This window comes from Desulfonatronum sp. SC1, assembly GCF_003046795.1.
Lineage (GTDB): Bacteria > Desulfobacterota > Desulfovibrionia > Desulfovibrionales > Desulfonatronaceae > Desulfonatronum.
In genome coordinates, this window is record NZ_PZKN01000021.1 from 1 (window position 1) to 56931 (window position 56931).

General features: G+C 59.9%; 54 protein-coding genes and 1 tRNA gene (1 of these 55 only partly in view). 37 read left to right on the top strand and 18 right to left on the bottom strand.

Translation table 11 applies throughout. The annotated features are described in order from the left end of the window. Nucleotides 1-193 precede the first annotated feature (193 nt). A tRNA-Met gene (locus tag C6366_RS11800) sits at nucleotides 194-270 on the bottom strand. A 200-nt stretch (nucleotides 271-470) separates the two neighbouring features. On the opposite strand from C6366_RS11800, the gene ileS reads away from it, so the two are divergent. The 9 genes from ileS (at nucleotide 471) to C6366_RS11845 (ending at nucleotide 9396) form a co-directional block, all read left to right on the top strand. After that, the gene (gene ileS, locus C6366_RS11805) at nucleotides 471-3353 is read left to right on the top strand and encodes an isoleucine--tRNA ligase (RefSeq protein ID WP_107738151.1); all 2883 of its coding nucleotides are present in this window, start codon (nucleotides 471-473) and stop codon (nucleotides 3351-3353) included. Continuing rightward, nucleotides 3353-3856, top strand: a complete 504-nt coding sequence (lspA, locus tag C6366_RS11810; RefSeq protein WP_107738152.1) for a signal peptidase II — start codon at nucleotides 3353-3355, stop codon at nucleotides 3854-3856. The genes ileS and lspA overlap by 1 nt, the downstream gene beginning before the upstream one ends. A gap of 23 nt (nucleotides 3857-3879) precedes the next feature. Then, entirely contained in the window at nucleotides 3880-4095 is a 216-nt protein-coding gene (locus C6366_RS11815; RefSeq protein ID WP_107738153.1) for a PLD nuclease N-terminal domain-containing protein, read from the top strand. Next, entirely contained in the window at nucleotides 4092-5018 is a 927-nt protein-coding gene (gene ybgF, locus C6366_RS11820) for a tol-pal system protein YbgF (protein WP_107738154.1), read from the top strand. The genes C6366_RS11815 and ybgF overlap by 4 nt, the downstream gene beginning before the upstream one ends. 186 nt (nucleotides 5019-5204) lie before the next feature. Next, a complete protein-coding gene (locus C6366_RS11825; protein WP_107738155.1) occupies nucleotides 5205-5654 on the top strand; it encodes an NIL domain-containing protein in 450 nt (149 codons plus the stop codon). Continuing rightward, nucleotides 5651-6184, top strand: coding sequence for a PilZ domain-containing protein (locus C6366_RS11830; RefSeq protein WP_158269761.1), 534 nt, complete (start codon nucleotides 5651-5653; stop codon nucleotides 6182-6184). Before C6366_RS11825 ends, C6366_RS11830 begins: the two co-directional genes overlap by 4 nt. Next, entirely contained in the window at nucleotides 6175-6876 is a 702-nt protein-coding gene (locus C6366_RS11835) for a hypothetical protein (RefSeq protein ID WP_107738157.1), read from the top strand. The genes C6366_RS11830 and C6366_RS11835 overlap by 10 nt, the downstream gene beginning before the upstream one ends. Nucleotides 6877-6890: 14 nt before the next feature. After that, nucleotides 6891-7220 (top strand): MTH1187 family thiamine-binding protein, encoded by a 330-nt coding sequence (locus tag C6366_RS11840; RefSeq protein WP_306460430.1) that lies wholly within the window; start codon nucleotides 6891-6893, stop codon nucleotides 7218-7220. Nucleotides 7221-7473: 253 nt separating this feature from the next. Further along, complete coding sequence (locus C6366_RS11845) at nucleotides 7474-9396, top strand: SLC13 family permease (RefSeq protein ID WP_233248483.1); 1923 nt, start codon at nucleotides 7474-7476, stop codon at nucleotides 9394-9396. 106 nt (nucleotides 9397-9502) lie between these two features. Here C6366_RS11845 and gcvPB read toward each other — a convergent pair whose 3' ends face one another. The 5 genes from gcvPB to C6366_RS11870 form a co-directional block, all read right to left on the bottom strand. Continuing rightward, complete coding sequence (gcvPB, locus tag C6366_RS11850; protein ID WP_107738159.1) at nucleotides 9503-10954, bottom strand: aminomethyl-transferring glycine dehydrogenase subunit GcvPB; 1452 nt, start codon at nucleotides 10952-10954, stop codon at nucleotides 9503-9505. Continuing rightward, nucleotides 10951-12282 (bottom strand): aminomethyl-transferring glycine dehydrogenase subunit GcvPA, encoded by a 1332-nt coding sequence (gene gcvPA, locus C6366_RS11855; protein WP_107738160.1) that lies wholly within the window; start codon nucleotides 12280-12282, stop codon nucleotides 10951-10953. The genes gcvPB and gcvPA overlap by 4 nt, the downstream gene beginning before the upstream one ends. 8 nt (nucleotides 12283-12290) lie before the next feature. Continuing rightward, nucleotides 12291-12671, bottom strand: coding sequence for a glycine cleavage system protein GcvH (gene gcvH / locus C6366_RS11860; protein WP_199221494.1), 381 nt, complete (start codon nucleotides 12669-12671; stop codon nucleotides 12291-12293). A 223-nt stretch (nucleotides 12672-12894) separates the two neighbouring features. After that, nucleotides 12895-13812 (bottom strand): phosphoribosyltransferase family protein, encoded by a 918-nt coding sequence (locus C6366_RS11865; RefSeq protein WP_107738161.1) that lies wholly within the window; start codon nucleotides 13810-13812, stop codon nucleotides 12895-12897. Next, complete coding sequence (locus C6366_RS11870) at nucleotides 13809-14693, bottom strand: pseudouridine synthase (RefSeq protein ID WP_233248484.1); 885 nt, start codon at nucleotides 14691-14693, stop codon at nucleotides 13809-13811. Before C6366_RS11870 ends, C6366_RS11865 begins: the two co-directional genes overlap by 4 nt. 320 nt (nucleotides 14694-15013) lie before the next feature. Between C6366_RS11870 and C6366_RS11875 the strand changes: the two genes are divergently transcribed. From C6366_RS11875 to C6366_RS11955, 17 genes are all read left to right on the top strand, one after another. Beyond that, nucleotides 15014-15574, top strand: a complete 561-nt coding sequence (locus tag C6366_RS11875; protein WP_107738163.1) for a hypothetical protein — start codon at nucleotides 15014-15016, stop codon at nucleotides 15572-15574. 12 nt (nucleotides 15575-15586) lie between these two features. Next, nucleotides 15587-16138, top strand: coding sequence for an LptA/OstA family protein (locus C6366_RS11880; RefSeq protein WP_158269762.1), 552 nt, complete (start codon nucleotides 15587-15589; stop codon nucleotides 16136-16138). Beyond that, the gene (lptB, locus tag C6366_RS11885) at nucleotides 16135-16860 is read left to right on the top strand and encodes an LPS export ABC transporter ATP-binding protein (protein WP_107738165.1); all 726 of its coding nucleotides are present in this window, start codon (nucleotides 16135-16137) and stop codon (nucleotides 16858-16860) included. Before C6366_RS11880 ends, lptB begins: the two co-directional genes overlap by 4 nt. A 63-nt stretch (nucleotides 16861-16923) precedes the next feature. Continuing rightward, nucleotides 16924-18357, top strand: a complete 1434-nt coding sequence (rpoN, locus tag C6366_RS11890) for an RNA polymerase factor sigma-54 (protein WP_107738166.1) — start codon at nucleotides 16924-16926, stop codon at nucleotides 18355-18357. Nucleotides 18358-18430: 73 nt separating this feature from the next. Beyond that, nucleotides 18431-18976 (top strand): ribosome-associated translation inhibitor RaiA, encoded by a 546-nt coding sequence (raiA, locus tag C6366_RS11895; protein ID WP_107738167.1) that lies wholly within the window; start codon nucleotides 18431-18433, stop codon nucleotides 18974-18976. Nucleotides 18977-18979: 3 nt separating this feature from the next. After that, a complete protein-coding gene (locus C6366_RS11900) occupies nucleotides 18980-19429 on the top strand; it encodes a PTS sugar transporter subunit IIA (RefSeq protein WP_107738168.1) in 450 nt (149 codons plus the stop codon). A gap of 112 nt (nucleotides 19430-19541) precedes the next feature. After that, on the top strand, nucleotides 19542-20441 hold the full coding sequence (gene rapZ, locus C6366_RS11905) for an RNase adapter RapZ (RefSeq protein WP_107738169.1): 900 nt from the start codon (nucleotides 19542-19544) through the stop codon (nucleotides 20439-20441). Nucleotides 20442-20472: 31 nt separating this feature from the next. Then, complete coding sequence (locus C6366_RS11910) at nucleotides 20473-20889, top strand: PTS sugar transporter subunit IIA (protein ID WP_233248485.1); 417 nt, start codon at nucleotides 20473-20475, stop codon at nucleotides 20887-20889. A gap of 12 nt (nucleotides 20890-20901) precedes the next feature. Then, on the top strand, nucleotides 20902-21381 hold the full coding sequence (locus C6366_RS11915) for a PTS sugar transporter subunit IIB (protein ID WP_107738171.1): 480 nt from the start codon (nucleotides 20902-20904) through the stop codon (nucleotides 21379-21381). 31 nt (nucleotides 21382-21412) lie between these two features. Next, complete coding sequence (locus C6366_RS11920) at nucleotides 21413-22078, top strand: PTS sugar transporter subunit IIC (protein ID WP_107738172.1); 666 nt, start codon at nucleotides 21413-21415, stop codon at nucleotides 22076-22078. A 97-nt stretch (nucleotides 22079-22175) separates the two neighbouring features. Then, a complete protein-coding gene (locus C6366_RS11925) occupies nucleotides 22176-23480 on the top strand; it encodes a phenylacetate--CoA ligase family protein (protein WP_107738173.1) in 1305 nt (434 codons plus the stop codon). 61 nt (nucleotides 23481-23541) lie between these two features. Continuing rightward, on the top strand, nucleotides 23542-23973 hold the full coding sequence (locus C6366_RS11930) for an ACT domain-containing protein (protein WP_107738174.1): 432 nt from the start codon (nucleotides 23542-23544) through the stop codon (nucleotides 23971-23973). A 181-nt stretch (nucleotides 23974-24154) separates the two neighbouring features. Beyond that, the gene (locus C6366_RS11935) at nucleotides 24155-25183 is read left to right on the top strand and encodes a TRAP transporter substrate-binding protein (RefSeq protein ID WP_107738175.1); all 1029 of its coding nucleotides are present in this window, start codon (nucleotides 24155-24157) and stop codon (nucleotides 25181-25183) included. 139 nt (nucleotides 25184-25322) lie between these two features. Continuing rightward, entirely contained in the window at nucleotides 25323-25835 is a 513-nt protein-coding gene (locus C6366_RS11940; protein ID WP_107738176.1) for a TRAP transporter small permease, read from the top strand. Next, entirely contained in the window at nucleotides 25832-27136 is a 1305-nt protein-coding gene (locus C6366_RS11945; protein WP_107738177.1) for a TRAP transporter large permease, read from the top strand. Before C6366_RS11940 ends, C6366_RS11945 begins: the two co-directional genes overlap by 4 nt. A gap of 177 nt (nucleotides 27137-27313) precedes the next feature. Continuing rightward, nucleotides 27314-28015: a TIGR04211 family SH3 domain-containing protein gene (locus C6366_RS11950; protein WP_107738178.1), complete on the top strand. Its 702-nt coding sequence runs from the start codon at nucleotides 27314-27316 to the stop codon at nucleotides 28013-28015. Nucleotides 28016-28096: 81 nt separating this feature from the next. Further along, entirely contained in the window at nucleotides 28097-28828 is a 732-nt protein-coding gene (locus tag C6366_RS11955; RefSeq protein WP_107738179.1) for a protein phosphatase CheZ, read from the top strand. A gap of 3 nt (nucleotides 28829-28831) precedes the next feature. On the opposite strand, the gene C6366_RS11960 is transcribed toward C6366_RS11955, so the two are convergent. Further along, nucleotides 28832-30691: a UbiD family decarboxylase gene (locus C6366_RS11960; RefSeq protein ID WP_107738232.1), complete on the bottom strand. Its 1860-nt coding sequence runs from the start codon at nucleotides 30689-30691 to the stop codon at nucleotides 28832-28834. A 178-nt stretch (nucleotides 30692-30869) separates the two neighbouring features. On the opposite strand from C6366_RS11960, the gene C6366_RS11965 reads away from it, so the two are divergent. From C6366_RS11965 to C6366_RS11975, 3 genes are all read left to right on the top strand, one after another. Continuing rightward, nucleotides 30870-31892 carry a deoxyhypusine synthase family protein gene (locus C6366_RS11965; RefSeq protein ID WP_107738180.1) on the top strand — a complete coding sequence of 341 codons (1023 nt, stop codon included), beginning with the start codon at nucleotides 30870-30872 and terminating at the stop codon, nucleotides 31890-31892. A 230-nt stretch (nucleotides 31893-32122) separates the two neighbouring features. Next, nucleotides 32123-32494, top strand: coding sequence for an MliC family protein (locus tag C6366_RS11970; protein WP_107738181.1), 372 nt, complete (start codon nucleotides 32123-32125; stop codon nucleotides 32492-32494). A 140-nt stretch (nucleotides 32495-32634) separates the two neighbouring features. Beyond that, nucleotides 32635-32853: a hypothetical protein gene (locus C6366_RS11975; RefSeq protein ID WP_107738182.1), complete on the top strand. Its 219-nt coding sequence runs from the start codon at nucleotides 32635-32637 to the stop codon at nucleotides 32851-32853. Here the strand turns inward: C6366_RS11975 and C6366_RS11980 are convergent. Then, nucleotides 32814-33506 (bottom strand): 16S rRNA (guanine(527)-N(7))-methyltransferase RsmG, encoded by a 693-nt coding sequence (locus C6366_RS11980; RefSeq protein WP_107738183.1) that lies wholly within the window; start codon nucleotides 33504-33506, stop codon nucleotides 32814-32816. The two genes, C6366_RS11975 and C6366_RS11980, sit on opposite strands and share 40 nt — an antisense overlap. A gap of 126 nt (nucleotides 33507-33632) precedes the next feature. On the opposite strand from C6366_RS11980, the gene C6366_RS11985 reads away from it, so the two are divergent. The 6 genes from C6366_RS11985 (at nucleotide 33633) to C6366_RS12010 (ending at nucleotide 40180) form a co-directional block, all read left to right on the top strand. Further along, nucleotides 33633-34592 (top strand): ACP S-malonyltransferase, encoded by a 960-nt coding sequence (locus C6366_RS11985; RefSeq protein WP_107738234.1) that lies wholly within the window; start codon nucleotides 33633-33635, stop codon nucleotides 34590-34592. Nucleotides 34593-34752: 160 nt separating this feature from the next. After that, nucleotides 34753-36426, top strand: coding sequence for an arginine--tRNA ligase (gene argS, locus C6366_RS11990; RefSeq protein ID WP_107738184.1), 1674 nt, complete (start codon nucleotides 34753-34755; stop codon nucleotides 36424-36426). Between the two features lie 12 nt (nucleotides 36427-36438). After that, nucleotides 36439-37134 (top strand): SPOR domain-containing protein, encoded by a 696-nt coding sequence (locus C6366_RS11995; RefSeq protein ID WP_107738185.1) that lies wholly within the window; start codon nucleotides 36439-36441, stop codon nucleotides 37132-37134. Nucleotides 37135-37184: 50 nt separating this feature from the next. Continuing rightward, complete coding sequence (locus C6366_RS12000) at nucleotides 37185-37733, top strand: pyruvoyl-dependent arginine decarboxylase (protein ID WP_084031963.1); 549 nt, start codon at nucleotides 37185-37187, stop codon at nucleotides 37731-37733. A gap of 114 nt (nucleotides 37734-37847) precedes the next feature. Continuing rightward, entirely contained in the window at nucleotides 37848-38981 is a 1134-nt protein-coding gene (locus tag C6366_RS12005; protein WP_107738186.1) for a deoxyhypusine synthase family protein, read from the top strand. Beyond that, a complete protein-coding gene (locus C6366_RS12010; RefSeq protein ID WP_107738187.1) occupies nucleotides 38978-40180 on the top strand; it encodes an NAD(P)/FAD-dependent oxidoreductase in 1203 nt (400 codons plus the stop codon). The genes C6366_RS12005 and C6366_RS12010 overlap by 4 nt, the downstream gene beginning before the upstream one ends. A 249-nt stretch (nucleotides 40181-40429) precedes the next feature. Here the strand turns inward: C6366_RS12010 and C6366_RS12015 are convergent, their stop codons facing one another. After that, nucleotides 40430-41869 carry a hybrid sensor histidine kinase/response regulator gene (locus C6366_RS12015; RefSeq protein ID WP_107738188.1) on the bottom strand — a complete coding sequence of 480 codons (1440 nt, stop codon included), beginning with the start codon at nucleotides 41867-41869 and terminating at the stop codon, nucleotides 40430-40432. A gap of 48 nt (nucleotides 41870-41917) precedes the next feature. Further along, nucleotides 41918-43162, bottom strand: coding sequence for an EAL and HDOD domain-containing protein (locus C6366_RS12020; protein ID WP_107738189.1), 1245 nt, complete (start codon nucleotides 43160-43162; stop codon nucleotides 41918-41920). A gap of 352 nt (nucleotides 43163-43514) precedes the next feature. On the opposite strand from C6366_RS12020, the gene C6366_RS12030 reads away from it, so the two are divergent. After that, nucleotides 43515-44375 carry a hypothetical protein gene (locus tag C6366_RS12030; RefSeq protein ID WP_107738191.1) on the top strand — a complete coding sequence of 287 codons (861 nt, stop codon included), beginning with the start codon at nucleotides 43515-43517 and terminating at the stop codon, nucleotides 44373-44375. Between the two features lie 88 nt (nucleotides 44376-44463). Here C6366_RS12030 and C6366_RS12035 read toward each other — a convergent pair whose 3' ends face one another. Next, on the bottom strand, nucleotides 44464-46839 hold the full coding sequence (locus tag C6366_RS12035; protein ID WP_107738192.1) for a response regulator: 2376 nt from the start codon (nucleotides 46837-46839) through the stop codon (nucleotides 44464-44466). 301 nt (nucleotides 46840-47140) lie between these two features. Between C6366_RS12035 and C6366_RS12040 the strand changes: the two genes are divergently transcribed. Continuing rightward, entirely contained in the window at nucleotides 47141-48757 is a 1617-nt protein-coding gene (locus tag C6366_RS12040; RefSeq protein ID WP_158269763.1) for a response regulator, read from the top strand. A gap of 3 nt (nucleotides 48758-48760) precedes the next feature. Here C6366_RS12040 and C6366_RS12045 read toward each other — a convergent pair whose 3' ends face one another. The 7 genes from C6366_RS12045 to pheS all read right to left on the bottom strand — a co-directional run. Further along, nucleotides 48761-51274, bottom strand: coding sequence for a response regulator (locus C6366_RS12045; protein WP_107738194.1), 2514 nt, complete (start codon nucleotides 51272-51274; stop codon nucleotides 48761-48763). A 19-nt stretch (nucleotides 51275-51293) separates the two neighbouring features. After that, nucleotides 51294-52169 (bottom strand): metal-dependent hydrolase, encoded by an 876-nt coding sequence (locus C6366_RS12050; RefSeq protein ID WP_107738195.1) that lies wholly within the window; start codon nucleotides 52167-52169, stop codon nucleotides 51294-51296. Nucleotides 52170-52312: 143 nt separating this feature from the next. Further along, nucleotides 52313-52966: a lactate utilization protein gene (locus C6366_RS12055; protein ID WP_107738196.1), complete on the bottom strand. Its 654-nt coding sequence runs from the start codon at nucleotides 52964-52966 to the stop codon at nucleotides 52313-52315. 118 nt (nucleotides 52967-53084) lie between these two features. Beyond that, on the bottom strand, nucleotides 53085-53498 hold the full coding sequence (locus C6366_RS12060; protein WP_107738197.1) for a phage holin family protein: 414 nt from the start codon (nucleotides 53496-53498) through the stop codon (nucleotides 53085-53087). Nucleotides 53499-53517: 19 nt separating this feature from the next. Next, complete coding sequence (locus tag C6366_RS12065; protein ID WP_233248486.1) at nucleotides 53518-53883, bottom strand: MerR family transcriptional regulator; 366 nt, start codon at nucleotides 53881-53883, stop codon at nucleotides 53518-53520. Nucleotides 53884-54008: 125 nt separating this feature from the next. After that, the gene (gene pheT, locus C6366_RS12070) at nucleotides 54009-56432 is read right to left on the bottom strand and encodes a phenylalanine--tRNA ligase subunit beta (protein WP_107738198.1); all 2424 of its coding nucleotides are present in this window, start codon (nucleotides 56430-56432) and stop codon (nucleotides 54009-54011) included. A gap of 160 nt (nucleotides 56433-56592) precedes the next feature. Next, nucleotides 56593-56931, bottom strand: the end of a protein-coding gene (gene pheS, locus C6366_RS12075; protein WP_107738199.1) for a phenylalanine--tRNA ligase subunit alpha. 726 nt of this gene lie beyond the right edge of the window; 339 of the gene's 1065 nt are visible here — the last part of the coding sequence; its start codon lies off the right edge, out of view; it ends in the stop codon at nucleotides 56593-56595.

The window sequence follows — 56931 nt, forward strand, 5'->3', positions numbered from 1 at the left end:
GGCAAGGGCGGCTTGGTCCTTGAAACGGGCATGGGGGGGGCGTTATGATTCTGGCTTAGGTGAAGAGAGATTCATTCAATCTGTTGCCAGTGGGAAAACGCTAAGTCTGGCTTGAGGTGGGAAATGCGGTGGGAAAGCAAAATCAGACAACAAAAAAGGGGTCACGATTTTCATCGTAACCCCTTGAATTTGCTGGTAGCGGGGGGAGGATTTGAACCTCCGGCCTTCGGGTTATGAGCCCGACGAGCTGCCATACTGCTCCACCCCGCGCCAAAGAAAATGATATTTACTGATGCTCCGGACGAATGTCAATCGGTTTATGTTTTTTTAAGAAAAAAATCCGTTCGCGTGGGTTTGGCCCAGAGTTTTCCTTTGGGCCACCTTGACTTCCGGGGCGGCATACTTCAGATATTTTTGTTGGTTGCGAACCCATTTTTCTCATCACGTTTTTCGTCCACTAAAGGCATCCCATGACCGATTACAAGAAAACCCTGAACTTGCCCCAAACGTCCTTTCCCATGCGGGCCAACCTGAGTCAGAATGAACCCAAGATGCTGGCTTTCTGGGAAAAAATTAACGCCTACAATGCCATGATCGCCCCCAATGCCGGGGCGCAAACCTACGTTCTTCATGACGGCCCGCCGTATGCCAACGGTCATATTCACCTGGGCACGGCCCTGAACAAAGTGCTCAAGGACATCATTGTCAAGTCCCGGAACATGCAGGGGCTGCGTGCCGAGTACGTGCCCGGTTGGGACTGTCACGGGCTGCCCATTGAACTCAAGGTGGAGCAGGAGTTCAAGCTGAAGCAGAAGTCCGTTTCCACCCTGGAAATCCGGGCCCGGTGCCGGGAGTACGCTACCAAGTATCTGGACATTCAGCGCGAGGAGTTCAAGCGTTTGGGTGTGCTGGGCGTCTGGGACGACCCGTATCTGACCATGAAGCCCGCTTATGAGGCGGCCACGGCCAGGGAGTTGGCCAAGTTCATGGCCAAGGGAGCGGTGGTCCGGAACAAGAAGCCGGTGCACTGGTGTTGCTCCTGTGAAACGGCCCTGGCCGAGGCCGAAGTGGAGTACGGGGAGCATGGTTCCCCATCCATTTACGTGGCCTTTCCGGTGAACGACCCCAGGCTGGCCGAAGTGTTTCCGGGGCAGGGCGAGGCTGTGACGTCCATCGTGATCTGGACCACCACCCCCTGGACCATTCCGGACAACATGGCCGTGGCCGTGCATCCGGAGTTTGCATATGCCCTGGTTCAGGTCAAAATGGCTGAGGGAGATGCGCGGTTCATCCTGGCCGAGGAATTGGTTCCCAGGTTGAAGGAAGTCTTCGGTTGGGACGAGGTTCAGGTGCTGGCCAGTGTGCTCGGGCAACGCCTGGAGGGACTGCAGGCCGCGCATCCGTTTTACGATCGTCCTTCTCCGGTGGTTCTGGCTAATTATGTGACCTTGGAGGCCGGTACCGGCTGCGTGCATACGGCCCCCGGGCATGGCCGGGACGACTATGAAACCGGATTGCGCTACGGTCTGGAGACCCTTTCTCCTCTGGACGACCGAGGTTGTTTCTATCCTCAGACCGAGTTGGTGGGCGGACTGAACGTCTTCAAGGCCAATCCCAAGGTGATCGAGATCCTGGAGCAAAACGGCAGATTGCTGGCCCAGGAGAAAATCTCCCACTCCTACCCGCATTGCTGGCGCTGCCGCAAGCCGGTGATTTTCCGGGCCACCATGCAGTGGTTCATCTCCATGCAGGCCGATGATCTGCGCGGCAAGGCCCTGCATGAAATCGACGAGAAGGTACGCTGGATTCCAGCCTGGGGCCGGGAGCGGATCCACAACATGATCGCGAACCGTCCGGACTGGTGCATCTCCCGGCAGCGCAACTGGGGCGTGCCCATCGTGGCCCTGATCTGCAAGGAGTGCGGCCATACCTATACGGACCCGGACTGGGTCGTTTCCGTGGTGGACCGGTTCGCGGGGCATGAACGGGGAGCGGACTACTGGTTCGAGGCCGTCCTGGACGAGGTGGTTCCAGCTGGTCTGGTCTGCCCGGACTGCGCTTCAACCTCCTGGGAAAAGGAGGACGACATCCTGGACGTCTGGTTCGATTCCGGAACGAGTTTCGCAGCTGTTTTGGAACAGCGCACGGAATGCACGTTCCCGGCGGACCTGTATCTGGAAGGATCGGACCAGCATCGCGGCTGGTTCCACAGCTCGCTTCTGGCCTCCGTGGGCACACGGGGCGTGGCGCCCTACAAAGCGGTTTTGACGCATGGCTACGTGGTAGACGCCAATGGCCGCAAAATGTCAAAATCCGTGGGCAACGTCATCGCTCCCCAGGAGATAATCAAGCAGTACGGCGCGGAAATTCTGCGGCTCTGGGTGGCCTCCGAGGACTATCAGGACGACGTGCGCATTTCCACGGAAACCTTGAACCGTCTGGTGGACGCCTACCGCCGCATCCGCAACACCTGCCGGTTCCTGCTGGGCAACCTTTCCGACTTCCGGCCCGCGGAGCACGCCGTGGACGTGGACCGGCTCCTACCCCTGGATCGGTTCGCCCTGGATCTGTTCACCCGGCGGCATGCCAAAATCGCCGAGGCCTACGAACGGTACGAGTTTCACAAGGTGTTCCATACTTTGCACAATATGTGCGTCACGGATCTGAGCGCCTTTTACCTGGATATCGTCAAGGATCGCCTGTATGTCTCGGCCCCTGACGGCTTGGCCAGGCGTTCGGCCCAGACCGTGCTCTGGCGGACCCTGGAGATGCTGCTCACGGATATGGCTCCGGTTCTGAGTTTTACCGCGGAGGAGGTGTATCAACACCTGCCCGAGGACGTCCGCGGGGCGTCTCCCAGCGTCTTCGGCCTGCGTTTTCAAGACCCGGATATGTCGGCTACATCGGGTGCGCCCGATGAGTCTATGGCCGAAGAGGCTCGCCAAGCCTGGGAAACCGTTATCCGGGCCCGGGCCGAGACCACCAAGGCCATCGAGCCGGTACGTAAGTCCGGTGTCGTGGGGCATTCCCTGGATACGGAGGTGACCCTGTACGTCCATGACGACCTGCTGGACGTGCTCCGGCCCATGGCCCCGATGCTCAGGGAAGTCTTCATCGTCTCCAAGGTGGAGGTCCGTCCGGAAAGCGAAGCGACGGAAAGTCGGACATCGGGCGGCGATGCTCCCGATCTTTTCGTCAGCGAGGAGGTCGACGGGCTGCGCATCGCAGTGGCTCCGGCTCCAGGGACGAAATGCCCTCGTTGCTGGGTCTACAGCGAGGAACTTGCCGCGGATGACGCGGAGACCGGTGAGGGCGTTTGTCCGCGCTGCCGGGAAGCCCTGGAGGGTTGGTAATGGCGCCCCGGTATCGTCTTGTTTTGACCCTGGCCCTGGTGGTGCTGGTCCTGGACCAGGTTACCAAGCTCTGGGTGGCGTCCTCGTTGCCTTTGTGGACGTCCAAGACCGTGATTCCCGGCTTTTTCAATCTGGTGCACGTCCTGAACAAGGGTGCGGCCTTCGGCTTCCTGAGCGATCTGGACGCCTCGTGGCGGCCGTATTTCTTTCTGGGCGTGACCGCCCTGGCCGTGGTCCTGATCCTGCACCTGCTCCGCACCGTGCCCAGGGAGGATACCGTTTTGTTCACGGCTCTGGGCCTGATTCTGGGCGGAGCCCTGGGCAATCTGATCGACCGGATCCGCCTGGGCGAGGTGGTCGACTTTCTGGACTTCTACATCGGCCAGTACCATTGGCCGGCGTTCAACGTGGCGGATATCGCCATCAGCATTGGCTCGGTCCTGCTCCTGGTTTCGGTTTACCGCACCCGGCGTTACGGCTTGACTTCCAAGGACGACGACTGATCTGAAAAATTAAGGAATCGATCATGTTTGACCTGCCGACATCGCAACTTGTCTTGATCCTGGGGCTTTTGACCTTACCCATTCTGCCCAACCTATGGGCCATCTGGCATTCCTTTCACTCGGAATTTGCCACGCCCCAGGAAAAAATGGTTTGGATCGCGGCCAGCGTGTTCCTGCCCGTTCTGGGCGGACTGGCTTATTTGATCTGGGGCCGTAAACGAGCCCGGAGGGAACAATGAAATACCGTTTGATTATCTTACTGATCAGCCTGCTCATGGCCTCCTGTATGGCGTCCAGGAGCGAGATGGACACCCTGTCCGCCCGGGTCTGGGACCAGGAGCAGCAGCAGCGCCGGTTGCAGGGCCAGTTGGCCGCCCTGGATCAGGAACTGACCAGGTTGCTGACGGAAATGGAAGGGGTGAGCACCCCAATGCGCGCCACCCAGGCCAACCTGTGGGCAGAGGTCGAAGCCCTGCGCATCCAGACCGCCACCATGCAGGGCCAGATGGAAGAGTTGCAGCGCATGCTCCAGGGGGATCGCCCTGGTGAAGGCGGCGGACATATCGCGGATTTGGGCCGTCAGGTGGCCTACCTGGACCGTTCCGTGACCATGATCGCCAGCCAGTTGGCGCTGGATTTGGGACCGCGGCCGGACGCCCCGGTCGCTGGGCGGCCGGACTTGCCGGGTTTGCCGGATGGGCCGGATCAACTGGTCATGGTCGATCCGGACGCTTTGATGCCGGGCCGCCCGCAACCGCTGATGGTCCCGTCCACCGCGGACGATCCGGCCCAAGCCTTGTACGATTTGGCCCTGCAGGCCTTCCACGACCGCAACTACGTCCAGGCCCAGCGGATGTGGCAGGAATTCGCCACGACTTTTCCCCAGCATCCTCTGCTGTCCAACGCCTTGTTCTGGCAGGGTGAAAGCTTTTTCCAGATGGAAGATTACGGCCAAGCCGTACTGGCCTACCAGGACGTGATCAGCAAACATCCCCAGAGCAATAAGTACGCGGCGTCCATGCTCAAGCAAGGGGCGTCCTTTTTCCGTCTAGGCAAGGATAGAGCCGGGGTGCTGGTCTTGGAAGATCTGGTCAATCGGTTTCCGGATCAGCCCGAGGCCGCCCGGGCCAAAACTCTACTGGATGAGCAGCGTGGGCGATAGGGCTGGTTTGAGGGCTGAGGGCTGAAACCTGAGACCTGAAGGGGCGAAAGGTGAAAGGCTGAAAACTTGAAACCTGAAATCTGAAGGCGCAGACACTCCTCGCGGCGTGCCAAGCTGTAGGAGAGTCTTCTGCTGGGGTGTGAATCCGTGAACCGCTGAGCCGTGAACCTTCAACCATAAAAAATTATGTCTGAAACTAAGGAAATCATCTACCTGACCTTTCCCCCCGACGTCTCCAACCAGCCCGTGGTCTGCAATCTGGCCCGGGTTTACGATTTGAGCTTCAATATTCTCAGGGCCCGCATTTCTCCGAAGCAGGAAGGGCAGATGACTCTGGAGATCATCGGGGATCGAAAGAAGTGCCGCGAAGGGCTGCGGTATCTCAAGGAGCAGGGGGTGGGCATCACTCCGGTGGCCCAGAAAATTCGTCGCGTCGAGGATTCCTGCGTCCACTGCGGACTGTGTACGGCGCTGTGCCCGACCAAGGCCCTGCGCGTGGACCTGAACAGCCGGGAAGTCCTGTTTTTGCGTGAGAAATGCTCGGCCTGCGGCCTGTGCACCAGTCTGTGTCCGGTGCAGGCCATGGTCTTGGAAACCGAGAACGGGATTTGGGAGGCGATCACGGAGGGAGCATGAGCGAGCAAAAACGGACATATTCCAGAGTGGAGACCTTTTTTCCCGGGCGGCTGCGGATTCTAACTCCAGGAGAGGAAAACGCCGCCTACCAGGGGTGTTTCGGCTGCGACGCGGCCCAGAGCGCGGCGTTGCGGCCCAAGGGCGCGAACATGCCGGACGCCCTGCTGGACTTTCTGGAAACCGTCAACTCCAAGCTGGACATGCTGCTCAGTCTGGCCAATCGGGAGCACCTGGAAAGCACATTCCCAGTGGGCGTGAACATTGTGGAAATCAGCGGAGCGGGGCTGATTTTCACCGCGGACCGGGAGTTTGCCCTGGACGACAGGTTGGAACTGGTGCTCTTTCTGAGCCAGTTTCCGTTACAGACGGCCGGAGCCATGGGCCGGATCCACCGCCGTGACGACCGGGCCGGAAAGTCGGCCTGGGCCGTGGACTTCACCTCCATTCGCGAACAGGATCGCGAGGCCATAGTCCGGTTCGTGTTTCAACAGCAACGGGAGCACATCCGGGAGAGCAAGCAATGGAACTGAACGGGCCCTTGCTGGCTTTGGCCGCGGAGCGCGGTCGAGCCGTCGTCGGAGGCATGCTCAACGGGATCGTGCATAATCTGAACAATCCGGTGCATGCCCTGACCATGCAGACGGAACTGCTGCGTAACGCCCTGGGGAAAGACGACCTGGACGGATCGCGACCGAACCTGCAGGACAAGTGCGCACGGTTGGAACGCGTGGCCCAGGATTTGAAAACGCAACTCGACGTCCTCACATGGCGCGACGTCTACGTCACTCCGACCCGGCAACTCATCGATCCCGTTCATTTCGGTACCTGGCTGCTCCAGTTCTGGCAGAGCGATCTGCTGTTCAAGCACAACATCACGGGAACCCTCCTGGTGGAACCTCCGCCACCGCATGTCCAAGCCATCCCCCTGGCCTTGACCTGGTCCCTGGAAGAGCCTTTGGCGGCACTGGTGTCCGCTTTGAGCGACAACAATCCTCAGGGCTCACTGGCTTTATCCCTGGAGTTCGGGCCGTTGTCCGGCGGAGGATTGGGGGTGCGTATGACCACGACCCCGGAGGCCGATGAGTTTCGTGCTCTTGGAGCTGAAATCCGACATGCCCCGGAGTTACGGGAGTTGACCTCCGCATTGGGCTGGGACTGGAGCGCAGAACTGGCCCGAGGCGTTCTCTCGGTGAGTGTGGCTGTTCCCGTAAAAACGGCATGACAAGGAGGTTTTCCTTGGCGCGGGTAAACACGGACGACGCGATGAACGTTTTGGCGGAATTATCCATTTTTCCCATGGACAAGGGCGATAGTCTGGCGCCCTACGTGGCCCGAGCCGTAACCATTATCCAGCAAAGCGGGCTGGCCTATACGTTCGGTCCCATGAGCACGGTGATCGAGGGCCGCTGGGACCAGGTGATGGACGTGGTGGGGCGTTGTCAGGCGGATCTGGCGGCGGACTGCGACCGGATTCTGGTTTATCTGCGCCTGGATTGTCGGCGGGGCCGGGAGGACGCCATTGGGTCCAAGGTTCGCTCCGTGGAGGCTGAGCTCGCCGGAACGTGACCCCTCGCAGTCCGCTGAAAAACTCCCAATTAGCTGCGTCGCTGCAAAAAGTTCAAACTCTCACGTATGAATAAATACGCTTCGACCTTGAACTTTTTTTGCTCCTTGTACTTGGGGTTTTTGAACGGACTGCCGGATAAGGACTTTTTCGACACTCAGCTTGGCTTGCCGTGACCTTTTCACCGGTTTATCTTACCGGCATGTCGCCCGATCCTCATGCGTCGCATTTCGCGTCGAGGGTCGGGCTTTTTTTATGAACGTCATCCCCTTTATCGTCCAACAAAGCGAGCTGGACACCATGACACTGGACCAACTGACGATCATCGCCGTTCTCGTGGCCGCCATGGGCATGTTCATTTGGGGCAGATGGCGACACGACATGGTGGCCGCGGGAGCGTTGCTGGCCTGTGTCTTCATGGGGTTGGTGCCCGGGGCGGAGGCGTTCTCCGGCTTTGGCCATCCAGCCGTGATCACCGTGGTCTGCGTTCTCGTGCTCAGTCACGGTCTGCAGGTTTCCGGAGCCGTGGACGAGCTGGCCAGGCGGGTCCTGCCGTCCTCCGCCGGCCGGACCGGAAGCATCGCTTCCCTGACCGGGCTCGGAGCCTTGCTTTCCGGATTCATGAACAATGTCGGGGCTATGGCTTTGCTGATGCCGGTGGCGGTCAAGGTGTCGGGCAAGTTGGGGCTGACTCCGGGCAAGGTCTTGATGCCTCTAGCCTTCGGCTCGATCCTGGGCGGCACCATCACCTTGATCGGCACCCCGCCGAACCTGATCGTCTCCGGGTTCCGGGCCGAGGCTGGATTGGGCGGCTTCGGCATGTTCGACTTCACTCCGGTGGGGCTTGCCGTGACCGTCGCTGGTCTGGCCTTCATTTCTCTAGTTGGCTGGCGGTTGGTCCCTGGGCGTAAGCAGTCGGACACGGACGATTTCGATACCGCCGTCTACACCACGGAAGTGCGCATCACCGAGGACAGCAAGGCCGTCGGAAAACGGCTACGAGACGTGGAGCGAACCCTGGACGAGGCCGATGCCGTGATCGTGGGCTTGGTCCGAAGCGGGTTCCGGCTGTCCGCGCCGTATCCGGGACGGATCTTGCGGGATGGCGACATTCTCATGATTCAGGCCGAACCCAAATCCCTGGCTTCCGTGCTGTCCGGGTTGGGATTGAAACTGGAAGAAAACGTGCCGCCCCCATCAAGTCAAAAGCAGGAGCCGGAGCAAGGCGGGAAGGACGACCATTCAGGCGATGCAACGAAGCCGGAGGGGGAGGCGTCCAAGAAAAAAGGCGAACAAGAGGATGAAGGGAAATCCAGGTCCAGCGAGATCATCGTCCAGGAACTGGTGGCCATGCCCAGCGCGATCTTGATCGGCCGCTCGGCAAGGGATTTGGAACTGCGCACTCGCTTTGGCATCAATCTGTTGGCCATTTCCCGTGAAGGGCACCGATCCATCAAACGGCTGCGTTCAACGCCGATCCAGGCTGGAGACGTGTTGCTGCTGCAAGGGTCGCCGGAAGCGCTGTCCGGTTTCGCCTCGGAGTTCGGCTGCGTGCCTTTGGCGGTGCGGGACGTGCGGGTTCCGGCGAAAGGCCAGGCCATGAAAGCGTCCTTGATCATGATCAGCGCGGTGGCCGCCACGGCCCTGGGATTGGTTCCGGTAGCCGTGGCCTTTGCCGCCGGGGTGCTGGCGATGATGGCCCTGCGGGTCGTCTCGCCGCGCTCTGTTTACCAAGCCGTGGATTGGCCCGTGATCGTTCTCCTGGGAGCCATGCTGCCGGTGGCCGGGGCCATGGCTTCCACCGGAGCGGCGGACCTGATCGCCCGGTTTCTTTTGGACACGGTGGCCCAGGGGCACGCCGTGCTCGGTTTGGCGGTGATCCTGATTGCGACCATGCTCATTACCGATTTCATGAACAACGCGGCCACCGCCGCGGTGATGTGCCCCATCGCGCTGAGCACCGCGTCTCAATTGGGAGTCAACCCGGACTCCTTTCTGATGGCCGTGGCCATCGGGGCGTCCTGCGCCTTCCTGACGCCCATCGGCCACCAGAACAACACGTTGATCCTTGGACCGGGCGGGTTCCACTTCGGGGACTATTGGCGCATGGGCCTGCCCACGGACATCCTGGTCGTTGCCGTGGCGTTGCCTATGCTACTTTGGGTCTGGCCGCTGTAGCCGGACGAAACAGACGGTCGGCGCGTAACTCCTAACAGTTAAACCCGTTTCGGCCTCATGAGGAGGCCGTTTCGCTCTGCCGGAATTTGCCTTTCGAGGCTCCCGTTCAAAGCCCGCAGTTGTCCGTCAGTTCCAGGTTGCGGGCCGCCTTGACCTCGTCCAGGCGGCTGACCGGGGTGTGCCGGGGCGCGGATTGGATGGCAGCGGGGTCCTGGTCGGCCTGTTCCAGGATGGCGATCAGGTCGTCCACGAATTGATCCAGAGTGTCCAGGGATTCGGTTTCCGTGGGCTCGAACATCAGGGCTTCCTTGACGATCAACGGGAAATAGACCGTGGGGGCATGGTATCCCTTGTCCAGCAGGGCCTTGGCAATGTCCAGGGCCCGGACGCCTTTGGCCGCCTGGCGTACGGCCGAGGCCACGAATTCGTGCATACAGATCCGGTTGTACGGGATTTCCAAATGCTCCTCGAGGCGCTTGCGCAGGTAGTTGGCCGCGAGGACCGCGTTTTCCGAGACCCGGATCAGTCCCTCCCGGCCCAGGCGCAGAATGTAGGCATAGGCCTTCAGGTAGACGCCGAAGTTGCCGTAGAACGGGGCCACGTAGCCGATGGACTTGGGATAGTCGTAGTCCAGAAAGAACTGACCGTCCTCCAGCTTGACCACCCGGGAAATCGGCAGAAAATCCACCAGCCGCTCACACACGCCCACCGGCCCGGAGCCAGGGCCGCCGCCGCCGTGCGGGGTGCCGAAGGTTTTGTGCAGGTTCAGGTGGACCACGTCGAAGCCCGCATCGCCTACGCGCATCTTGCCCAGAATGGCGTTCAGGTTCGCGCCGTCGTAGTAGAGCAGGGCGTCCACGGAGCGGACCAGTTCCACGATCCGTGGCAGATGCTGCTCGAACAGGCCCAGGGTGTTGGGGCAGGTCATCATCACCGCGGCCACGTCCTCGCTGAGCACGGCTTCCAGGGCCTGGGGATCGACTATCCCGTCCTTGGACTCCAGGCTGATCACGTCAAAGCCGGCAATGGCCGCGGAGGCCGGGTTGGTGCCGTGGGCCGAGTCCGGCACCACGACCTTGGTCCGCTTGCGGCCCTTGTCCTTGTGGTAGGCGGCGATGATCATCGCTCCGGCCAATTCGCCGTGGGACCCGGCCATGGGGTGGACCGTGAATCCGGCCATGCCCGTGATTTCGCACAGCAGCCGTTCGGTCTCAAAAATCACCTCCAGTGCGCCCTGGGCGAAATGGCCCGCCCCACGGAATTGGGGCACCAGCGGGTGCAGGCGGCTGAAGCCCGGCAAGGCCGCGGCCTGTTCCATGAATTTGGGGTTGTATTTCATGGTGCAGGAGCCCAGGGGGTAGAAGTGGCTGTCCACGCCGAAGTTGAGCCGGGAAAGCCGCGTGAAGTGGCGCACCACGTCCAGTTCGCCCACCTGGGGCAGGCAGGGTAGTCCGTCCCGGGCCAGTTCCTGGGGGATCAAGCCGGTCAAGTCCTTCTTCAATTCCCGCAGCCCGACGCCGGGGCGTCCGGAAACGGATTGCTCGAATATGGTCTTCATAACGCGCCTCCCAGCAGTTCCTTGAGGATGCCGATGTCTTCGCGGGTGTTTTTTTCGGTGCAGGCGATGAGCAGGACGTTTTCCAGGCCGGGATAGTAGCGGCCCAGGGGAAAGCCGGGCAAAAATCCGCGCCGGGTCAGGCGATCCATGACATGATAGGCGGGCTTGGGCAGGACCAGGGCGAATTCATTGGCAAAGGGGCGTTGGCTGAGCAGCTTGGCTCCGGGGAGCTTGAGCAGGCGTCTGGCCGCGTAGTGGGCCAGTTCGGAGCAGTGCGTGGCAGTGTTGGCCAACCCTCGGGGGCCCATCAGGCAGAGGAAGACGATGGCGCGCAGGGCGCAGAGGGCCTGGTTGGAGCAGATGTTGGAGGTGGCTTTTTGGCGGCGGATATGCTGTTCCCGTGCCTGGAGGGTCAGGACGTAGCCGGTTCGGCCTTGGGCGTCGGTGGTCCGCCCGACGATCCGGCCGGGCATCTGGCGGATCAGGGCCTTGGCGCAGGCCATCATGCCCAGATACGGCCCGCCGAAACTCAGGGGCAGGCCCAGGCTCTGTCCCTCGGCCGTTGCAATGTCCGCGCCCATGGCCCCGGGCGTCTTCAGGACGGCCTGCATCAGCGGGTAGACCGAGATGATGTTCAGGGCGCCTTGGGATCGGGCATGGGTGAACAGGCCGGTGAAGTCCTCCAGGACGCCGAAGAAGTTGGGATTCTGGACGATGATCGCCGCGGTATCGGTATCCACCGCCGCGGACAAGGCTTTCAGGTCCGAACCGCCTTCCCGGTGGGCGACCACGATCATTTCCAGGTGCAGATTGGACGTGTAGCAATCCAACATCCTGCGGTAGATGGGGTTGACACACTCGTCCACCACGATCTTGCGGCGCTTGGTATGGCGCACGGCCATCATCATGGCCTCGTACAGGGCCGTCCCCCCGTCGTAGACCGAAGCGTTGGCGTACTCCATGTCCAGGAGGCGGCAGACCGCGGTCTGGTACTCAAAAATGGCCTGGAGCGACCCTTGAGAGGCCTCCGGCTGGTAGGGAGTGTAGGCCGTGGCGAATTCGCCGCGGGAAGTCAGGAAGTCCACCGCCGCGGGAATGGCGTGGTCGTAAAATCCCGCGCCCAGAAATCCCACCAGTCGGGTGTTGTTTTTGTCCGCCAGGGTTTCCAGGTGCCGCATGACTTCGTGCTCGCCGAGGCCTTCGGGCAGGTCGAAGCTTTTGGGCCGCAGGGTTTTGGGGATCTCCGCGAACAGGGCGTCCATGTCGGGGATGCCGACGACGTCCAGCATGCGGCGCTGTTCGTTCGGGGTGTGGGGAATGTAGGGCATGGAGAATTCTACTCGTCGTTGCACTCGGCAATGGCTTTGTATTCCTCGGGGGACAGCAGGCCCTGGGGCGGTACGCTGAGCCGCACCCGGATCATCCATCCAGCGCCGTAAGGATCCTGGTTGATTTTTTCCGGCGCGCCGTCCAACTCGGCATTGACTTCGGTGACGGTTCCGGAAACCGGGCTGTTCAACTCGCTGGCCGCTTTGACCGACTCAATGCTGCCCATTTCCCCGCCTTGCTCCACGGCGTCACCTACGGACGGCAGCTCGATGAACGTAATGTCACCAAGCTGGCATTGGGCGAAATCCGTGATGCCGACCAGGGCTTCCTGGTCGGTGACGCGGACCCATTCGTGGGACACCATATAGAGCAGATCACTGGGAATCATCAGATGCTCCTTGAATTAGGGGTAAAAGGTTCGCAACTTTTCAGCACACACGGTGTATGGTCATCCTCCAACACTGGATTCCGGCTTTCGCCGGAATGACGTAGCGTACCATGTCGTTTCAAGTCAGTCATACCGGCGAAGGCCGGTATCCAGTCCGAATATATCCCCGGATGAGCTGAGTAGTTACAAAGGTTCAGACTGTAACGTTTCAGCGTTTCGAGGCTCATAACGGTTCAAGGACGATTCTGGCAATATCAGGAGCCAGGGAAATGACCTGAAAAGGCGGCCTGCTGTGGACGGCCTCGGCTTGTTCCGGGCAGGAATCCGTTATCCAGACCGTTTGGAAATCCTCATTTTCCAGGTGGCACCAACAGCTGTTCGGAAAAACGCCGTGGGTGGCGAAGGCGCTGACTCGGGCCGCCCCTTTTTCCAACAACAGATTTTTGCATTCGATCAGAGTTCCGCCGGACATGATCAGGTCGTCCACGATGAGCACGTGCCGGTCCACCGGGTCGCCTTCCTTGATTAAGACCCCGCGCCGGTCGCCCCGGCGGGCTTTGAGGCAGACGATTTGCGGAAATTCTGGAAACAGTCGCCCGAACCGTTTCCAGGCGCCCTCGTCCGGAAAGGCGATGGACAGGTCTGGCTCGGCGCGAACCTGATCCTTGAGGAGGTGGACCGCAGTTTCCAGCCGGGGGATCACGCTGTCGGAAAAGTAGAATCGTTCCTGCAGGGCGTGGATGTCGTAGATCACGATCTGGGTCGGGCCGGACATGGTCAGGGGGATGTCCGAGAGCAGCCGGGCCAGGGTGGCCGCCGTGGCGATCTGGCCTTCTTCCTCCACCCGCTCCATGGTTCCTGTAGGAAAATAGGGCAGGATCAACTTGAAGGAGCGCACCGCGTAGCGGGGCAGTTCAAAGAGCACGGCCAATTGAGCGAACATCTCGCCGGGCGTGGTCAGGGTACTCAGGAAAGCCACGTCGCGGTTGCGCAATCCCGGTGCGTTCTCGATGCGCAGGTTGGGAAAGCCGTCCCGGAAATAGGACCAGTCGATCCGGCCCAGGGTGATTCGGTCGGGGTGGGCCGTGTGGATGCGCAGGGCCATTTCGGTCATTTGCGGACAGAAGAAAAGATGGATCATGATGGCTCCCGATGGTGGTCAAGGGCAGGGTCAAGAAGGAGGTCAAGGGAAGCGCTCAGGGCCTTAACTTCTCGGTCTGTCAACGGCCGGCTCGCACCGGGAGGGAGGTCGCCCAGGCGGATCGGTCCTTGGGAGACGCGTCGCAGGCGGATGATGTGCAGCCGCAGGTCGCGGCACATCCGGCGGACCTGGCGATTGACGCCTTGGCGGAGGGTCATTTCCAGGGTCACGGCGTTATCCGGTGTTCGGGGTGAGCGGTCCTCAATGATTCGCGCCCGAACCGGCGCGAGTTGGTCTCCTTCGGCCAGACGCATCCCGCCGAGCATGGTCGCCAGTTTTTCCGGGGTGACCCGGCCACGAACGCGGACATGGTAGACCTTGGGGTGTTCCCAGCGGGGATGCGTCATGCGCAGGGCCAGTTCGCCGTTCGTGGTCAGTAGCAGCAGGCCCTCGGAAAGCAGATCCAGCCGGCCCACGGGAAAAGGGCGGCGACCGCGGATGTCCGGCGCAAGCAGGTCGAGGACGGTTTTGCGGCCTTGGGGATCATGGGCCGTGGTGACGACGCCCAAAGGCTTGTGCAGGACCAGATAGAGGTGGTCGGACGGCTGGACTGGACCAAGGCGGATATCACGTCCGTGGACCCGGACATGGTCCACGGTTGGATCGACGCGGATTCCCGGCGAGTCGGCCACGGTTCCGTTGACCGTGACCGCCCCGGCCAGAATCAGGTCGTCCGCGGCCCGGCGGGAACAGAGCCCTGCCTGGGCCAGGGCCTTGTTCAGCCGGAGGGCATGGCCAGCCTGCATAGTGTTTGCCGCTGAATCCCGCATTCCAGAATCATTCATCCAGAGAGCATAGGTCCTGGTGAGCGGGGGGGTCAAGACTGGATTCCTTGAATCGCAGGAAATGGCTTGGAATGGCTACGTATCGCCAATCTCGTCATGCCCGCGAAGGCGGGCATCCAGGTCATACATGCCACAAGTTATTGATGGGTTCCGGTTTGACCACATGGCAAGTGCCGTCTATAGCCGTTGTTCGTTGTTCGTTGTTCGTTGTTCGTTGTTCGTTGTTCGTTGTTCGTTGTCATGCCGGAATTTTGGTCCGCGACCTGGGGGCGAACGGGGATGAAAACCGGCACTCGATTTTCTCTTGCAAAGATTGTACTCTCAATTTTTTATCGATTCTAAACTGTGGGGGATACATGCGTCGGAAAGCCATTGCCGGGGCGCTGATCCTGTTCTTGCTCGGTTTGTATTTCTTTCCCGGTGATGCACCCGTGGAACGGCGAACCGTCGGTCCCATCTCCGGCGCAGCGGACACGGACGTGAGCATGAGCGGCGTGGAGATGCGCCTGGGCCAGGAAGGGCGAACCCTTTGGACCCTGCGGGCTCTGTCCGCGTCCTACGACCAAGGCCAGCAGATGGTGCTGCTCAACGCCCCGACCATCGTAAAAAGCCTGGGTGGTCGGGACATTCCCGTGATCGTCAGCGCCCCCCTGGGGGAGGTGGATCAGGCTACCAGCGATATCCGGCTTTGGTCCGGAGTGCATATGGAACATGGTCCTACCTACCTCAATTCCGACGAGGCCGTTTTCGTCCAGATTGATGAAACTATATTTTTGCACGGGGACATCCTCCTCGACCGCCAGGGGCTGCAACTCCGCTCGCAGCGGGGTGACGTGGACCTGCACACCTGGGTGGTCAATGCCGAGGGCGGGGTGGAAGTCGTCATCGCCAAAGACAGTTTCACGCAAGGGTTGTAGATGAGAGCGCGGTTGTCACTGCAGCGGCTCTTTTGGCTCGCTTTTTCGGTCTTGCTAGCGCTGTTCCTCGTACCCGGCTGGAGCTGCGCCGCAGAGGATGACGAGGCCATTCCTACGCGGATAACAGCGGAGCGGCTACGTTACTCCCATCGCGACCACCAGATCGAGTTCATCGGAGATGTTCGGGTGGACAGGCCGAATTTTCAGCTGCGTTCGGAACGGCTGGTGGTTCTCCTGCGAACCCTGCCTCGGGAGGCTCGCCCCGAGGGCTTGTCGCCGGAGCAGGACATGGAGGCTCAAGTGGACATAGAAAAAATGATCGCCCTGGGCCAGGTCTTCTTGAAGCACGAGGATCGCGTCGGTCACGGCGATATGGCCACCTACTGGGTGGACCAGGGCGTCTTGCGCCTGGAGGGCAACGCACGGGTGGAAGAAGGCGGGACCCGATTGGAAGGCAACGTGATCACGCTCAATGTTGAAGAAAGAGAGGTGGATGTGCAGGGACGCACCGATCGGCGAGTGGAAGGAATGTTTCTTTTGCCTCGGGAACAGGGGGCGCGGTGAAGGCCCTTCTCTCCGGCAAGAATCTGCGCAAAAGCTTCGGCCAGAAAGAGGTGGTCCGGGATATTTCCATCCGGGTCGAGCAGGGAGAGATCGTCGGCCTTTTAGGCCCCAACGGAGCCGGGAAGACCACCACGTTCTACATGCTGGTCGGGGTGATAAAGCCCACCAACGGGGTGGTGGACCTGGACGGAAGGCGGATCACCACCTGGCCGCTGCATGAACGAGCCCGGTTGGGGTTGAGCTACCTGCCCCAGGAAAGTTCAGTCTTCAAAAAGCTGACCGTGATGCAGAATCTGCAAATCATTCTGGAGTACACGGACTTCACCCCGGCCATGCAGCGCAAAAAGGCCGAGGCCCTGTTGGAGGAACTGGGCATCGCCAAGCTGGCCGACCAGAAGGCCATGTTTCTCTCCGGCGGGGAGCGCCGCCGCCTGGAAATCGCCCGAGCCCTGATCCGCAATCCAAAATTTATGTTGCTGGACGAACCCTTCGCGGGCATCGACCCCTTGGCCGTGGACGACATCCAGGAGATCGTCATGTCCCTCAAGGAGCGGGGGATCGGGGTGTTGATTTCGGATCACAACGTCCATGAAACGCTGAAGATTTGCGACAGGGCGTCCATCGTCTTCGAAGGACGGGCCATTTTTGAAGGGTCGCCGGAGGCCATCGTGGCCGACCCCATCGCTCGGAAGGTCTATCTCGGTGAGGACTTTTGCTTATGATTGATCAACAATCGGGAATGGCGTTCCAACTGTTCAGCCCGGTCATGGAGGCGAGAACGCGACATGGCTCTTGAACTGCGCCAGCAACTGAAGTTGACGCAGCAGTTGGTGATGACCCCCCAACTGCAACAAGCCATTAAGCTGCTTCAGCTTTCCAGGCTGGAGTTGGTGGAAAGCATCCAGCAAGAATTGTTGGAAAACCCTGTGTTGGAAATCGTGCCGGAAAGCATTGACGAGACGGTGGAAGCCCCGAAAAAGGATCCCGCGGAGAGCCGGTTCCAGTCCGTCAACGTCGAGGAGCCCCGGCAACTTCACGATTCTGAGTGGCAGGACTACCTGGGAGAATTTTCCAGCATCAGTCGACAGATCCAGGGCCGGGACTGGGAAATCCCGGAAGAGGGAATGAGTTTCGAGGCCCGGCTGGCCGGCAAGTCCACGCTGATTGGCCATCTTTCCTGGCAGTTGCGGCTTTCCGCCCTGTCGGAACGGGAACTGGCCGTCAGCGAGGTGATCCTTGGCAACCTGGATGCCGTGGGGTATCTTTGCGAGTCCATTGAGGACATCGCCGCCATGGCTGGGTGCGAGGCGGAGGAGGCGGAGCGGATCCTGCGGATCATGCAGCGCCTGGACCCCGTGGGGGTCTGCGCAAGAAATCTGCGGGAGTGCCTGCTGGTCCAGATGGACGAACTGGGGCTGGACGACCCGATTCTGGTCTCCCTGGTCAAGGACCATCTTGAGGAGCTGGAAAAGCGGCGCTACAAGCCGTTAGCCAAAAAGTTCAAGCTTTCCATGGAGGAAATCAAGCATTACCTGGACTGCATTCAGCGCCTGGACCCCATGCCCGGCAAAAGCTTCGGCTCCGAGGACCCTCAGTTCACCAGCCCGGACGTTTACATCCTCCAGCACGGCGGCGATTTCATCGTGGTTCTGAACGAGGACGAGATACCGGGCTTGATGATCAACGAGGCCTACGCCAAGGAGCTGTCTGTTCACGACAAGGGGGTCAAGGACTATATTCAGGAAAAGGTCCGATCCGCCCACTGGTTGATGAAAAGCCTGTACCAGCGCCAGCGGACCCTGCATAAGGTCGCCGAAAGCATTGTTCGGTTCCAGATCGAATTTTTCCGTCACGGGGTGACGCATCTGAAGCCGATGATTCTCAAGGACGTGGCCCTGGATATCAACATGCACGAGTCCACGGTCAGCCGGATAACGACAAGCAAATACATGAGCACGCCCCACGGAACGTATGAACTGAAATTTTTCTTCAACAGCGCCTTGGGTATGGACGACGGCTCGGAAGCCGGATCGGAAAGCGTCAAGGCGGAGATCAAGAAGCTGATTTCTGAAGAGGACCCCAAGCGTCCACTCAGCGACGAACTGATCTCGCAACTTTTGAAGAAGTCCCTGGGCGTCAACATCGCTCGCCGGACCGTAGCCAAGTATCGCATGGCGCTGAACATCGAGTCGTCTTCCAAGCGCAAGGCCATTTTTTAACCTTCGCAGACGCTCCCAACGGAGCGAACAACCTCAAACCAACCCAGAACCTGTTTTATTTCGGAGGTGTCGCATGGAAATAACTTTTACATTCAAGAATTTCGAGCCGTCCAATCACCTCAAGGGCTACGCCCGCGAGCGCTTCAATAAGATCAACCGCTACCTGCGTCCTGAAGATCAGGGCGAGCTGGCCGTCAACCTTTCCGTGGAAAAGTATCGCCATATGGCCGAGGTGGTCCTCACGGGCAAGGACATGCATTTCTCCGCCACCACCGAAAGCGAGGACATGTACTCCACCATCGACCTGGTCCTGGACAAGCTCGAGGCTCAGGTGCGCAAGATCAAGGAGAAGAACAAGGACCATCGTCGCGGCCAGAAGAACCAGCCCGCCCGGGTGGACGTGATCACCTTCACTCAGGATGAGACCGGCAAGAGGGCACAGACCATCACGGAAACCGACAACTTCGAGCCCAAGCCTATGTCCGTGGATGAAGCGGCCATGCAGCTGGAAGCCCTGGGCAACGAGTTTCTGGTTTTCTTTAACGCGGACATCGAGCGCGTCAACGTCATCTACCGTCGTAAAAGCGGCGACTTCGGTCTGATCGACCCGGGAATCTAATCGATGGTCCTCAGGGATTTCTTGAGCAAGGACTTGCTGCTCCCCGAGTTGCAAGCCAAGAACAAGACGGAAGTGCTGGCGGAATTGGTCGCCGTCCTGGCCCAAAAGGAGCCGAGCCTGGACGCCGAGGCGGCTTTTAGGGTGCTGAAGGACCGGGAAAGCCTCGGGAGCACGGGCATCGGCGAGGGATTGGCCATTCCCCACGGCAAGCTGGAGGGGCTGGAGCGGATCGTGTTGGTGGTCGGGCGCAGTTCCGAGGGCGTGGATTTCGACGCCCTGGACCACAAGCCGTGCCATATTTTTTTCATGGTTCTGGCCCCGGAACAAGTCGCCGGGATGCACCTGCGCATCCTGGCGTCCATTACCCGGCTGCTCAAGGACGAGGCCTTTCGGCACGCCTTTCTTACGGCCCAGGACAAGGAGCTTTTCTGGGACGCCCTCAATTCGGCGTGATGGTGTTTGAACCGTCCACACCGTAGGGGCACGGCGCGCCGTGCCCCTACGGTGTCCGCGTCCTTGGACACGGGTACCGCGTGCCCAAGGACGCGAAAAGAGGCAAAGAGCAATGAGCGTGGATCATCCGCGAAAACCGAGCGAACTCTCTCTGGTCATGATCGCCGGACAGTCCGGGGCCGGAAAAAGCACGGTTTTGAACGTCTTCGAAGATTTGGGGTATTATTGCGTGGACGGCCTGCCGGCCGGACTGGCCGGACAGTTGCTGACTCTGTCCGATGAGATGAAGCTGGATCAGTACGCCGGGGTGGCCTTGGGGCTGGATGTGCGGCAACCGGACTTCGCCCTGCAATGGGAGCAGTTCGTGGAGCGGATGGATCAGGCCGGGATGAGCCCGAAGCTGGTCTTTCTGGAAGCTCGAGACGCCGTGCTGATCCGGCGCTACGCCACCACCCGCCGCCCTCATCCTCTGGAAGCCCAGGGCATGGGTTTGGACCAAGCTATCTGCCGGGAACGAATCATGCTGGAGGGGCTGCGCAAGCATGCCGACTTGGTGGTGGACACGTCGGACTTTTCCATCCATGAACTGCGGCGGGTGTTTCAGGAGAAATGGCCTCTGGATCAGAATCTTGGCGAAGGAATGCGCATTCATTTGATTTCCTTCGGCTTCAAGTATGGCGTTCCTCTGGAGGCGGATCTGGTCTTTGATCTACGGTTTCTGCCCAATCCCTACTTCGTTCCGGAACTGCGTCCCTTGTCCGGCCTGGACGAGTCCATTGTCCGTTACGTGCTGAACGACGATCCGGGAAGGGACTTCATCGGGCGATTCGAGGATTTTTTGCGGTACCTGCTGCCGTTGTACGCGGTGGAAGGCCGATATCGGTTGACCATGGCCCTGGGATGTACCGGAGGGCGGCATCGTTCGGTGGCCGTGTCCCAGGCCGTATTGACCTCGCTGACGACCGCCGGTTTTTCCGTTACCATTGAACATCGTCACCTGAATCTGGGATGAACCCGGATTTCAGTTTTTTCGGGAGCATGCGGTGATTGGAGTCGTGTTGGTCACGCATACGGAGTACGGAGCTTACCTGCTCAAGGCCGCGGAGCTGATTCTCGGGCCCCAGCAGGATTGCTATTTCGTGAGCGTGGACGTAACCAAGGAAGTGGAGAAGTCCCTTTCGGAGATCAGAAAAAGCGTCAAAAGCGCGGATCACGGCCCGGGAGTGGTCATTCTGACGGATATGTTCGGCGGGACGCCGACGAATTTGAGTCTGTCGCTGCTGAACAAAAATGAGCATCAGTTGGAAGTGATCACCGGAGTGAATCTGCCAATGTTGCTGCGCGTCCTCGGTTCGCGCAAGTTGTCCTTGGCCGAACTGGCCAAAGAGGCCAAGGCGGCCGGATCCCAGGGGATCGTCGTCGCGGGGGACCTGTTGCGCAGCAAGGTGGCCAAGGAGTAGGCCGGAGCGGTCATGAACTGGGTGCGCATCGACAATCGTCTGGTCCACGGGCAGGTCATCGAAGCCTGGATGCCGTATCTGGGCGCCAGGAATATTCTCGTGGTCAACGACGAACTGGCCGACGACGATATGCGTCAGGAGATCATCCGCTTGGCCGTGCCCAGCGGCGTGGAGCTCTCCTTTGTCGGGGTTGATCGTATTTCCACGCATCTGGATGAGCACGGTCGGATTATCCATCCGCGGGACTACACGCTGCTGCTATTCGCCACGTGCGGCGACGTGCAGCGGGCGGTGCAGGCTGGATTTGCGTTGACCACGGTGAACATCGGCAATCTGCATTATTCACCGGGCAAGCAACAGCTCTGTCCGCACGTGGCCCTGAGCAACGAGGACATCGGCTGTCTGAAGGCCTTTGCCAAACGGGGCATTCATTTGGATTTCCGCTGTGTTCCCAACGATTCGACGCAGGTGAAGACATCATGGTGGGGATGAGCATGGACGCGCTGGCCTGGGCGGGCTTGGCGTGTTTTTTTTTGCCCTGTTTTCCCTGGCCCGATTCGGCCTGAATCTCGGTTTTCTGGATCGACCCCTGGTGATCGGCATGCTTTGGTCGGCCGTGACAGGACACTGGGAGACGGCCTTGCCCGTGGCACTGTTTTTCGAGCTGTTCTTTTTGGATCTGTTTCCCATTGGAACCTACATTCCCCCGCACGGCCCCTTTGCCCTGCTGACATCCCTGGCCCTGGTGAACATCTTCGACCTCGCCCAGGCTCCGGTGATCTTTATGGTCATGCTGCTCTGCGCACCCACGGCCCTTTTGGGCAGCCGTCTCGAACTGTTTCAGCGTCGTAGACAAAATGCCGTGTATACGCAAATGCTTCAGTCCACGCGAGGTGGCGCGGATGTAACCATCTCCCCGGTGAATCCAGTGAAAATGGCCCTGTTGCAATCCGTCGTGGTGAACTTGGCGGCGTTCATTGTGGTCATGGCCCTGCTCGTGCCGCTCACCGACGTGCTCTTGCAGCAATTCCGCGGACGTGTCCTGATGTTGCCCATTACTTGGCCGGTGGTCTGGATGATCGGAACCGTCGGGGTTCTGCTTTCCCTGCGCTCGCGTAGAGTCTACGCTCTGCTGCTGGGGGCGGTGGTCCTGGCCGGAGGATATTACTGGCTCAGCCATTTCGCGTGACGGACGTGGCCGGGCGGGGTGCCGTGGGCACGTCCGTGCCGTGGACCGGGATGCCCAGTTCAGTCCTGAATTCCCAATTGCTCAAGGAGGACAGTTCGTGATTTTCGACATTGAGAAAGAGACCGCGCCACGGGAAGATCTGGAGCCGTTGCAGTTGTCCCGGCTCCGGAACCTAGTGGAGCGGGTTAATGCCAACGTGCCATTTTATCGACGCAAGTTCGAGGAAACCGGCATACGTCCCGAACAGGTCAAAAGCCTCAACGATCTGAAATACCTGCCGTTCACGGAAAAGCAGGATCTGCGCAACAACTATCCCTTCGGTCTGTTCGCCGTGCCCAAGGAAAACGTCGTCCGCATCCATGCCTCTTCCGGCACCACGGGCAAGGCCACGGTGGTGGGGTATACGCACCGCGACGTCCGCAACTGGGCTGGCCTGATGGCCAGAGCCTTCATGGCCGCCGGGGTCAATCGAGGCGACGTGGTGCATAATGCCTACGGATACGGCTTGTTCACCGGCGGGCTGGGCGTGCATTACGGTGCGGAGGAACTGGGGGCGACCATCGTACCCATTTCCGGCGGAGGCACCAGGCGCCAAGTGATGCTGCTTCGGGACTTCGGCCCCACGGTGCTGTGCAGTACCCCGTCCTACAGCCTGTTCCTGTTCGAAGCGGCCCAGGAGGCCGGGATTCCGTTCAGCGAGCTGCCCATCCGCGTTGGCATCTTTGGGGCCGAACCCTGGTCCGAGGAGATGCGCCAGGACATCCAGTCCAAGCTGGGCCTGATCGCCCTGGACATCTACGGACTCTCCGAAATCATGGGGCCCGGGGTGGCCATGGAGTGCGCCGCGGCTCAGAAAGGCCTGCACATTTTCGAGGACCATTTCCTGCCGGAGATCATCGACCCGATCACCGGCGAGCAATTGCCGCCCGGGGAGACCGGCGAACTGGTCTTGACCACCCTGACCAAGGAAGCCCAGCCTCTGATCCGTTATCGGACCCGGGACATCACCTCCCTGAACTACGTTCCCTGCCGTTGCGGCCGGACCCATGTCCGGATGAGCCGGATCAAGGGGCGCAGCGACGACATGCTGATCATTCGCGGGGTGAACGTCTTTCCGTCGCAGATCGAAGCCCTGCTTCTGGAAACCGAGGGCCTGACCCCGCATTATCAGTTGATCCTGGATCGCCAGGGTGCCATGGACACCCTGGAGGTGCGGGTGGAGGTGGATGAAAAGCTCTTTTCCGACGAAGTGCGCCATTTGCAGCGCCTTGAAGGCAAAATCCAGGGGAACATCAAGGAGTTTCTCGGTGTGACGGCCAAGGTCAAACTGGTGGAACCGCGTAGCCTGACCCGTTCCGAAGGCAAGGCCAAACGGATCATCGACCAGCGCCCCAAGGTCTGAGATCGCATCACGGTTTCTCAATCCGTCGCAGAACCTGAATCCCTTACGGGAGGGTAGAACAATGAAAGTGGAACAGATTTCGATTTTTCTGGAGAATCGCGCCGGACGCCTGACGGATGTGACCAGGGTCTTGTCCCAGGCCAAGGTGAACATCCGGGCGTTGTCCCTGGCTGATACGTCGGATTTCGGCATCCTGCGCCTGATCGTCACGGACCATGAACGGGCCAAGCAAGTGCTCAAGGAAAACGGCTTCACCGTGGGGCGGACCTCCGTGGTGGCCGTGGAAGTGGCCGACAGACCCGGAGGGCTGCACTCCATTCTGGAACTGCTGAGCAACAACCAGATCAACGTGGAATACATGTACGCCTTTGTCCAGCAGACCGGTAAGGACGCGGTCATGATTTTCCGGTTCGACCGGACGGATCAGGCTATTGAGTTATTGCAAAACAGCAAGATTCGGATCATCCCTGGCGACGAACTCTACAATCTGTAAGCATCCGCATGTGAGGATGTAACTGCTCAAAAATAGTGGCAAGCATGGCCTGAATATGACGAGCTTGAGAACCTTGCTATATAGAGGTCGTTCCCGCGAAGGCGGGAATCCAGCGTCGGAATGGGGCTATATCCAGAGTGTGCTGAGTAGTTCCCGAAACTTTTACTTAGGGGGGCGAGAGATGAAAAGAATGGGATTGACGTTCATGGTGGCGCTTCTGGCGTTGCTCTTCATATCGACCGCCGCCATGGCGCAGCGTCCGGTATCCTTGCGCTTGGCGCACTTTTTTCCGGCGACCCACCCGGCGGAGACGGAATTGGTCCAGGGTTGGGCCAAGGCCCTGGCAGAGGCGTCCAACGGGCGAATCGAGGTCGTCAGCTATCCGGGCCAGACCCTGCTCGCGGCTCCGGAGATTTACGACGGAGTGGTCACGGGCATCGCGGACATCGGCCTTTCCGCCTTCGCCTATACCAGGGGCCGCTTTCCATTGCTGGAGGCGTTCGAGCTGCCCGGCGTGACCTACAAAAATTCCAAGGTGGCCAGCCAGGTGGCCTGGGACGGGATCAAGGCATTGAATCCGGCGGAGGTCCAGGACACCAAGCTCTTGATGGTCCTGGCTACCGGACCCGGCGACCTGTTCACCAAGTCGCCCGTGCGCACTCTGGAAGACCTGCGGGGCATGGAAATCAGAGCCACTGGCCTGAGCGCCAAGACCTTGGCCGCTCTGGGTGCCATCCCCGTGGCCATGCCCCAGTCCGAGGCCTACGAGGCCCTGTCACGCGGACTGGTCAAAGGCAATCTTTCGCCCTTGGAGGTTTTGCAAGGCTGGCGGCACGCCGAGGTTACGGATTACCTGACCTTGACACCGTTTCTCTACAATACCTTGTTCTTCGTGACCATGAACCAACGCGCTTGGGATCGGCTGCCTGAAGACCTGCAAGCCTTGATCACGGAGGTTTCCGAGCAATTCTTCCATGACGTGGCCAAGGGTCTGTGGGATGCGCAGAACGAGACGGGCCTGGCCTATGCCGTGGAAACCACGGGGCAGCAGGTGATCACCCTCTCCGAAGAGGAGACGGCCCGGTGGACGGAACTGGTTTTACCGATCCAGGCCGAGTTTCTTGAGGACATGGCCGGTCGGGGACTGCCCGGACAAGAGATACTCGACTTGGTGATCGAGCTGTCCGGAAAGTACAACACCAAGTACTGATCCATAACGGATACTTTTTTTCCAAGGGGGCGCGGGGTATTGCCGCGCCAAGACAAGGCCCGCGTCCTGCATCTGGTTTCGAAGGCGTCTGGACGCGCGGCCGTTTTTTTCGTTAAACCGTCTTCGCTCCACACCCATAATGCCGTCACGTTCAAAACGTTATCTTCAGCTCACTGAAAAATACGTCTGGGCCGTCAGTAAGGTTTTTGACGCCGTGGCTGGAATCAGCCTCCTGGCCGTAATGTTTCTGGTGGTCCTGAACATCATCCTGCGGGCATTCTTTAAGAGCCCGATTCTCGGAACATATGAATTCGTGGGCTTTCTGACCTCCCTGGCCGTGGGCCTGGCCCTAGCCCATTGCGCCCTGAAGAACGGGCATATCGCCGTGGGCTTTCTGGTGGCCAAGCTTCCCGAGCGGGTCAGAGCCTGCATCGACGGCCTGACCAACATCACGGCCGCGGTGTTTTTCGTTTTCTGCTCCTGGCACATGCTGGACTATGCCCAAAGCTTCGCGGCCAGCGGCGAGGTGGGATTGACCACGAGGATTCCCTTCTTTCCGTTTGTTTACGGACTTGCCGCGTCCCTGGGATTGCTTTGCCTGGTCCTGATCCTGCGTGCCGTGGAGATGATGGGCATGGCGGTGCGCCGATGAGCCCGACAGTGATCGGCTTGGCCGGCATCGGTTTGTTTTTCTTGCTGCTGATCTTGCGCATGCCCATTGCCTATGCCATGGCCCTGACCGGGTTTTTGGGATTCAGTTGGCTGGTTTCTCCGGATGCGGCGTTTCGGGTCGTTTCCAAGGATCTCTACGCCACGTTCTCCTCCTACTCCCTGAGCGTGATCCCCATGTTCATCTTTATGGGGTTTTTGGCATTCTACTCCGGGATAGGGGCTAGGCTGTTCACCTTCGCCTACCGGACCATGGGCCACTATCCCGGAGGGTTGGCCATAGCCACCCAGGCCACCTGCGCACTTTTCGGCGCGGTTTGCGGGTCCAACACGGCCACGGCCGCGACCATCGGGGCCATAGCCATCCCGGAGATGAAAAAATACCGGTACGCAGACACTCTTTCGACGGCCAGCGTGGCCGCTGGAGGGGCGTTGGGGGTCCTGTTCCCGCCCAGCGTGATCTTTATCGTCTACGGCATGGCCACGGAGCAATCCATCGGCAAGCTGTTCATGGCCGGGATCATCCCCGGTTTTTTGTTGATGTTTCTCTACATGGCCACCATTTTTATCATGGCCCGACGTAACCCCCGGCTTGGTCCACCCGGGCCTGTGTTCGGCTGGAAGGATCGCCTCGCGGCCTTGAAGGGCGGAATCTGGGAAGTATTCGTCATCTTTTCTCTGTCCCTGGGCGGCCTGTTCGCCGGTTGGTTCACTCCCACCGAAGCCGGCGCCGTTGGTGCGTCCGGGGTGTTTTTTCTGACCCTGATCCAAGGCAAGCTGCGCTGGGACGGACTAAAGCGGGCTCTGGCCGACTCCACCCGGACCACGGCCATGATCATGCTCCTGGTGGCCGGGGCGGTGATCTTTGGGCGGTTCATGGCCGTCAGCCGCATCCCGTTCGACCTGGCGTCCTGGGCTGGCCAACTGGACCTGCCGGCCTACGTGGTCATGGCCCTGATCCTGCTAATCTATCTCGTCCTGGGATTCTTCATCGACGCCCTGGCCCTGGTCCTGCTGACCATTCCCATCTTCTACCCCGTGGTGGTCAATGTTCTGGGATATGACCCGATCTGGTTCGGGGTGATCATGGTTTTGGTCGTGGCCATGGGCGTGATCACACCCCCGGTGGGCATGAACGTCTATATCGTCAAGGGAATTGCCGCGGACGTCCCCCTGGAAACCATCTTCAAGGGAATCTGGCCGTTTCTGGCAGCGTTGATCGTCTGCATCGCCATTCTGCTGGCCTTCCCCGCGCTGACCACGTTTTTACCAGGCCTGATTTAGCCTCGGTGTGGTGTCGCGATGAAGAGATTTCCATGTCGTGGGGACGGTCGGATAGGGTGCGGCGGGTCTGATTTTCCGGGGTGCTGGGCCATAGGGAGCGTTGCATTTGGGTACGGTTCGGTGCTACGAAATGGCTCTTTTCGATTATCCAGACCTTGTTTTTTCTGAGGGATACCGATGAAGACATATCGGATCAAACGCTTTTTTGCCGGGCGCTTTTTTACCGGGGTTTCCTTGCTGATCACCTTTGCCTGCGGGGCGGATGTCGCTGAAGCGGAAACCGTGTACGTGTCCGATGTTCGCGAAATTTCCAAACGGGCAGGGCCGTCCACCGAGCACCGGATCCTTCAAGTGTTGCCCGCTGGAGCGAAAATGGAAGCATTGTCCGAACAGGCCGGATGGTTGCGGGTCCGTGGCCCAAACGGCATTGAGGGCTGGGTGCTGAAGCGTTTCACCAGCGAGGAAATCCCGGTTTCCTTGAAGTACCAGGAGCTTCGTGATGAATATGACGAGCTCTATGCTGCATCCAGCGGCGCATTGGGGCGAATCGCCGAACTGGAGGAGGTCAACCAGAACCTGTTGGAGACCTTATCGGAAACCTCCAACAAGCTTCTGGATCTGGATCGTGAACACGTGGCCCTTCAAGTAGACGCGGCCGATGTCCTGGATTTGCGGCAGCGGTATGATCGAACCGTTGTCGATCTGGCCGAGGCGCGGAGCGAGGTGGAGACCTTGCGCCAAGAGAACAGCAAGTTGAAGTCCTGGGACCGTTTTTACTGGTTTCTCGCCGGCGGAGCGGTCTTTTTGGTGGCTTGGCTGGCCGGAGTGATCACCGGGCGTTTGCAGGGCAAGCGGCGGAATACCCTGCAATATACCTGATCGCGAAGCAATTTGAACAACACAAGGCCCGAACGCCGTACGCGAGCACGGTTAATGGGCCGCAACACAGCGAGGAGCACCATGCTCAGCAATGATGAAATGGCTGATCGGGTCATGGATCGGATTGCCGCGCGTATTTCCGAAGAATTACGCGGAACCATGGTCCAGGCCCTGGAAAGAGAGTTGCAGAAGAACATCAGCCGATCACTGATGCAAGGTGAGTTCTACCGGACCCTGAACGCGGAATTGCAGGACGGGTTGAAGCAAATCTACAAGGAAATCGCCGAAGCCAAGAAGTACGACGGACAGGCCCCGATCGTGGGCGGTCAAACCTCCGCCCTGATTTCCGAAGCCTCGGACCAACTTGACGAGATTCTCAAGGCCACGGAGCAGGCCGCGGTCCAGGTCATGGACATCGTGGAAAACCAGATGGAATTGCAGGCCGAGATGACCGCGACCCTGGAACGTTTCCGCAGCGGCGGGGCCAGGGCCGCAGACGTGAACTCCCTGATCGCGACCAACCAGCGCCTGAGCGAGGACTTCATGCGGATCATGACCGCCTTGTCCTTCCAGGATCTGACCGGCCAGCGGATCAAGAAGATCATCACCGCGATCAAGCAGGTGGAGCGGATCACCACGGAACTGTTCGTGGCCACGGGGTTGAAGATCAAGGGAATTGACGAGAACCCGGAAAAGGACTTCCAGGCCCTGAACACGGAAGCCAAGCAAAAAGCCTCGGAACTCAAAGGGCCGCAAACGACGACCAACCAGAACGACGTGGATGATCTGCTGGCCCAGCTTGGGCTGGACTGACGCTCACCACAATCCCTCCAGCGGTCCTCCCTTGGCCGCGAGCAGATCCACCCTTTTTCCCACTTCCGTATCCGGTTCCAGGGCCGGTGCATGGTGGGGCTTTGCTCGGGCGTCGATGACCAGGGGGCCGTTGCAGCCCCAGTGTTTGCAGGTCATGGTTTCGCCGACTCCATAGATGTCGCGGGCTGGATCGGAGCGGGTAAAGGTGGTCCAGAGGAAGTTGTTCAGGGTTCGGGCGACAAAGGCGCTGTCGTCGGCCACGATGATCAGGGGCCAGTCCATGAGTTGCTTGGCGGCGTGCAGTTCGCGGCAAAGTTCGGTCATGGCCGGATCCTGAGCGTGGCGGGCCCGGGTGCAGGCCGGACCTTGAATGACGAGGATTCCGGCCAGGACGTTCGGTGCGCAGACTTGGGGCGAGCCGAAGCCTCCCGGGAGGCGGAGGTCGCTGGGAAAAGACGTGGGCAGGGTCCGGCGGGGCGGACCGGCAGCGGCGATCACCACCTTGGAGCCTTGGTTTAGGCCCAGGCCGGAGTAGTCCAGGGTGTCCACGGTGGTCCGGGTTTGGAAGTGCAGATCCCGGGTCCAGTCCACCCGTTCCAGGACGTGGCGGAAAAACGCGGCGATGTCGTGGATGTCCGGAGAGTCGTCGGCCTGGTCGACGATGAACAGATATTTGGCCAGGGAGAGTTGGCCCTGGCCGAGGATGGCGTTGGCCTGGGTGAGCAGTTCACGGGGCGCTCGTTCAGAATCATAGGGCACGTAGCGCTCGCTGCCCAGGGCCAGGAGCAGGGGATGCACCCCGGCGGCGTCCACGGCGTGTACGGCCCGGACTCCCGGAAGCACCGTGGGGATGGCCTCGCCGGTGAGATCGTGGATCAGCGCGCCGAAGGTGGTGTCTTCCTGGGGAGGACGGCCCACGGTGGTGAAGGGCCAGACCGCGTCCGGGCGGTGATAAACCCGGTCCACGGTGAGTACCGGAAAGTCGTGCTCCAGACTGTAGTAGCCCAGGTGGTCGCCGAAGGGGCCTTCGGGCAGGGTTCTGGCACCGTTGACCACGCCGGAGATGCAGAAGTCGGCCTGGGCCGGCATGGGCAGGCCGTTGGCGGAGCGGACCAACTCAAGCCGTTGGCCGCCGAGTATTCCGGCGAAGCTGAGTTCCGGCATGCCCTCGGGCAGGGGCATCACCGCGGCCAGGGTCATGGCCGGCGGTCCGCCAATGAACACGTTCACCCGCAACGGTAGGCCGCGTTGCAAAGCCACGGCATGGTGTACGCCGATGCCCCGGTGGATCTGATAGTGCAGGCCCGCTTCCCTGTCTGGCGCATACTGGCCTCCGGAGAACTGGACCCGGTACATGCCCAGGTTGGAGTTCATCCAATTATTCGGGCCGGATTTGACCGGGTTTTCGGAATAGACCTGGGGCAGGGTGACGAAGGCCCCGCCGTCCCTGGGCCAGGAAACCTGGTTGGGTAGGTCGGAGAGGGCGCAGCTCTTGGCCAGGATCGGCCCGTTGGCCACGTATTTCGGTCGGGCGTTCCACAGGGTGCGAACCAGTCCCAGATATTTCCAGGGAGCGCGTAGCGCGTCACTCGGATCGACCTTCAGCCGGACCAGTTTTTCCAGGGCCGGGAGGGTGTCCCGGAAGATGTATCTGGCCCGGTCCAGGGTGCCGAACAGATTGCCCAGCATGGGAAAGTGGCAGCCCTTGACCCTGGTAAAGAGCAGGGCCGGCCCTCCAGCCTGGTAAACCCGGCGCTGGATGACCCCGGCTTCCAGGTACGGATCCACTTCCACGTCCAACCGGACCAGCCTTCCGGCAGCCTCCAAATCGCGAATGCATGCTTGTAGCGTGTCGTATCCCATGACGGTCTTGTACTCGACGGATTTTTCAGCGTCCAGTTTCATATTTTCGTGCCCGGTTGGGAACGCTGAATGAAGCCTGGCATAAATTGACGGAAGTCTTGGCACCGACTATTCCAAGGATAACGGATGCCGCAATCGGCAATTCACCCTACTTTTTGATTCCAAAGGAGACTTCGTCATGTGTTCGGCTGAGAGTACGACATCCAAGAAATCAAGCGATACCCTCAAACTCGGACCAGTGGGATCGTTCATTACGCACCATTATAGGCATTTCAACGCAGCGGCCCTGGTCGACGCGGCTCGGGCCTATGACGCCTTTCTGCTTGAGGGCGGGAAGATGATGATCACCCTGGCCGGAGCCATGAGCACCGCGGAGTTGGGGCTGTCCCTGGCCGAGATGATCCGCCGGGACAAGGTGCATTTGATCGTCTGCACCGGGGCCAACCTGGAAGAGGACATCTTCAATCTCGTGGCTCACGATTTTTACGAACGGGTGCCCAACTACCGGGACCTTACCCCTCAGGACGAAGCGGAATTGCTGGCCCGGCATATGAACCGGGTCACGGACACCTGCATTCCGGAAATGGAGGCCATGCGGCGGATCGAGAAGGCCATGCTCCAGGTCTGGACCGCGGCGGACACCAAGGGAGAGCGATATTTTCCCCATGAGTTTTTTCGGCAGATTCTGGCCGCCGGGGATCTGGCCCCGTCCTACCAGATTGATCCCAAGAACTCCTGGATGCTGGCGGCCATGGAAAAGAACGTGCCCATGGTCGTTCCGGGCTGGGAGGACTCCACACTGGGCAACATGTACGCCGCCGCGGTGTTGCGGGGCGAGGTCAAAAACGTGCACACCGTGCGCACCGGGATTGAGTACATGACCTGGCTCGCGGACCACTACACCCAGACCACGAAGCAAAATCCTCTGGGCATGTTTCAGATCGGTGGGGGGATCGCCGGGGACTTCCCGATCTGCGTGGTGCCCATGCTCCACCAGGACATGGAGCAAATCGAGGTTCCGCTGTGGGGCTACTTTTGTCAGATTAGCGACAGCACCACCAGCTACGGCTCCTATTCCGGAGCCATCCCCAACGAGAAAATCACCTGGGGTAAACTGGGCGTGGACACACCCAAATTCATCATCGAATCCGACGCGACCATCGTCGCGCCGTTGATTTTCGCTTATTTGCTAAGTTGGTGACACTGCAGCGACACTTCCATATTCCATCGTCTGGCCAAGATGTTTAGCCACGGGGCACACGGGGAAAGAAACCCTGGTTTTCCCGAATATGTTCTCCGTGCCTCCTTGTGTGCTCCGTGGTTAATTCTTCAGATATGTCGGTTCTTGCCCCAAATTTCGTTGTATTGGAAATGATCACGACATGACCACGGGAACCGGCTGAATCGGCGAACAAGAAGGAGGAAAGGAGCATGCTACGGACAGTTGGAGTCTGCACCTGCCTGGCGATCCTGCTGATTGCCGGATGCAACTGGAGTCGCGACGGGCGTGATCCCGGCGAACTGACGGTGGTCCCGATCACAGATGTCGCTTATCTCTGTTCCGGCGAAAAGCGGGTCATGGCCCGGTATTATGTTCTCTCTGACAAGACGCTGCACTTTGTCCGTTTGGAGCTGCCCAACATGGAGGTGATCACCCTGCCCAACGCTGTTTCGGCTTCCGGTTCCAGGTACACCGACGAGCGGGAATTTGTTTGGTGGGTCAAGGGCCGGGAAGGTTTTCTGGAGAAGCGCGGCGAGGACGGGGAGTGGCGGCCGTATCTGGAGGATTGTCGCGAATTATGAAGAATTGAAGACTCCCTTGGAACTTTACCTTTATTGTCGATGAAAGGGGGGGAAGGGTTCTTTACGGCGGTCGATTTTCCTGCCATGTTATTTGTTTTTCGTGAATCCGGACACCTTTAGAAGAGCATCAAGGCAGAGCTATGCTTCCCATGGATTGTTTGCGGGAAATCGAGGAGCTGCTTTCCAGCGGCCAGTTGGTTCAGGATTTTCAGGGCGGATGCGAGAATGATCGGTTCGTGATCCTGGAATTCCTGGAAAAGTTGATGGACCTGGGCGAGGCCGCGGACGCCGCGGCCACGGAGGCCATTTTCAAGGGCTCTTACCTGGAGATGACGGCGGCTGCCAAGGACCAGAAATAACGGGTCTTGTCGCCGGAAGGGTAGCTTCGGACGGCCTGAAGGGACCAGCCCGACGGAAAGATTTTGGGCGGGGCCTCGTTGGCCATGATCAGGACCAGCCCTTCCGGTGCCAGCCAGGGGCGCACCAATTCCAGGAGTCGGGGCCAGGGCAGAAAGGCCCGGCTCAGGCACAAATCTAAGGGAGCCAGAGCGGGCAAAGCCTGTTCGGCCCGTTCCGGGCGAACCACTGTTTGACGCAGCCCCATGGCCGCGACGGCCTGGAGCAGAAAGGCCGTGCGCTTGCGGCGGATTTCCACCAGGTGATACGTTCCTTGCGGCCAGAACAGCCGCAAAGGCAGGCCGGGCAGCCCGGCCCCGGCGCCCAGGTCCACGGCCAGGGGTCTTTTCGGGTGGCTATCCGTGGCGTTTTTCAGCAGGGGCAGGGTGTCCAGAAAATCGGCCAACAGCCAACTGTCCGCCACCAAGTCCGTCAGGATGATCCTCCAGTCGCCGGGCCCCACCAGATTCATGCGTTGATTCCACTGGAGCAGCAGGCTGAGGTAGCGGCTTAATCCCAGGGCCTGCTCCTTGGTCAGTGTCCGGCCGAGGTCGGGGGTCAGGGCTATGATTTGGTCCGGTGTCGGCGGTGCCTGGGAGGTGGTTTTGGCGGTCATGGGACGATCCTTGGCCGATCACGGGGGAAAAGGCAAGAGGGAAGAGAGGGCTGAAGGCTGAGACCTGAAACCTGAGGTTTGAAAGTTGCAGCGGAATGGGAACGTGCTGTTATGGATGAAAAAAATATGAGTGAATCAACATCGAAAATCGTGGTTGTCTTTCCCGGCCAGGGTTCCCAGGAGCCGGGCATGGGGCGGGACGTGGCGGAGCGGTTTCCCGAGGTCATGGAGCTTTGGCGGCGGACGGAAAAGGCGGCGGGAGCGCCGTTGCGTGAAATCTACTGGGACGGCGCTGAGCAGGACATGGCCCGCACCAGATATCTCCAGCCGGCCATGACCGCGACCACCTTGGGATTGTGGATCGTGGGTCATGAACGCCTACAGGCAGAGGCCCTGGCCGGTCACAGTCTGGGAGAATTCGCCGCGCTAGCCGCGGCGCGGATTCTGGAAATTCCGGTGGTCCTGGAGCTGACTGCGTTGCGCGGACGCCTGATGGACGAGGTCGGGGAGGCCCAGGGCGGCAAGATGGCCGCGGTGCTCAAGCTTTCCCAGGAGGTGGTCCAGGAAATCGTGGACACGGCCCGGGGCGAAAGCGGCCAGGAACTGCGCATCGCCAACCACAATTCTCCGGCCCAGTTCGTGATTAGTGGGACCGCCGACCTGGTGGACCAGGCCGCGGCCCTGGTCAAAGAGCGCAAGGGCCGTGCCGTGCCCTTGGCCGTGAGCGGGGCTTTTCATAGTTCCTTGATGGCCGAACCGGCCAAGGAGTTCGCCGGAGCATTGAAGAAGTTGGATTGGCGCACGCCGCGCATTCCTGTCTACTTCAACGTCACGGCGGCCGTGGAGTCCGATCCGGCTCGCATCCAAACCCTGGTGGCGAAGCAGATGACCTCTTCCGTTCTCTGGACCCAAGGCGTTCAAGCTCAATGGGCCGACGGGGGCCGAACCTGGATCGAGCTTGGCCCCAAGGGGGTTTTGAGTCGGCTGGCTGGCGCGATTCTGGCCAAAAAGGATGAGCCTTGGGAGGCGAAGAGCGTCCCGGGGCTGGAGGCACTGGAGGCCTTTGCATCGGCTGAAACGGCATGATTGTCTGGGCATTTTTTTGCACCACGGGGAACACGGGGAAAGAAAGGGTGATTTTTGGTTATTTGGTTCTCCGTGGTGCAATCTTCAGCGGCGGTGATTGTTCCCCGAAAACGTCGCTGGAGCGTTATCCAACTTCAACAAAAAACAGTCATTATACCCAATGCGAGCACAAAACTATTTACGGGAATTGTTGACGCCCTTTTTGACGGAACATGATTTGGAGTGGACCTCGGCGACGACCCTGGAACCACCGAGAGACAAGCGTTTCGGGGATTTGGCCACGAACATGGCCTTCACCCTGTCCAAGAAGGCCGGAAAGAATCCCCGGCAGATCGCCCAGGAGGTGGAACAGCGTTTGGTCGGCCTGGGCGACGGGCGGTTGGCCAAGGTGGAGACCGCCGGTCCGGGGTTCTTGAATTTCACCCTGGCCCCGTCTTTCTGGCAACAAGGCGTTCTGGACATCCTGGATCAGGGCGACGAATACGGACAAACCGACTCGGGAAAAGGCCGCAAGGTCCAGGTGGAGTTCGTCTCCGCCAATCCCACCGGTCCGCTACATATCGGTCACGGACGCGGCGCGGCCCTGGGCGACAGTCTGGCCCGGATCCTGCGGTTCATGGGCCATGACGTGACCACGGAATACTATCTTAACGACGCCGGTCGGCAGATGCGGCTTCTGGGAGCCTCGGTCCTAGCCCGGTATCTGGAACTGCTCGGTCGGGGCGCGGTTTTTCCCGAGGACGGGTATAAGGGTGATTATATCCGGGAGTTGGCCCAAGGGTTGCTGGCCCAAGAGGAACTGGACGGGGACGGAGAACGACCAGCAAACCTTCCGGAGCAAGAAGCCCTGGACGTGGCCCGGGAATACGCCATGGATCGGATTCTGGCCGGAATCCGTAAGGATCTCCAGGATTTTCGTGTGGAACACCAGGTCTGGTTTTCCGAGTCCGCCCTGATTCGCGACGGGGCCGTGGAGCAGATCCTGGATCGCTTGCGAACGGATGGATTGGCCTACGAACAGGACGGGGCGCTCTGGTTCGCCAGCACTCGATACGGGGACGACAAGGACCGGGTGCTGCGCAAGTCCGACGGCTCGTTGACCTACTTGGCCTCGGACATCGCCTATCACGCGGACAAGTTCGAGCGCGGCTTCGACCTGGTGGTGGACATCTGGGGCGCGGATCATCACGGCTACGTCGGTCGGATGAAGGCCGCGGCCCAGGCCCTGGGCCGGGATCCGGAGGACTTGCAGTGCATTCTGGTCCAACTGGTCAACCTGCTCCGGGCCGGGGAGCAGATCGCCATGTCCACCCGGGCCGGGGAATTCGAGACCCTGGCCGACGTGTGCGCAGAGGTGGGCCCGGACGCGGCCCGGTTCATCTTTCTCAGCCGCAAGAGCGACAGCCATTTGGACTTTGATCTGGAACTGGTCAAACGGCAGACCATGGACAACCCGGTCTACTACGTGCAGTACGCTCATGCCCGGATTCATTCTCTGCTGGCCAAGGCCGGAGAAGCCGGGGTGATGCCTTGGCGGGCGACCCTGGAGACGCTGGCCCTGCTGGACGGAGAGGCGGATCTGGAACTGCTCAAAGCCCTGGACCAGTTCGGAGACGTGCTGGTTTCCGCCGCGGCCACCCTCAGCCCGCACCACCTCAGCCATTATTTGTTGGATCTGGCCGGGAAGCTGCACCGCTACTATACCACACATCCGGTTCTGGCGGCTGGTTCGCCGGAATTGGTTCAGGCCCGGCTGGCCTTGTGCCGGGCCGTGGCCCAGGTGTTGCGCAACGGGTTGGGTTTGTTGGGCGTGAACGCACCGGAGAAGATGTAGGCCGTTCTGAACATGGCGCAGAAGAACTCCAAACCCTCGGCTTCCTCCGGCGGAAAGAAGAAACGCTGGAGATTTGAACTGGGCCCCTTTGGGATGCTTGGCGTGGGATTGGTGGGCACGTTGGTCATGGCCTGGGCGTTCATTTTGGGCATTCTGGTGGGCAGAGGGTACCATCCGGAGTCGGTGATTCCAGAAATTGGATGGTCGCCTCCCCCACTGCCGACGCTCTCCTCGCCGCGAACCGTCTTGCAGCCCGAGGAGTTGCGGTTTCATGAGACGCTTCAGGAACGAGGCAGTCAACCTTTCCCTGAAGCGCCTCGTCGAGCTGAAGCGCCGCTTGTTTCGGCACCAGTTCGGCCGGATCCCCAGGCCCAACGGGAGGCCGTGCCTGATCCCGTCCCGGCTCCGGTAGTTGCCGCGCACGAACCGACTGGCCCGACGGAGCCTCTTGAATTCGCGGAGCCTCGCTTTGAGTTCGTCTACCAGGTGGCCTCGTTTCAGAATGACACCCAGGCCAGGGCGTTGCAGCAAAGCATTGCCTCCGCGGGATTGCTGGCTTCCGTGGAAGCTGGAATGGTCAATGATCGGCAATGGTATCGGGTCCTGGTCACGGTGCGCGGCTCTCAGGCCGAGGCGGATCTGGCCAAGTCGCGGCTCCAGGGTTTGGGCATCGCGGACCCTTTCCTTCGGGCCAAAAAATCTTTATGAGGCATTTCACTTCCTCGGGAGTGGAAACATTTTGTTTAGGAGGATCGAATATGATCAATTTTGTACCACGGCAGGCGTTTTTCACCAGGGGCATCGGCAGACACAAAAACAAACTTCAGTCTTTCGAGTTGGCGTTGCGCGACGCCGGGATCGAAAAGCTGAATCTGGTTTATGTGTCCAGCATCTTCCCTCCAAACTGCAAAATGGTCACAGTGGAAGAAGGGGTGAAACAGCTCAGTCCGGGACAGATCACCTTTTGCGTGATGGCCCGCAACGCCACCAACGAGAAGGGGCGTTTGGTGGGGTCAGCCGTGGGCATGGCCTTTCCGGCCAGCAAGGAGCACTACGGCTACATTTCCGAGCATACCGCCTTTGGGGCCGATGAGCAGGAACTGGGCGACTTTGCCGAAGACCTGGCCTCCACCATGCTGGCCACCACCCAGGGCGTGGACTTCAACCCGGAGACCGCCTATGACGAAAGGCGACAAATCTATCTGATGAGTGGGAAAATCATCGACTCGGCCTCGGCCCCGGTGGTGACCATGGGGCAGGCCGGGGTCTGGACCACCACGGTTTCCGCCGCGGTGTTCCTCCCCTGAGGACGCACTAAAAAATGCCGTTAACGGGCCGAGGTGAATCCGCTTCCCTCGGCCCCTTTTTTTTGGGCAGTTCCGTTTTTCAAGGAGCAATGCCAAGGAGTAGCGTTAGACGACATGAACATTCGACGTATCGATACCCTGCGCAATGGAGAGGAAGACGGCTTGACGCCCTTGAAAACCCTGGATTTGGATGCCGTGGAAGATTTCGACGAACTGGTGACGGCCATGTCCCGCACCGCGTTCGGCGGGCGCAATCTAGGTGAGGCTCTGGACGTCCTGGAGGCCATGGTCAGCGATCCGGAATGTATGGTAGTGGGGACCTTTTCCGGGGCGATGACCGTGGCCAAGATGGGCAAGGTGCTCTGTCGGATGATCGACAACGGCTGGTTGAACATCATCGTGTCCACCGGTGCGCTGATGGCCCATGGGTTCATCGAATCCATCGGGCTACGCCACTATAAGCACGAACCGCACCGGATGAACGACTCCGCGCTGTTCGAAAAGGGCTACAACCGGATTTATGACACCCTGGAGCCGGAAACTAATTTCATGCAGGCCGAACGGGTCATCGCCCGGGTGATGGAAGAAGTGGGCGACGATGCTCATTTGAGTTCGGAGAGCTTGTGCCGGGCCATCGGTCGCCACCTGGCCGAGAATTATGAAGGCCCGGGGATACTCAAAAGCGCCTACGCCAAGGAGGTGCCGGTGTACATCCCGGCCTTCACGGATTCGGAACTGGCCCTGGACGTGGCCTCGCACATGTTGCGCAACCATCCGGAGTGGCAGTCCCTGGACATCGACGATCCGGCCAAGCTCCCGTTCCAGTTCAATCCGTTTCTGGACCTGTTCAGCTACACCAAGCGTATCCTGGCCGCCAAGCGGATTGGGATTTTCACCATTGGCGGGGGCGTGCCCCGGAACTGGGCCCAGCAGGCCGGGCCGTTTCTGGAGATCCTCAGCCAACGCGTTGAGTCCATGAAAACCACGGCCCGGCGCTTCCATTACGCCGTGCGGATCTGTCCGGAACCGGTGCATTGGGGCGGGTTGAGCGGCTGCACGTACCAGGAGGGCATCTCCTGGGGCAAGTTCGTCGCGCCCAAGGACGGCGGGCGGCACGCGGAGGTGCCCAGCGACGCGACCCTGGTCTGGCCCCTGTTGATCAAGGCTCTGGAGCAACGCTTGGCCAAGCGCGGGGCCGAGCGCGTCACCGGAACGAACTCGGACTCCGCACGCGGGAAGCGAGCATGAAGCGGTTCGTGATCATCGGCAACGGACCTGCGGCCAACAGCGCCGCCGAGGCGATCCGCAAACAGGATCAAGCCTCGTCCGTGACGATGTTTTCCCGCGAATTCCAAGGCCACTACTACACCCCGGCCCTGCCGGAATTGGTGTCCGGGGAAAAGACCGCGGAGAAGCTGATCGTCCATGGACCCCAGTGGTATGAGCGACTCGGAATCGAATTGCGTTTGGACTGTCCGGTCCAGGACGCCGACCCTGAACGCCGCCTGGTGATCACGGCGGAGGGCGAGGAGGTGGGGTACGACGCTTTGCTCCTGGCTACGGGCGGCAACGCGTTCGTTCCGCCCATTCCCGGAACCGGCGACCTGAAAGTGATTCCGGGAGTGTTCACCTTGCGGACCATGGCCGACGCGGAGCGGATTAAGGCCGCGGCGGGCCAGGGGCGGCGGGTGGTGCTGATCGGCGGTGGGTTGTTGGGGTTGGAGGCTGGAAACGGCCTGCTCCGGATCGGCGCCCACGTGGAGGTGGTGGAGGTTTTTCCGCGTCTGCTGCCTCGTCAGACCGACTCGTTGGGGGCCAAGCTGCTTCAAGGGCTGTTGGAAACCATGGGGTTCGCTTTTCATCTGGGCAGGAAGACCGAGCGGATCGCCCGGACGCCTGACGGCCTGGAGGTTCTCCTGGACAACGGAACCAGCCTGGCAGCGGACATGATTCTGATTTCCGCCGGGGTCCGTCCGGAACTGGAACTGGCCGGAAAGCTCGGCTTGGCCGTGGATAAAGCCGTGCTGGTGGACGACCGGATGCGGACCTCCTTGGCGGATGTGTATGCAGCCGGGGATGTCTGCGAACACCGGGGCCGGTATTACGGGATCTGGCCCGCGGCGGTGGAGCAGGGCCGGGTCGCCGGAACGAACATGGCCGGAGGGTCCGCGGAGTATGCGGGCACGGTGCCGAGCAACTCCCTGAAGGTGGCCGGAATCGCCTTGACCGCCTTCGGCGAGATCGACGCCGAGGGTCGCCACCAAGCCCTGGTCTTCCAGGGCCAGGCAAACGGCCTGTACCGCAAGGTGGTCCACAATCAAGGCCGGATGCTCGGCGGGATTTTTCTCGGCGACGAGCAGGGGGCCAGGACCGCGCTTACAGTCATGCGCCGGGATCAGATCCTCAGTCCGGAAATACGGGCATTATTTCCTGCGGAATCAGCATAGACCCCGGACGGGATCTGATTTTTTCAGCCTTTCAACCAAAAATTCACGACATCTCATCATGCTTCCGCAAAATTCTGTTCGTGCTCAGCGAAGCGGTGCCCGTAGCTTGTGCTCGAAATCCAGATAATGGCAAAATAATCGAAGGAATCCGATTACGAGCACCGCCGACAACGGCTGAGTACGAGCAAGAATATTACCGGATAGCGCGTTTACCGATCGACCATCACCGAACCGCGTTCAACAGTCATTCTATCCGGTTTCCGGCTGCGAAGCCGGGAGACTGGGCAGCACGACGCTGATCATCGTTCCGGTATCTCCGGAAGACGTCACGGAAATTGTCCCTCTCTGTATCCTGGCGATCAAGGCCGCCGAGTACGCTCCCAGGCCGGTGCCGTGGCGCTTGCCCGCGGTGACGTATTTCTCGAAAAGCCGGTTTCGGATGGCCGTCGGAATTGCGCCATGGTTGTGGATGGTGATTTGCGAACCGTCCTGGACCGTCTTCAGGCCGATGGTGATCGTGCCGCCCTTGGGCGAGGCCTCCACCGCGTTCTTGAGCAGGTTGGAGAGCATGGACAGGCAGAGCAGTTTTTCGCCGTAAACGAAAAAGCGTTCTTCCGAGGTCGGTCGGCGCCCATTGACCTCCATTTCCACCCGCAGTTGCATCACCCTGACGAATTGGTCGATTTGAGGGAGAACCTCCCGCACCAGAGCCATGACCTCCACGGGCTCGGGCTCCAGTTCGTAGCTGCCCTGCTCCATCTTGAACAGATCCAGTGACAGGTTGATCTGATTGAGCATGTTGTGGCCGGCATCGCGGATCATGGCCAGCGAGTCGATCATGGTCTTGGAAAGCCCGGGCTGATGGAGGAGTATGTCCGGCAGGCCGATGATCGCTCCCAAGGGGGCTTTGAGGTCATGTCTGGTGATGCGCTCCACGTCGGCTTTGAGGTGTTCCAGCTTACGGTGGGCCGTGATGTCCACGGCCACGTAGAGCGAGGTGTCCGCCGTCACCGGGGATATGGAAATCTCCCAGGTTTTTCCCACTGCTTCGATTTGGAGCGGAGTGTCGAATTTATTCAGTTTTTCTGCCAGGGTCATGGATACATGAATTTCCCGGCGCACAGGCTCCGGAAAAAAAGAGCCGCTGGCCGACTCGTTGGGCGTGATGCCCATGAGCCGGGCTTCGGCGTTGGCGAACAGAACCTGGAAGGTGGCGGTGTTTAACAATACCAAGGGGTAGGGCAGGCTGTTGAGGATCAGTTCGCGCATTTTTCGTTGGGTCATGGCTTCACGCTGGAAGCGGATCGTCTCGTTGCAGCGTTCCAATATCCCGAGCAAGTCTTGAATAGAAACCGGTTTGGAGAGAAAGCCGTCGGCCTTGAGCTGAATGCCTCGTTTCAGAATGCGAGGGTCCTCCAAGCCGGTGATCAGAACGACCTGGGTGGTGGGAGACAAGGAGCGGATGGCTTGACCCATTTCCAAACCGTCCATGCGGGGCATTTCCATGCCCGTGAGCACGATGTCCGGACGGCTGCGGGCAAATTCGAAAAAGCCTTCATGGCCGTCCCTGGCGCCGAAAACTTGACGGACGTGAGGGCGGAGCAATTCTTGCAGAATTTCCAGGGTGACGGGCTCGTCCTCGACGCAAAGCACCGAGATGTCGTAGTAAGTCGAGATTTTTTCGGTCATTGGGAGACTCTTTGATCAGTTGCGGTTTTGCGCGTGAGCAGGATGAAATCATCTGGCCACACGGAAAAACTCTTCGGCCCAGGTCATGGCCTGGGCGTAGCAGGTGCCGACCTGGAGAGGGTTCAGCTCAAGTTGAGCAGCCAGGATATCCACACGGGCCCATCGTCCCTGTTCAAACTGGACGGCCAGCTCCAGCCATGGGGCATAAGGGCTTGGACGGCCGCAAAGAGTCGCCTTGAGGGCGTCGGCCAAAGGCAAGAAGTCCACCAGGGTTGGCATGGGCATGTCGAACATGGCGTCCAGCAGGGAGAACAGTCCCAGCAGGAAAAGCTCATCAGAGTTCACGTCCTGGCGGCCTGATCCCGTGAGTTCCAGAAAACGCGCTCGTTGAGTCGAGAGCAAGGGGAGCTGGGAGGTTTTTTCCGGAGGCGAGAGGTCCGTGAGAATGACCATGCGCAACCAGGTTCTTGCCTGTTTCGCGCCCAGGTAGGCGATGGCTCGCTGTACTGTGGTGATCGGCTGGATTACTCCGAAAAAGGGAGAGTTGAGAAACCTGAGCAGGCGATACGTCAAGGAAACGTCGTTTTGAAGGATCTTGGCGATTTCATTCCAGTTTTCTCCGTAATTGTCCAACATTTTTAGAATTTTTAGTCGAGCGACCTGGGTTGATGAGAGTTTTTTCGAGACGATGGTTTCCGGTTTCTGGAAGAAAAACCCTAAGAAGAGCTCAGCGCCCAAGCTTTTGGCGGCAGAGAAAGCCTCCGGAGATTCGACCCGTTTGACCAGGACCGGAATGCCGGTTCGGGTCGCGGCGATCATGGTCTGGGCGAAAACCTCGGGTGATTCGGTCAGAGCGTCCACGACAAGGTAATCTGCTTCGACCAGGAGGTGCCGACAAGAGTCCAGCAGTCCGTCCAGGGCCAGCCGGTAACCCGTGGCGCGCAGCTTGGTGATGACCGCTGGCAGACTCCCGTCCCGGCAAAGGCCGGGGGTCAGCTTGATGATCGTATTGTTCGGCGGCAGGGCGTAGGGGATCTCGTGGAGCAGGGCCGTGGTAGAGAATTCCATCAGCAGGTATGTGTCGCGGGCTAGGTCCAGGCTTGGAGATGTCGCCGCCTCCAGGACGACTTGCACCGTGGCTTGGTCCTGGTCTTCAAATCGAGCCGACTCGGCCTGTTCGTCGCTCCTATAGAGGAGTTGATAGCCCCACAGATTCATGTTGCGGTCGAATATGGGGTGGCGGGCAAAAAAGCAGGATTGGGCGGATGGAGGTGTTGAGGAAGATGGGCGCATTATATGGAATTCCTTCGTAATGATATAGATTGAGTACGCGCTGTGCTTGCGCGGGTGGTGTCCGGTTCAGGGCCGTGGATTGATGAAGGGCCTGGATCGCGTTGCCGTCATGGTGTACAACGAAAGCCCTTGGTCGACAATTGCCCAATGGCGGTCTTCAGTGGAGCTGGACCTGTTTCCTGTTGGCGTTATTTCGTTTCATGCCGACGTTGCGACCAGGGAGGTGCTTGACGCAAAGCAAGTCGACATGCCAAGGAAAAAACGATTTGACTGATGACTCTTCGGCGTGTGGTTTGCCGAAGGATTCTCGGTTGGCTTTCTTTAACCGCGACAACGAGGAGAAGCTCAACTGATGGACATCTGTACAGCCGTAGCCGCGACAAAATCCGGCGAACTTCTGGAGCAGGCCATGGTGGAGCGGGCCAAGTTGATCGTGGTTCCTGCGCTGCTGAGCCATTCACCCAAGTCCGTGGCCGGGACGATTACTTCCTTCACCGTAAAAAGCACTAACCTGGAGTTGATCTCCTTAGGTGGGCTGACCATTGACAGCTGGCTGCGTAACGGGGTCACCTGCTACTTTCAGTTGAGTGACAGGGCCAAGGCCTGCGAGTTTTATTACAACTTCGCCTCCCCCATTCTTTTCCTGACCAAACAGCCCGGAGGATACGCTTGCGTCCTACAGACTCCCGAGGCCCTTTCCCTGGGGCAGCGCCGGTCAAGCATGCGGATTTTTCCCAGGCCGGAATATGTCTTGGGCTTTTCTCTCTGGCCTAAAGGGCAGTTCATGACTCGATGTCCGGAGACGAACAGGGTCAAGCTGAATCCGCCGCTGATCAACAGTAACCATCTCCAGGAGAATCAAATCCAACTCCTCGATCTTTCGGCAGGAGGTATGAAGTTAAAAATCCGGCATGTCGGCTTGAAGAACGTGATAGCGGCTTGGGAGGAGATGCCAGGCGTGGTGATTTGGCTGGTCCTGCATGATCCCCAAAAGAAGCGCAACATGACGCTCTGGTTCAAAGGGAGAATCTGTTATAACCATGTCGATCACTCTACCAAGGATATCGTCAGCGGTCTTGAACTGACGACCGAAGGCATCAAGGAAAAGAGCGGAAAAATGGTATGGCGCACGGTAGAGCGTCGAATGATCAAAGACCTGGCCACCTGGACCTATGAGCGATATCTGGAAGCAACCACACGGGGTGTGCGCTGAGCGAAAGCCTTTGACGCATCGCATGGCTTGCTCGGCAAAGGCGGGTGTTCAGTCTAAGGGGTGGGCGAACCGTGATTGTGCCGACAGACTATCCTTTCAATGTTTCCCGCACTTTGGCAGCCAGTTCCCGGAGTTTGTAGGGTTTGGCGATGAAGCCTTTGGCCCCTGCGTAGAGGACGTCGCGGACATGCCCATGGGCCGTGTAGCCGCTGGCGATCAGGATCCGGATGTCCGGGTCGCGGGTCAGCAGTTCACGCATGCATTTCAGTCCGCCCATGCCGGGCATGTTCAGATCCAGGAGCACCAAGTCGATCTCTAGTCCTCGTTTGGTGTACAAAGCCAAGGCCTCTTCCCCGCTGGAGGCATGGAGCACCGTATACCCGAACTCCTCCAGGGCCTCCTGGGTAATTTCCCGTAGAGCCTCCTCATCATCCACCACCAGGATGGTTTCCAGGCCCCCTTCCGGATGCGTTTGGGCGGATTGAACATCTTCCGAAAGCTTGTGGCCGACCAAGGCCGGCAGGTAAATGCTGAAGGTGCTGCCCGCCCCCTCGGAGCTGGAACAAAGGATATATCCGTTCAGGCTTTTCACGATCCCGTAAACCGATGCCAACCCCAGACCCGTGCCTTTGCCCGCTTCCTTGGTGGTGAAGAACGGGTCGAATACTTTTTGGCGAACTTCCTCACTCATGCCCATGCCCGTGTCCGAGATGCTTAGTTGAACGTAATCGCCCGGCGGAATTTTGAAAAACGTGAAAGCTCGTTCCTGCTCGAACCGTGCGTTGCACGTCTCAATGGACAATCTGCCGCCGTCGGGCATGGCGTCCGCTGCGTTGCCGCATAGGTTGAGCAAGGTCTGTTGGATTTGAACCGGGTCGGCATGGACGGGCCACAGGTCGCCGCTCAGCCCCATTTCGATTTCGATCATCCGGGGAATGGTCTGGGTCAGGAGCTTGTGCGTCTCCAGAATCTCCTGGTTCAGGTCCATGGGGTGGGAGTCGCTTTCCATCTTGCGGCTGAAGGCCAGCATTTGTCGGATCAGGGACTTGGCCCGTTCACAGGCTTGTTGGATGTGGTTGAGCCCTTTGAAATCCGGGGACTCTGAGGGTTTTCGGGCCAGCAGGAGTTGGGCGTAACCGCTGATTCCCTGGAGGAGATTGTTGAAGTCATGGGCAATGCCTCCTGCCAGGGTGCCCACGGCCTCCATCTTGTGGGCGTGGCGAAGCTGTGCTTCCAGCTTTTGGCGTTCGGCTTCGGCCTCTTTGAGGGCGGTGATGTCCGTCAAAAAACCGTTGTAGGTGGCCTGCCCGTCCCTGTCTTTTTTCTCCCTGACGTTCAGCGAAACCCAGAATCGCTGGCCGTCACATCGTTTCCACTCCACTTCGTGGTGGAGCACGTGACCGCGGCGGGAGAGACGGGTCTTGAGTTCTTCGCGTTCCTGAGGGCGGACATAGAGCTGCCGGGCGATGTCCGTGATTTCGGCGATCATCGTGGAGGGAGTATCGTACCCGGCGAGTCGGGCCAGTTCGGGGTTGACTGAGAGAAATCGTCCATCGGGGTGGGTTTGAAATATCCCCACCGGCGCGGTTTCAAAAAGTTCTCCGTACTTCTCCATGCTCTCCCGCAGTTCCCTGGTACGTTGCTCCAGGCGGTCCTCCACCCGAAGAAGGGTCCGTTCCCGACGAGCCTTGGCGCAAACTTCCACCGCGTATTCCGGTGCAAAGGGCTTGCGCAGGTAGGCGGCGGCTCCTTTTTTCATGCAGTCCAGGGCCAGCCCCGGCTGCGGGTCGCTGGTCATCATGAGGCAGACGCAGTTCGGACTGGATCGGCCAAAGTCCTCCAGGAGGTCGTCGCCATGGCCGTCTGGCAGATGATAGTCGATGACGGCTACGTCGTAAGCTTTGCTTTGGAACATATCCACGGCCTCGCAAGCGGTCAGGGCCGTGTCCGCCAAGTAACCGTGAGCCTCGAAGGTCCGCTTCAGCAGATTGGCCAGGGTCGTGCCGTCCTCCACCAGCAGCACCCGCGGCTGGGATGCGCGGAAGCTGCCCTGGAGCATGGCCGTCACGGTATCGCGGAAATGGCGGATGTCTTGAGGCAAGGCCAAAAAGGCGCTGGCGCCGGTTTCCGTGGTCAGTCGCTCGGTTTCCTCGCCGGAGAAGGTGGCTGAAATCACCAGGATGGGTGTCTGGTTGAAGGCCCGGTACTCCGGAGACCGCAACAACCGACAAAACCGCCAGCCGTCCAGGCCGGGCATGTACAGGTCCGTGACGATCAGATCGGGCTTGTCGGCCTGCATGGCCGGCAAGGCCTGTTCCGCGCTCTCGAATCCTAGGGCTTGCAGTCCTTCCTTGCGCAGCAAATCGACCAGCAGTTTGCATTGGGCCAAGCTGTCGTTGACCACGACCACGGTTTGCGGTGAGTTCGGCATGGGATGAAGAGGTGGTTGATGGTCAGTAGGCATGAACCGGATTCCCCCACGCCTACGTTACTACCAGTTTTCAAGAGCAAAGAAAACACGCAGAAATCCTTCGGACTGACCAGTAATCGGCGTTTGCGACGGGCCACATGGTCCGTTTTTTCAGTGTTATTTCGAAAAAGCTCGCTCAAGGTCGTATCTTCCCGGAACTCCAGAGGCGCGACGTCTGGCTTTCCCTTTTTCATGCTGGTAGGAATCGTGCCTGGGCAAGATGTGGCGAGGGCGGTTAGTGTCCTGCTATTTTAAGCTGATATTGGAAAATAAACAGTCGAACCAAGGAGTAACCATGAGCAGCTTGGACGGGTTTCGCGACTTGGATTTCATGGAACAGATCGTCCTGCTCGGGGATGTCCAAGCCAAGGCAGACGGCGCGGCGATTGCCGAGCTTCGTGAATTGTTCGTTACGCCGGTGGGGGACCGGGCGGTGGATACCATGTTGCGTAAGGTTTTGCGAGAACTGTTGTTGCGGCATCCGAAGGAACTGGTCGGCGGGCTCAACGCGGAGAGCCTGGAACTGGCCAGATTTTGTGTGGTCCTGTCAGGTGAAGCGCGTTTGGCCGAGGCGATGGCCCCGTTGATGGAGTTGGTTCGAGCCTGGCGGGAAGACCGTGAGGCGCTACATGACTGTCTGATCGCCCTGGGCCGGATCGGTGACCACGCCGCAGTGCCGGTATTTCGGGAGAATCTCGTTCATGAAGACGATTTTATCGCCTGCGCCTGTGTCTCAAACCTCGGGATTTTTGGCGATCAAATTTGCCAACCGCGTCTGGAGGCCATGATCAACGCCAATGAAGCTCCGGAGCGGTCCGGAGAATGTCTGGCCACCACCTGGGTTGCCGTGGAGGCGCTGTTGGCACTGGACTCGGACAATGCGCTGGCCTACCTGGCCTCCAAGATCCACCACGCCAATCCCACTGCCCGCCGTTTGATTCAGCAAGGGTTGGTGCATAAGGGCGACCGCGCCGTTCCATTTCTGACGGATCTGCTGGGTAGGACGGAGGATACGGATGAAAAAATCCTCCTGGCCAATGCCCTGGGGTACATCGGATACAGAGCGGTGGCGAACGACCTGATCGACGCTCTGGAATCGGGACGGCTGGGAACCGCCAATGAGCGGTTTGCCGGTTACGAGGCTTTGGGGCGGATTCCGGGCATGAAGAGCATTGTTTTTCTTCAGGGGGCGTTGTGGCGGGAAACCGATCCTTTGGTACTCCTTGCTATTGTAAAAGGGTTGGACGGGTTGAGCGTCGATGCCGTGGCTCAAGGTGTTGCCAAGGACATTGAGGCCCGGCTCGCCGAAACTTCGGAGGCTGTCAGGCCCGTATTGAGGGCCGTGGCGACCTCGGGGGCGGGGACTTTGTTCGCGGCCCTGGCCTGCCTGCCGGGCTGCGGTCCGTTGGTGCTGGAGATGGCCGCTTTGGATGCGGATGCATTGACCAGGGAAGCTCTTGCTCAAAGCCTTTCAGCGCGGGGGATGGGACGGGAAGCGGAGGCGCTCCGTCTGTCCGGGGCCACGGACGAAGGGTCGTGGCATCGGAAGCGGATGCTGGCCGTGGACGACTCCGAGGCCATGCGCTCCTTTTACGCCCAATTCGGGTCTTTCGCCGGATATGACGTCCAAACCGCGGAGAACGGTCGAGTGGCTTTGGATATGGTGGAGAGCGGGGATGAGTTCGATCTGGTGGTGGTGGATATGAACATGCCGGTGATGGACGGAATCGAGCTGGCCACCAAACTGCGGGCCATGCCGGAGCTGGCCGCCTTGCCGATCCTGATGGCCACCACGGAGTCTTCCAAGTCCCAGGCTCGCATCGCCAGGAACGCCGGGGTGAATACGTTCGTCGTCAAGCCCTTCACACATGATCAACTGCGGGAAAAGATCGTCAACCTGGTTGGAAACTGACCGTCACGACTTTTCCCGGAGCCGTTCGGCCGTGGTGGCGGCCTCGTGCTGAAAGGCTTCCCACTCCCGTTGAAGATCCGCTCTCGCTTGGCTGGTTTTTTCCCAGTCCTGTTCATGTATGGCGTACATGACCTGGATGCAACAATCGCGCATGCGCTCCGCGCCAATGTCGGAGCAGGCCCCCTTCAAGCGATGGGCCGCCTTCCCGATTTCCGGATACTGGGAGGCCAGCAGGCTCTCCAGGGCACTCATGTCGTTGGGAGTCTCGTGCAAAAAAACCTGGAGCATTTCCAGGGTCATTTCCAGGTCTTCGTCGTAGCGCTTCAAAGCGTCCTGGTGATTGAAGACCTGGGAGGTCGAAGCGTCCACGTCCGCGGTCCTTTCCTCGACGACCGGGGAGCCGGAGAGGCTTGGTCGTAAATATCTGTTGAGCATGGCTACGAATTCTTTTTTGGCAAAGGGCTTGGCTAGGTAGTCGGTCATCCCGGCAGCCAGACATTTTTCCCGGTCTCCCTCCATGGCATTGGCGGTCAAGGCGATGATCGGGATGCCCCCCCCATTTCTGTCCTGCTCCATTTCCCGAATCCATCGCGTAGCCTCGTAGCCGTCCATGATCGGCATTTGGCAATCCATGAGCACCAGATCGAAGCGCCGGGTGGCGATCATTTCCACGGCCTCTTTGCCGTTGACGGCGGTGGAGGTCGTCAACCCCATTTTTTTAAGAATGGCGACAACGGATTTGCGGTTGATGGGGTGATCCTCCGCCAGAAGAATATCCACGTCGGCCCACTGTTCGCCAGACTTTGAACAAACCGGCGTTGGAATCGGGCTGGGAACGGCGGCGGGTTCCTCTTCAAGGAAGATTTTTACGGGAGGTGCGGCTTGGGGATCTGGGCTAGACCGGGAGCGTAGCGTGGCCTGGATGGGCGGAACTTCATTCTGAACACCGGGCTGGTCGCCCAAGGGCAGTTCCAGATCAAAGGAGAAGGAGGAACCCGCGCCCAGGGTGCTTTCCACCGTCAGCTTACCGCCCATGGCCTGGACCAGTTGCTTACTGATGGCCAGTCCCAGCCCTGCGCCACCGTATTGGCGGGTAGAGCTGGAATCGGCCTGGGTGAAATGATCGAAAATTTCTTGCAGCTTTTCCGGGGCGACCCCGATACCCGTGTCCTGGACCGAAAAATGAAAGACAGCGTTCGATCCCGTGGTGCGTTTGCAGGATATCTCCAGGAGGACATGCCCCGTGTCCGTAAATTTGACCGCGTTCCAGCCAAGGTTGAAGAGAATCTGGCGCAATCGCAGGTTGTCTCCCAGAACCATACGCGGGGCACGCACGTCGTAGCGCGAGATGATCTCGATCCGTTTGTCCTTGGCCCGGGCGGAGAGGATGGCCGTAAGTTGGCCCAGTTCCTGTTCCAGGTCGAACTCCCGAGCGGCCAGCTCCAGCTTGCCAGCCTCGATTCTTGAAAAATCAAGGGTGTCGTTGATCAGACCCAACAGGGACTCAGCCGAGACCGCGGCCATGTTGATGTATTCGATTTGTTCCGGGGTCGTCGTTGTGTCGCGCAGCAGTTCCATCATGCTGACAACGCCGTTGAGGGGGGTGCGCAGTTCGTGGCTCATGTTGGCCAGAAACTGGCTTTTGGCGATGTTGGCCTGCCTAGCCGCCTCGGCCAGCCTGTGGGCCTGCTCGGTTTCGTCGGCCAAATGGATATTGGCGGCCTCCAGGGCGTTCATGGATTTGCGCAACTCGACTTGGGTGGTGCGCAGGTTGGCCACCATTTCGTTGAACGTGGCAGCCAGCAGACCTATTTCGTCACGGGAACGGACGTCGGCTCGATGATGCAGTTCTCCGTGGGAGACCATGCGGGCCGTGTCGGTCAGGTTGAGGACGGGACGGGAGAGAGCCCTGGCCAGGACGTAGGTCGCCCCGGTGGCCAGAAGAATGATGGCCGCGGACCAGAAGATGGATCGGTGGATCAGTTCGGTTATGGCCTCCTGGATGTGGACCGTGGAGATCCCCAGCACGACGTGCCACTGCTGCTGGCCGATGCGAACTGGATGTACAAGCAAAATGCCGGTTTTTCCTTCCAGCCCGAGATCCTGCTCCTGAAGGGTCAAGGGCTTTCCGGTTAGCAGTTCCTTTGGGACGGCATCGCCATAAGCCGAGCGGTCATGGGCCATGTAAACGGCGCCCTGAGGATTGACCACCCTGGCCGTGACGATACCTCCCGGTTGATCTCGGCCCAGGTCGTGCAGAAATTCTTCCAGGTAGGCCCAGTTCAGGGAGCCGAAGGCGTTGTGGGTGATGGACGCGATGGTCCGGGCCGTGATTTCCACCGAGCTGAGCAGCTGGTTGGTCATGGCCCGGCTTTCCAGTTTGACCGTAATCACGGTGCCCACGGCGATGGTCAGTAGCAACAGGAGCAGAACGGGAAAGACGATCTTGTGAAAAATGGACACCCGGATTTTAAAATTCCGGGCGGAATCCGATGCTGTTTGCTCGTTATCGGCCACGGGACACCGCCATGCCGGCTCAGGCCAGTTCTACCATTTCTCCGGGAACCAGTTCCAGGACCTCCACGTTGGGAGCGCGCTTGGCGGTGGTGGCCTTGAAGCGCTCCGCGTCCTGTTCCAAGACCGGGAAGGTGGCGTAGTGCTCGGGGATGACGATGCGCGGCTGGATCATGGAGCAGGCGTGGGCCGCTTCCTCAGGCCCCATGGTAAAGACTCCGCCGATGGGCAAAATGGCGATGTCCGGCTTGTAATAATCTCCGATGATGGTCTTCATGTCGCCCATCAGGGAGGTGTCCCCGGAGTGGTAGAGACGCAGACCGTTTTCAAAGTCGAAGATATACCCCACAGCCTCGCCCACGAAGCGGTTCGTGCCTTGGAAACCCGTCAACTGCGCCCCGGCGGAATGGAACGCCTCGACCATGGTGATCCCGACACCGTCAAAGTCCGCGGTGGCGCCCTTGTTGCCCAGATTGAAAGTCAGGCAGTTGGCTTTGGGAATCTCGCTCTTGATGAAAAAGCTCAGTTCCCAGGGGGCGATGACCTTGGGATCGTAGGTTTCGATCAGCTCCTTGGCGTCGCCCAGCATGAAGTGGTCCACATGCCCGTGGGTCCAGACAATGAAATCCACGGACGAAAAACTGCCCTGTTTCTTGTATTTCCCAGGACAGGCCGGACTGGTCATGATCCAGGGGTCGAAGAGAATCCGTTTGCCGTTGGTGGACACGAACAGGAAACTGCCGTGGCCGAGCCATTCGATGCCGATGGCTCCGGGTTTGCGGCTTTTGGGGAGAGGTGGGGAGGCTTCTGGGGCAGCCTGGGCCACTGTGGTTCCAAGGCCGACACCGCCGACTGTCAGGCCGATGGTCTGGAAAAATTGTCTGCGGGTTGTTTTCATGGGGCTCTCTTGTGGCAAGGCGGAAAGGGAGATGTATGGGATCTCGGTCAAAGGTGACCGGTCGAGTGCCGCGAAGCATGAGTGAATATCCACATTTGCATCGGAAGGGGAAATGTCAAGGATTCAGCTCACCTCGATTGAGGCTAAAGCCCGAGGTCCTCGTTGATCAGAACGATCTTGATCCGTCCTTTGGGAAAGGATTTTTCGGTGATTGTCCAGGTGTTGCAGACTCGTTCCGGGCTTTTGCAGTCCTCGCAAAAGCCCGTTTTGACGCAAGGGGTCTTCATTTTCAGGCGGGCGGCATTGGCCGGGGCGACGAATCCCTTGACCCGGAGCATGGCCTCCTCCACGTCCACGCAGAGCTTGTTGCGCCCCACCATAACCACTACATGCCGAGGTCCGAAGGTTAGCGCTCCGACCCGGTTGCCGTGCATGTCCAGGTTGATCAACTGGCCGCTTTCGGTCAGTGCGTTGGTCCCGGTGAAGTACAGGTCGCAAAGCAGGGCTTGACGGCGTAGTTCCTGTTTTTGGCCCTTGCTCAGGGACGGGTCGGAGGTGTCCAGTACCTTCAGCCCCTTGCGCTGTTTCAGGGCTTCCGTGATGCCGGAAGTGGAAAGGGTCACGGAGCCGCCCCAGGCCACCACCTCGGGATTTACCCCGGGGAGGATCACGTTCAGGACGGTCTCCTTGGCCTGGGTCAGGGTGTCCACCAGATAGGTCTCGAAATTGTTGCTTTCCAGCCCCTCTTGGGCTTTGTGCAGGCGTTTGCTCCAAAAATGCGTCAAATAGTCGCTCATAGGGATGCTCCAAAATATTTTGTTCACGGTTTACGGTTCAATGGTCACGGTTCAACGGCTCTGGTTGTCCAGAGTCATGAGGCGGATGCAAAAAGAAGCTGGGGCAACGTGGTTTGGGTCATGGTTCCCAGCGTCCGTTGCCGCGGCGCATTTCAATGTGTTGCACGCGTTTTACGCGTTCCACCCGTCCGCGATCACTGATGAAGGAATTGAGCAGCCAGCCCATGAGGCTGATGATCAGCGAGCCGAGCAGGGCGGAGCCGAATCCGGTCACGTGAAAGGAGCCGACCACGTCGGAGACCATCATCAAGAGCAGGGCGTTGATCACGAACAGAAACAGGCCCATGGTCAGGATGGTCGCGGGCAGGGTCAGGATGATCAGGATCGGGCGCAGGATGGCGTTGAGGATGCCGAGTACGGCGGCGGTGGCCAGGGCGGAGAGAAAGCCCGCAGTCTGGATTCCTTCAACCAGATAGGCCGCGGCCAGGATCGCCACGGTCAGCATCAGCCAGCGCAGAAATATGCCGGGCATGGTCGCCTCCTCGTTGGTGTCATGGGTGGCGGCGAGCGCTGGGCCGCGCGGGAACGGACAGGATGGTCCGGATGTCCTGAAGTTCCTGGATGATTCCGCTGGTCAGCTCATGAACCTGGGCGCTTTCCTTCAACCGGCGTCTGGCGCCGTCGATGGTCAGACCCTCTTCGTGGAGCAGCTTTTGAATCCTGCGCAACATGGTCATGTCGTCCTGGGTGTAGAGCCGCTGACCTTTCTCGGTGCGCAGGGGGGTCAACTGGGGAAATTCCGTTTCCCAATAGCGCAGCACGTACGGCTCAAGGTCGAGCTCCCGCGCCGCCTCACCGATGCGCAGGCGTCTGGGCTGTCGAGGCAGTTCAGGAAGCATCCGGTGGGTGCTGGGCATGGCTGGTCCGCTGGATGTAGATTGCGGGAAACTACGATTATGGGGCGCTCACTGATCCAGGCTGTAGCAAGAAAACGGAGAAAGAGCCAGGAGGGAAAGAGAGAATCCTCTCTTCCCCTCCTGGCTCAGGAAAAACGGATCGGCAGTCGTTCTTGGAGCTGGGAACAGAGCCCTTGGTGGAGTTGGTCGATTTCTTCGTTGGTCAGGCTGCGCTCCGGGTGGCGGTAGGTCAGGCGCAGGGTGTGGCGGACCTCGTCGGCTTCCGGTTCTGTTTGGGGAAGGAAGCGGTCCGCCAGGATCACGTTCTGAAGCAGTTTGATTTCAGAGGACTGAATGGCCTCCAGAATCGCGGCACAGGTGACGTCCAGGGAGCTGATGACGGTAACGTCGCGGCGGACCGGAGGATAGGTCGGCAGGGCTGTGAAGCTCTGGACGGATTCGGCCCAGCGGCGCTGGAGCAGGTCCAGGTCGATTTCCGCCAGGAACAGTTCTCGCCGGGCGTGGCAAGATTCGGCGATGTCCGCCCGAACTTGGCCCAGCCAGCCGCAGGCTTCGCCGTCCAGGAGGATTTCCGCGCAGGGCAGGCAGATGGAATGGTCGGCCAGGGTCCGGAATGTGGCGGCGGGCAGGCGCAAATGGCGCAGAAGGTGCTCCACCATGCCCTTGAGGTCGAAAATGTCCACGGAGACTGCTACGGACTCCGTGGGATGGGGCCAGCCTTCGGGATGGCGTTGACCAGTCAAGGCCAAGCCCAGCCGGGAAGGCTCCCGTGCCTCGGTTTCGGAACCGGAATCAGGCTGGAAGACTACGGCAGTCTCGAAAAGCCGCAGGGTGGTGTTGCCCTGGGTCAGGTTGTGCCGGACGCTTTGCAGCAGGCCGGGGGCGAGTTGGGGCCGCAGGACATTCTGATCTTCGGAGAGCGGGTTGCGCAGGGCGATGGTCGTCTCGGCGTCGGCCAGGCCCATCAGGGCGAGTTCCTGGGTGGAGACGAAGCTGTAGTTGACCACCTCGGTCAACCCGAGGCCCTGGCCCCAGGTCTTCACCCGACGGGCAAAGTCGGTTCTGGGAGCCAAGGAGGCCAGTTGATCCAGGGACTTGGCAGCCCGGGGCAGGACCGCCGGGATCCGGTCCAAGCCGTAGCAACGGCCGACTTCCTCAATCAGGTCCGCTTCCCGCTCCAGATCCCGGCGGGAGCCGGGCGGAGTGATGTGCCAGAGGGGCTGGTCGTCGTCGGCCACGGCGCAGCCCAGGGCTTGCAGCGTGGTTTTGCAAAAGGCGTCGTCCAGGGATAGGCCAAGCAGTTTCGCGGCCCGCTGGGGGCGAAAGGAGATACGGGGGGCCTGCCAAGGGCGGGGTTCGTTTTTGGCCACCCCGCGCAGGATCGTGCCGCCAGCGGTTTCCCGGATCAGGGCCATGGCTCGATCCAGGGCCAGGGTCGAGCCGGGCTGGTCCACTCCGCGCTCGAAGCGGTAGGAGGCTTCGCTGGACAGGCCCATGCGGCGCGAGGTCTTGCGAATGGAAATGGGATTGAAGACAGCGCATTCCAGAAGAATGTCCGTGGTCGTCTCCGTGACTTCGGAGTTGGCGCCGCCCATGACCCCGGCCAGGGCCACGGCCTTTTCAGCGTCGTTGATCAGCAGATCGGAGGCCAGCAGGGTGCGCTCGCGGCCGTCCAGGGTGGTGAAGCGCTGGCCTTCCTCGGCCCGGGCGACCCGGATGGCCGGGCCGGCCAGTTTGGCCAGGTCGAAGGCATGCAGGGGCTGGCCCCACTCCATGAGAATATAGTTGGTCACGTCCACCACATTGTTGATGGGCCGTTGCCCCACGGCCAGCAGTCGGCGCTTCAGCCACGCCGGGCTGGGAGCGATGCGGATGCCCTGGATGATTCGGGCTTGATACAAGGGGCAAAGGTCGGGTTCGTCGATGACGATGGACACGGCCTCGGAACACTCCGAGCCTTCCTCGGTCAACCGCGTTTCCGGCAGGTTCAGGGGAAGATTGAATTCCGCGGCCACCTCTCGGGCCAGACCGAGCACGCTGAGGCAGTCGCCGCGGTTCGGCGTGATGGAGATGTTCAGGACTTCGTCCTTCAGGTCCAGAACACGCAGCAGGCTGTGTCCCAGGTTGAAGTGGCCTTCCAGAACCATGATCCCATCGCTTTCGTCACCCAGCCCCAGTTCGATCTCCGAGCAGATCATGCCCTGGGAGGTCTCTCCGCGGATCTCGGTTTCGACGATTTCCTTGCCGTCTGGAAGCACGGTGCCGGGCTTGGCCACGGCCACGAGTTGCCCCCGTGCCACGTTGGGCGCGCCGCAAACAATGGGCAACGTTTTGACCTGGCCGATATCAACCTTACACAGGCTGAGCCGGTCCGATCGCGGGTGACGGTCGCACTCAAGGACTCTACCTGCGACTACGTTGGCAAGATGGCCGAAGGGGCGGATGATTTCTTCCACTTCCAGACCAAGCATGGTCAGGCGGTCGGCCAATTGATCGGCCGTACCTTCATATGGCGTGAACTCGCGCAGCCAGTTCAAACTTAAAAGCATGGGGAACCTCGGGGGAGAGAATTCAGAAGTCAGAATTCAGTATTCAGGAGGGCCGAAGACGGAGTGACGTGATCCTGGGGCGGAAGAGTGATTTCCGAGCAAAGAAGACGCGGTCTGTTCTTCACGGTCCTTAGAGACTGGGCCGGAAAGACTGGCCGGATCAGCCGAATTGGGAAACGAACCGGACGTCGTTTTCGAAGAACATGCGCAGGTCGCCGATGCCGTATTTGAGCATGGCCACTCGCTCCACGCCCAGTCCGAAGGCGAAGCCGGTGTACACTTCCGGGTCGTACTCCACTGCCGTAAAGACCGCTGGATCGATCATGCCGCATCCCAGGATTTCCAGCCAGCCGGTCTGCTTGCAGACCCGGCAAGTCTTCCCGGCGCAAACGCCCCGTCCGCCGCAGAGCATGCAGGAAATGTCAACCTCCGCGCTGGGCTCGGTGAAGGGGAAGAAGCTGGGGCGGAAGCGGACAACGGTGTCCGGACCGAAGATTTG

Excerpts from the sequence above, each read along its gene's own strand:
- ileS (WP_107738151.1), top strand. The coding sequence starts at position 471 with ATGACCGATTACAAGAAAACCCTGAACTTGCCCCAAACGTCCTTTCCC.
- lspA (WP_107738152.1), top strand. The coding sequence starts at position 3,353 with ATGGCGCCCCGGTATCGTCTTGTTTTGACCCTGGCCCTGGTGGTGCTG.
- C6366_RS11815 (WP_107738153.1), top strand. The coding sequence starts at position 3,880 with ATGTTTGACCTGCCGACATCGCAACTTGTCTTGATCCTGGGGCTTTTG.
- ybgF (WP_107738154.1), top strand. The coding sequence starts at position 4,092 with ATGAAATACCGTTTGATTATCTTACTGATCAGCCTGCTCATGGCCTCC.
- C6366_RS11825 (WP_107738155.1), top strand. The coding sequence starts at position 5,205 with ATGTCTGAAACTAAGGAAATCATCTACCTGACCTTTCCCCCCGACGTC.
- C6366_RS11830 (WP_158269761.1), top strand. The coding sequence starts at position 5,651 with ATGAGCGAGCAAAAACGGACATATTCCAGAGTGGAGACCTTTTTTCCC.
- C6366_RS11835 (WP_107738157.1), top strand. The coding sequence starts at position 6,175 with ATGGAACTGAACGGGCCCTTGCTGGCTTTGGCCGCGGAGCGCGGTCGA.
- C6366_RS11845 (WP_233248483.1), top strand. The coding sequence starts at position 7,474 with ATGAACGTCATCCCCTTTATCGTCCAACAAAGCGAGCTGGACACCATG.
- gcvPB (WP_107738159.1), bottom strand. The coding sequence starts at position 10,954 with ATGAAGACCATATTCGAGCAATCCGTTTCCGGACGCCCCGGCGTCGGG.
- gcvPA (WP_107738160.1), bottom strand. The coding sequence starts at position 12,282 with ATGCCCTACATTCCCCACACCCCGAACGAACAGCGCCGCATGCTGGAC.
- gcvH (WP_199221494.1), bottom strand. The coding sequence starts at position 12,671 with ATGATTCCCAGTGATCTGCTCTATATGGTGTCCCACGAATGGGTCCGC.
- C6366_RS11865 (WP_107738161.1), bottom strand. The coding sequence starts at position 13,812 with ATGATCCATCTTTTCTTCTGTCCGCAAATGACCGAAATGGCCCTGCGC.
- C6366_RS11875 (WP_107738163.1), top strand. The coding sequence starts at position 15,014 with ATGCGTCGGAAAGCCATTGCCGGGGCGCTGATCCTGTTCTTGCTCGGT.
- rpoN (WP_107738166.1), top strand. The coding sequence starts at position 16,924 with ATGGCTCTTGAACTGCGCCAGCAACTGAAGTTGACGCAGCAGTTGGTG.
- raiA (WP_107738167.1), top strand. The coding sequence starts at position 18,431 with ATGGAAATAACTTTTACATTCAAGAATTTCGAGCCGTCCAATCACCTC.
- C6366_RS11900 (WP_107738168.1), top strand. The coding sequence starts at position 18,980 with ATGGTCCTCAGGGATTTCTTGAGCAAGGACTTGCTGCTCCCCGAGTTG.
- rapZ (WP_107738169.1), top strand. The coding sequence starts at position 19,542 with ATGAGCGTGGATCATCCGCGAAAACCGAGCGAACTCTCTCTGGTCATG.
- C6366_RS11915 (WP_107738171.1), top strand. The coding sequence starts at position 20,902 with ATGAACTGGGTGCGCATCGACAATCGTCTGGTCCACGGGCAGGTCATC.
- C6366_RS11930 (WP_107738174.1), top strand. The coding sequence starts at position 23,542 with ATGAAAGTGGAACAGATTTCGATTTTTCTGGAGAATCGCGCCGGACGC.
- C6366_RS11935 (WP_107738175.1), top strand. The coding sequence starts at position 24,155 with ATGAAAAGAATGGGATTGACGTTCATGGTGGCGCTTCTGGCGTTGCTC.
- C6366_RS11940 (WP_107738176.1), top strand. The coding sequence starts at position 25,323 with ATGCCGTCACGTTCAAAACGTTATCTTCAGCTCACTGAAAAATACGTC.
- C6366_RS11945 (WP_107738177.1), top strand. The coding sequence starts at position 25,832 with ATGAGCCCGACAGTGATCGGCTTGGCCGGCATCGGTTTGTTTTTCTTG.
- C6366_RS11950 (WP_107738178.1), top strand. The coding sequence starts at position 27,314 with ATGAAGACATATCGGATCAAACGCTTTTTTGCCGGGCGCTTTTTTACC.
- C6366_RS11955 (WP_107738179.1), top strand. The coding sequence starts at position 28,097 with ATGCTCAGCAATGATGAAATGGCTGATCGGGTCATGGATCGGATTGCC.
- C6366_RS11960 (WP_107738232.1), bottom strand. The coding sequence starts at position 30,691 with ATGGGATACGACACGCTACAAGCATGCATTCGCGATTTGGAGGCTGCC.
- C6366_RS11965 (WP_107738180.1), top strand. The coding sequence starts at position 30,870 with ATGTGTTCGGCTGAGAGTACGACATCCAAGAAATCAAGCGATACCCTC.
- C6366_RS11970 (WP_107738181.1), top strand. The coding sequence starts at position 32,123 with ATGCTACGGACAGTTGGAGTCTGCACCTGCCTGGCGATCCTGCTGATT.
- C6366_RS11975 (WP_107738182.1), top strand. The coding sequence starts at position 32,635 with ATGCTTCCCATGGATTGTTTGCGGGAAATCGAGGAGCTGCTTTCCAGC.
- C6366_RS11980 (WP_107738183.1), bottom strand. The coding sequence starts at position 33,506 with ATGACCGCCAAAACCACCTCCCAGGCACCGCCGACACCGGACCAAATC.
- C6366_RS11985 (WP_107738234.1), top strand. The coding sequence starts at position 33,633 with ATGAGTGAATCAACATCGAAAATCGTGGTTGTCTTTCCCGGCCAGGGT.
- argS (WP_107738184.1), top strand. The coding sequence starts at position 34,753 with ATGCGAGCACAAAACTATTTACGGGAATTGTTGACGCCCTTTTTGACG.
- C6366_RS11995 (WP_107738185.1), top strand. The coding sequence starts at position 36,439 with ATGGCGCAGAAGAACTCCAAACCCTCGGCTTCCTCCGGCGGAAAGAAG.
- C6366_RS12000 (WP_084031963.1), top strand. The coding sequence starts at position 37,185 with ATGATCAATTTTGTACCACGGCAGGCGTTTTTCACCAGGGGCATCGGC.
- C6366_RS12005 (WP_107738186.1), top strand. The coding sequence starts at position 37,848 with ATGAACATTCGACGTATCGATACCCTGCGCAATGGAGAGGAAGACGGC.
- C6366_RS12010 (WP_107738187.1), top strand. The coding sequence starts at position 38,978 with ATGAAGCGGTTCGTGATCATCGGCAACGGACCTGCGGCCAACAGCGCC.
- C6366_RS12015 (WP_107738188.1), bottom strand. The coding sequence starts at position 41,869 with ATGACCGAAAAAATCTCGACTTACTACGACATCTCGGTGCTTTGCGTC.
- C6366_RS12020 (WP_107738189.1), bottom strand. The coding sequence starts at position 43,162 with ATGCGCCCATCTTCCTCAACACCTCCATCCGCCCAATCCTGCTTTTTT.
- C6366_RS12030 (WP_107738191.1), top strand. The coding sequence starts at position 43,515 with ATGGACATCTGTACAGCCGTAGCCGCGACAAAATCCGGCGAACTTCTG.
- C6366_RS12035 (WP_107738192.1), bottom strand. The coding sequence starts at position 46,839 with ATGCCTACTGACCATCAACCACCTCTTCATCCCATGCCGAACTCACCG.
- C6366_RS12040 (WP_158269763.1), top strand. The coding sequence starts at position 47,141 with ATGAGCAGCTTGGACGGGTTTCGCGACTTGGATTTCATGGAACAGATC.
- C6366_RS12050 (WP_107738195.1), bottom strand. The coding sequence starts at position 52,169 with ATGAAAACAACCCGCAGACAATTTTTCCAGACCATCGGCCTGACAGTC.
- C6366_RS12055 (WP_107738196.1), bottom strand. The coding sequence starts at position 52,966 with ATGAGCGACTATTTGACGCATTTTTGGAGCAAACGCCTGCACAAAGCC.
- C6366_RS12060 (WP_107738197.1), bottom strand. The coding sequence starts at position 53,498 with ATGCCCGGCATATTTCTGCGCTGGCTGATGCTGACCGTGGCGATCCTG.
- C6366_RS12065 (WP_233248486.1), bottom strand. The coding sequence starts at position 53,883 with ATGCCCAGCACCCACCGGATGCTTCCTGAACTGCCTCGACAGCCCAGA.
- pheT (WP_107738198.1), bottom strand. The coding sequence starts at position 56,432 with ATGCTTTTAAGTTTGAACTGGCTGCGCGAGTTCACGCCATATGAAGGT.